This window comes from Streptomyces griseoruber, from assembly GCF_001514205.1.
GTDB lineage: Bacteria > Actinomycetota > Actinomycetes > Streptomycetales > Streptomycetaceae > Streptomyces > Streptomyces griseoruber.
Genome location: NZ_KQ948769.1, coordinates 202,405 through 259,509 on the forward strand (window position 1 = coordinate 202,405; position 57,105 = coordinate 259,509).

General features: G+C 71.7%; 50 protein-coding genes and 1 pseudogene (2 of these 51 cut by a window edge). 25 read left to right on the forward strand and 26 right to left on the reverse strand.

Features of this window, described 5'->3' with window-relative positions; translation table 11 throughout:
- Positions 1-525, forward strand: the 3' end of a protein-coding gene (locus AQJ64_RS19750; protein ID WP_055632281.1) for a purple acid phosphatase family protein. Its footprint begins 1,038 nt before the window's first position; the window shows 525 of its 1,563 coding nt (coding positions 1,039-1,563); its start codon lies beyond the left edge, outside the window; it ends in the stop codon at positions 523-525.
- A gap of 71 nt (positions 526-596) precedes the next feature.
- Here the strand turns inward: AQJ64_RS19750 and AQJ64_RS19755 are convergent, their stop codons facing one another.
- The 12 genes from AQJ64_RS19755 to AQJ64_RS19810 form a co-directional block, all read right to left on the reverse strand.
- Complete coding sequence (locus AQJ64_RS19755; protein ID WP_055632280.1) at positions 597-1,490, reverse strand: DUF4429 domain-containing protein; 894 nt, start codon at positions 1,488-1,490, stop codon at positions 597-599.
- Positions 1,491-1,513: 23 nt separating this feature from the next.
- On the reverse strand, positions 1,514-3,040 hold the full coding sequence (locus tag AQJ64_RS19760; RefSeq protein ID WP_059202818.1) for an RICIN domain-containing protein: 1,527 nt from the start codon (positions 3,038-3,040) through the stop codon (positions 1,514-1,516).
- A 123-nt stretch (positions 3,041-3,163) separates the two neighbouring features.
- Positions 3,164-4,933, reverse strand: coding sequence for an IucA/IucC family protein (locus AQJ64_RS19765; RefSeq protein ID WP_055632278.1), 1,770 nt, complete (start codon positions 4,931-4,933; stop codon positions 3,164-3,166).
- Positions 4,930-5,463, reverse strand: coding sequence for a GNAT family N-acetyltransferase (locus tag AQJ64_RS19770; protein ID WP_055632277.1), 534 nt, complete (start codon positions 5,461-5,463; stop codon positions 4,930-4,932). Before AQJ64_RS19770 ends, AQJ64_RS19765 begins: the two co-directional genes overlap by 4 nt.
- Positions 5,460-6,749, reverse strand: a complete 1,290-nt coding sequence (locus AQJ64_RS19775) for a lysine N(6)-hydroxylase/L-ornithine N(5)-oxygenase family protein (protein ID WP_055632276.1) — start codon at positions 6,747-6,749, stop codon at positions 5,460-5,462. Before AQJ64_RS19775 ends, AQJ64_RS19770 begins: the two co-directional genes overlap by 4 nt.
- The gene (desA, locus tag AQJ64_RS19780; protein ID WP_055632275.1) at positions 6,733-8,175 is read right to left on the reverse strand and encodes a lysine decarboxylase DesA; all 1,443 of its coding nucleotides are present in this window, start codon (positions 8,173-8,175) and stop codon (positions 6,733-6,735) included. The genes AQJ64_RS19775 and desA overlap by 17 nt, the downstream gene beginning before the upstream one ends.
- 136 nt (positions 8,176-8,311) lie before the next feature.
- Positions 8,312-9,148, reverse strand: coding sequence for a siderophore-interacting protein (locus tag AQJ64_RS19785; RefSeq protein ID WP_055632274.1), 837 nt, complete (start codon positions 9,146-9,148; stop codon positions 8,312-8,314).
- Positions 9,090-10,139, reverse strand: coding sequence for an ABC transporter substrate-binding protein (locus tag AQJ64_RS19790; protein WP_055632273.1), 1,050 nt, complete (start codon positions 10,137-10,139; stop codon positions 9,090-9,092). The genes AQJ64_RS19785 and AQJ64_RS19790 overlap by 59 nt, the downstream gene beginning before the upstream one ends.
- Before the next feature lie 188 nt (positions 10,140-10,327).
- Positions 10,328-11,488: an acyl-CoA dehydrogenase family protein gene (locus AQJ64_RS19795; RefSeq protein WP_055632290.1), complete on the reverse strand. Its 1,161-nt coding sequence runs from the start codon at positions 11,486-11,488 to the stop codon at positions 10,328-10,330.
- Positions 11,489-11,493: 5 nt separating this feature from the next.
- Entirely contained in the window at positions 11,494-12,435 is a 942-nt protein-coding gene (locus tag AQJ64_RS19800) for a hydroxymethylglutaryl-CoA lyase (protein ID WP_055632272.1), read from the reverse strand.
- Positions 12,432-14,351, reverse strand: coding sequence for an acetyl/propionyl/methylcrotonyl-CoA carboxylase subunit alpha (locus tag AQJ64_RS19805; RefSeq protein WP_055632271.1), 1,920 nt, complete (start codon positions 14,349-14,351; stop codon positions 12,432-12,434). The genes AQJ64_RS19800 and AQJ64_RS19805 overlap by 4 nt, the downstream gene beginning before the upstream one ends.
- A 6-nt stretch (positions 14,352-14,357) precedes the next feature.
- Positions 14,358-15,974 carry a carboxyl transferase domain-containing protein gene (locus AQJ64_RS19810; RefSeq protein WP_055632270.1) on the reverse strand — a complete coding sequence of 539 codons (1,617 nt, stop codon included), beginning with the start codon at positions 15,972-15,974 and terminating at the stop codon, positions 14,358-14,360.
- A 96-nt stretch (positions 15,975-16,070) separates the two neighbouring features.
- Here AQJ64_RS19810 and AQJ64_RS19815 point away from each other — a divergent pair, with 96 nt between their 5' ends.
- The 3 genes from AQJ64_RS19815 (at position 16,071) to AQJ64_RS19825 (ending at position 18,877) form a co-directional block, all read left to right on the forward strand.
- Entirely contained in the window at positions 16,071-16,664 is a 594-nt protein-coding gene (locus tag AQJ64_RS19815) for an SACE_7040 family transcriptional regulator (RefSeq protein ID WP_055632269.1), read from the forward strand.
- Positions 16,665-16,813: 149 nt separating this feature from the next.
- On the forward strand, positions 16,814-17,971 hold the full coding sequence (locus AQJ64_RS19820) for an acyl-CoA dehydrogenase family protein (protein WP_055632289.1): 1,158 nt from the start codon (positions 16,814-16,816) through the stop codon (positions 17,969-17,971).
- 36 nt (positions 17,972-18,007) lie between these two features.
- Positions 18,008-18,877, forward strand: coding sequence for an acyl-CoA thioesterase (locus AQJ64_RS19825; RefSeq protein ID WP_055632268.1), 870 nt, complete (start codon positions 18,008-18,010; stop codon positions 18,875-18,877).
- Here the strand turns inward: AQJ64_RS19825 and AQJ64_RS19830 are convergent.
- Both AQJ64_RS19830 and AQJ64_RS19835 read right to left on the reverse strand, forming a co-directional pair.
- Positions 18,874-19,668: a phosphatase gene (locus AQJ64_RS19830; protein WP_055632288.1), complete on the reverse strand. Its 795-nt coding sequence runs from the start codon at positions 19,666-19,668 to the stop codon at positions 18,874-18,876. The two genes, AQJ64_RS19825 and AQJ64_RS19830, sit on opposite strands and share 4 nt — an antisense overlap.
- Positions 19,669-19,730: 62 nt before the next feature.
- Positions 19,731-21,284 (reverse strand): PucR family transcriptional regulator, encoded by a 1,554-nt coding sequence (locus tag AQJ64_RS19835; RefSeq protein WP_055632267.1) that lies wholly within the window; start codon positions 21,282-21,284, stop codon positions 19,731-19,733.
- A 94-nt stretch (positions 21,285-21,378) separates the two neighbouring features.
- On the opposite strand from AQJ64_RS19835, the gene speB reads away from it, so the two are divergent.
- The 3 genes from speB to AQJ64_RS19850 are packed head-to-tail and all read left to right on the forward strand — an operon-like array spanning position 21,379 to position 24,908.
- Entirely contained in the window at positions 21,379-22,347 is a 969-nt protein-coding gene (gene speB / locus AQJ64_RS19840) for an agmatinase (RefSeq protein ID WP_055632266.1), read from the forward strand.
- Positions 22,344-24,029, forward strand: a complete 1,686-nt coding sequence (locus AQJ64_RS19845; RefSeq protein WP_055632265.1) for a thiamine pyrophosphate-binding protein — start codon at positions 22,344-22,346, stop codon at positions 24,027-24,029. Before speB ends, AQJ64_RS19845 begins: the two co-directional genes overlap by 4 nt.
- A 15-nt stretch (positions 24,030-24,044) precedes the next feature.
- Entirely contained in the window at positions 24,045-24,908 is an 864-nt protein-coding gene (locus AQJ64_RS19850) for a GNAT family N-acetyltransferase (protein WP_063808089.1), read from the forward strand.
- Between the two features lie 7 nt (positions 24,909-24,915).
- On the opposite strand, the gene AQJ64_RS19855 is transcribed toward AQJ64_RS19850, so the two are convergent.
- The 3 genes from AQJ64_RS19855 to AQJ64_RS19865 form a co-directional block, all read right to left on the reverse strand.
- Complete coding sequence (locus AQJ64_RS19855; RefSeq protein WP_425315613.1) at positions 24,916-25,608, reverse strand: DUF7691 family protein; 693 nt, start codon at positions 25,606-25,608, stop codon at positions 24,916-24,918.
- Positions 25,609-25,672: 64 nt separating this feature from the next.
- The gene (locus tag AQJ64_RS19860; RefSeq protein ID WP_059202821.1) at positions 25,673-26,479 is read right to left on the reverse strand and encodes an endonuclease I family protein; all 807 of its coding nucleotides are present in this window, start codon (positions 26,477-26,479) and stop codon (positions 25,673-25,675) included.
- 210 nt (positions 26,480-26,689) lie between these two features.
- A complete protein-coding gene (locus AQJ64_RS19865) occupies positions 26,690-28,987 on the reverse strand; it encodes a mannosyltransferase YkcB-related protein (protein WP_059202822.1) in 2,298 nt (765 codons plus the stop codon).
- Positions 28,988-29,141: 154 nt separating this feature from the next.
- On the opposite strand from AQJ64_RS19865, the gene AQJ64_RS19870 reads away from it, so the two are divergent.
- From AQJ64_RS19870 to AQJ64_RS19890, 5 genes are all read left to right on the forward strand, one after another.
- Positions 29,142-29,996 carry a serine hydrolase gene (locus tag AQJ64_RS19870; RefSeq protein ID WP_055631920.1) on the forward strand — a complete coding sequence of 285 codons (855 nt, stop codon included), beginning with the start codon at positions 29,142-29,144 and terminating at the stop codon, positions 29,994-29,996.
- Positions 29,997-30,068: 72 nt separating this feature from the next.
- Entirely contained in the window at positions 30,069-31,097 is a 1,029-nt protein-coding gene (locus AQJ64_RS19875; RefSeq protein ID WP_055631921.1) for an esterase-like activity of phytase family protein, read from the forward strand.
- A gap of 89 nt (positions 31,098-31,186) precedes the next feature.
- Positions 31,187-34,909: an ABC transporter ATP-binding protein gene (locus tag AQJ64_RS19880; protein WP_099053871.1), complete on the forward strand. Its 3,723-nt coding sequence runs from the start codon at positions 31,187-31,189 to the stop codon at positions 34,907-34,909.
- Between the two features lie 180 nt (positions 34,910-35,089).
- Positions 35,090-35,440: a hypothetical protein gene (locus AQJ64_RS19885; RefSeq protein WP_206189613.1), complete on the forward strand. Its 351-nt coding sequence runs from the start codon at positions 35,090-35,092 to the stop codon at positions 35,438-35,440.
- Between the two features lie 102 nt (positions 35,441-35,542).
- Positions 35,543-36,991: a S28 family serine protease gene (locus AQJ64_RS19890; protein ID WP_055631923.1), complete on the forward strand. Its 1,449-nt coding sequence runs from the start codon at positions 35,543-35,545 to the stop codon at positions 36,989-36,991.
- 10 nt (positions 36,992-37,001) lie between these two features.
- Here AQJ64_RS19890 and AQJ64_RS19895 read toward each other — a convergent pair whose 3' ends face one another.
- From AQJ64_RS19895 to AQJ64_RS19905, 3 genes are all read right to left on the reverse strand, one after another.
- Positions 37,002-38,801: a glycoside hydrolase family 3 protein gene (locus AQJ64_RS19895; protein WP_055631924.1), complete on the reverse strand. Its 1,800-nt coding sequence runs from the start codon at positions 38,799-38,801 to the stop codon at positions 37,002-37,004.
- A gap of 291 nt (positions 38,802-39,092) precedes the next feature.
- Positions 39,093-39,971 (reverse strand): haloalkane dehalogenase, encoded by an 879-nt coding sequence (locus AQJ64_RS19900; RefSeq protein ID WP_055631925.1) that lies wholly within the window; start codon positions 39,969-39,971, stop codon positions 39,093-39,095.
- Positions 39,972-40,029: 58 nt separating this feature from the next.
- Positions 40,030-40,938: a LysR family transcriptional regulator gene (locus AQJ64_RS19905; protein WP_055631926.1), complete on the reverse strand. Its 909-nt coding sequence runs from the start codon at positions 40,936-40,938 to the stop codon at positions 40,030-40,032.
- A gap of 87 nt (positions 40,939-41,025) precedes the next feature.
- Here AQJ64_RS19905 and AQJ64_RS19910 point away from each other — a divergent pair, with 87 nt between their 5' ends.
- Genes AQJ64_RS19910 through AQJ64_RS19920 form a run of 3 tightly spaced genes read left to right on the forward strand, consistent with a single transcriptional unit; the run spans position 41,026 to position 43,857 of the window.
- Entirely contained in the window at positions 41,026-41,982 is a 957-nt protein-coding gene (locus AQJ64_RS19910) for an EamA family transporter (RefSeq protein ID WP_059202823.1), read from the forward strand.
- 4 nt (positions 41,983-41,986) lie between these two features.
- On the forward strand, positions 41,987-43,222 hold the full coding sequence (aroA, locus tag AQJ64_RS19915; protein ID WP_059202824.1) for a 3-phosphoshikimate 1-carboxyvinyltransferase: 1,236 nt from the start codon (positions 41,987-41,989) through the stop codon (positions 43,220-43,222).
- Positions 43,219-43,857 carry a GNAT family N-acetyltransferase gene (locus tag AQJ64_RS19920; RefSeq protein WP_055637222.1) on the forward strand — a complete coding sequence of 213 codons (639 nt, stop codon included), beginning with the start codon at positions 43,219-43,221 and terminating at the stop codon, positions 43,855-43,857. Before aroA ends, AQJ64_RS19920 begins: the two co-directional genes overlap by 4 nt.
- A 12-nt stretch (positions 43,858-43,869) precedes the next feature.
- Here the strand turns inward: AQJ64_RS19920 and AQJ64_RS19925 are convergent, their stop codons facing one another.
- Positions 43,870-44,802, reverse strand: coding sequence for a LysR family transcriptional regulator (locus tag AQJ64_RS19925; protein ID WP_055637221.1), 933 nt, complete (start codon positions 44,800-44,802; stop codon positions 43,870-43,872).
- Between the two features lie 49 nt (positions 44,803-44,851).
- On the opposite strand from AQJ64_RS19925, the gene AQJ64_RS19930 reads away from it, so the two are divergent.
- On the forward strand, positions 44,852-45,457 hold the full coding sequence (locus AQJ64_RS19930; protein ID WP_059202825.1) for an RBBP9/YdeN family alpha/beta hydrolase: 606 nt from the start codon (positions 44,852-44,854) through the stop codon (positions 45,455-45,457).
- 237 nt (positions 45,458-45,694) lie between these two features.
- Here AQJ64_RS19930 and AQJ64_RS19935 read toward each other — a convergent pair whose 3' ends face one another.
- Positions 45,695-46,741, reverse strand: a complete 1,047-nt coding sequence (locus tag AQJ64_RS19935; RefSeq protein WP_059202826.1) for a LacI family DNA-binding transcriptional regulator — start codon at positions 46,739-46,741, stop codon at positions 45,695-45,697.
- 293 nt (positions 46,742-47,034) lie between these two features.
- On the opposite strand from AQJ64_RS19935, the gene AQJ64_RS19940 reads away from it, so the two are divergent.
- The 8 genes from AQJ64_RS19940 to AQJ64_RS19970 all read left to right on the forward strand — a co-directional run bounded on the left by AQJ64_RS19940 (position 47,035) and on the right by AQJ64_RS19970 (position 55,190).
- On the forward strand, positions 47,035-48,186 hold the full coding sequence (locus AQJ64_RS19940; RefSeq protein WP_055632828.1) for a Gfo/Idh/MocA family protein: 1,152 nt from the start codon (positions 47,035-47,037) through the stop codon (positions 48,184-48,186).
- Positions 48,183-49,334, forward strand: coding sequence for a dihydrodipicolinate synthase family protein (locus tag AQJ64_RS19945; protein WP_055632827.1), 1,152 nt, complete (start codon positions 48,183-48,185; stop codon positions 49,332-49,334). The genes AQJ64_RS19940 and AQJ64_RS19945 overlap by 4 nt, the downstream gene beginning before the upstream one ends.
- A gap of 32 nt (positions 49,335-49,366) precedes the next feature.
- Positions 49,367-50,164 (forward strand): sugar phosphate isomerase/epimerase family protein, encoded by a 798-nt coding sequence (locus AQJ64_RS19950; RefSeq protein ID WP_055632830.1) that lies wholly within the window; start codon positions 49,367-49,369, stop codon positions 50,162-50,164.
- A 136-nt stretch (positions 50,165-50,300) separates the two neighbouring features.
- Complete coding sequence (locus AQJ64_RS19955; RefSeq protein WP_159060303.1) at positions 50,301-50,690, forward strand: DUF6507 family protein; 390 nt, start codon at positions 50,301-50,303, stop codon at positions 50,688-50,690.
- A complete protein-coding gene (locus tag AQJ64_RS19960) occupies positions 50,687-52,732 on the forward strand; it encodes a scabin-related ADP-ribosyltransferase (protein WP_055632825.1) in 2,046 nt (681 codons plus the stop codon). Before AQJ64_RS19955 ends, AQJ64_RS19960 begins: the two co-directional genes overlap by 4 nt.
- Positions 52,733-52,734: 2 nt before the next feature.
- Complete coding sequence (locus AQJ64_RS19965; RefSeq protein WP_055632824.1) at positions 52,735-53,157, forward strand: hypothetical protein; 423 nt, start codon at positions 52,735-52,737, stop codon at positions 53,155-53,157.
- Entirely contained in the window at positions 53,144-53,716 is a 573-nt protein-coding gene (locus tag AQJ64_RS46125; RefSeq protein WP_240512541.1) for a type VII secretion system-associated protein, read from the forward strand. The genes AQJ64_RS19965 and AQJ64_RS46125 overlap by 14 nt, the downstream gene beginning before the upstream one ends.
- Before the next feature lie 73 nt (positions 53,717-53,789).
- Complete coding sequence (locus tag AQJ64_RS19970; RefSeq protein ID WP_055632823.1) at positions 53,790-55,190, forward strand: DUF6177 family protein; 1,401 nt, start codon at positions 53,790-53,792, stop codon at positions 55,188-55,190.
- Positions 55,191-55,224: 34 nt separating this feature from the next.
- Here AQJ64_RS19970 and AQJ64_RS19975 read toward each other — a convergent pair whose 3' ends face one another.
- Together AQJ64_RS19975 and AQJ64_RS19980 are read right to left on the reverse strand one after the other, a co-directional pair.
- Positions 55,225-55,485, reverse strand: a complete 261-nt coding sequence (locus AQJ64_RS19975; protein WP_059202827.1) for a hypothetical protein — start codon at positions 55,483-55,485, stop codon at positions 55,225-55,227.
- On the reverse strand, positions 55,482-55,778 hold the full coding sequence (locus AQJ64_RS19980; protein WP_059202828.1) for a hypothetical protein: 297 nt from the start codon (positions 55,776-55,778) through the stop codon (positions 55,482-55,484). Before AQJ64_RS19980 ends, AQJ64_RS19975 begins: the two co-directional genes overlap by 4 nt.
- A gap of 155 nt (positions 55,779-55,933) precedes the next feature.
- Between AQJ64_RS19980 and AQJ64_RS19985 the strand changes: the two are divergent.
- Positions 55,934-56,137: pseudogene (locus AQJ64_RS19985) on the forward strand (GntR family transcriptional regulator); the annotation flags it as partial.
- A 144-nt stretch (positions 56,138-56,281) separates the two neighbouring features.
- Here the strand turns inward: AQJ64_RS19985 and AQJ64_RS19990 are convergent.
- Positions 56,282-56,722, reverse strand: coding sequence for an RICIN domain-containing protein (locus AQJ64_RS19990; protein WP_157881208.1), 441 nt, complete (start codon positions 56,720-56,722; stop codon positions 56,282-56,284).
- Between the two features lie 313 nt (positions 56,723-57,035).
- Positions 57,036-57,105, reverse strand: the final stretch of a protein-coding gene (locus AQJ64_RS19995) for an esterase/lipase family protein (RefSeq protein WP_055638971.1). Its footprint extends 1,154 nt past the window's final position; 70 of the gene's 1,224 nt are visible here — the last part of the coding sequence; the start codon falls outside the window, past its right edge — the gene reads right to left on this strand; it ends in the stop codon at positions 57,036-57,038.

A 57,105-nucleotide genomic window follows, 5' to 3' on the forward strand; every position in this document is an offset into this window, starting at 1 on the left:
GACATCGACTTCGTCGTCGTCTTCTTCCACCACTGCGCGTACTGCACCTCCACCGCCCACGCCTCGGAGGGCGGTGTCCGCCAGGAGTGGGTGCCGCTGTTCGACAAGTACCAGGTGGACCTGGTCATCAACGGCCACAACCACCAGTACGAGCGCACCGACGTGATCAAGGGAAACACGGTCACCAAGAAGCTCCCGATCGGCGGCACGGCGTACCCCGAGACCGAGGGGGTCGTCTACGTCACGGCGGGCGCCGCGGGCCGCAGCCTGTACGCGTTCACCGCCCCCGACTCCTACGAGGGCCACCTCAACGAGGTCGACTCGGTGGCGTCCTTCGTCAACACCAAGGACGGCAAGGTCAACGAGACCGTCGCCTGGTCCCGGGTCCGCTACCTGAACTACTCCTTCCTGCGCGTGGACGTCACCCCCGCGCCGAAGGGCCACTACACCACCCTGAAGGTCCAGGGCATCGCCGAGACCGGCGACCGCATCGACCACTTCACGGTGGCCCGCAAGGCCAAGTAGCACAGCCGTACGCCCGGAAGGCGGGGCGTACCGGCCACTCCTCTCCCCCCGGCAGGCGGTCCTCCCCGGTGTCACAAGCGCCTGAGGACCGCCTGTTTGGCCAGGGTGAACTCCTCGTCCGTCAGCACCCCGTCCTGGTGCAGCGCGCCCAGCTCACGCAGCCGGCGCAGCAGCGCGTCGTGGTCGTCCCCCGCCGCCCGGGCGGGCAGCTCCGGCTCGGGGCCGGACTGCGGCGCGGCGGGCGGCAGGGCGTCCGCGGGGGCCGCGGCCGGATGCGGCAGCCGGGCCTGCACGGCCGCCGCGACCAGCGCCATCAGCGGGTCCTTCTTGAACCCCCACAGCTCCACCGCGTTCGGGTCGTACTTCGGCGGCGCCTTCGTGGGCGCGTGGCGCACCGTGAACCGCAGATGCCCGTTCTCCAGGCCGACCGCCGGCTGCCACTCCACGCCCACGACGTCCTCGACCCGGATCGTGCGGGTCCCGGCGGCCGCCTTCGCGTCCTCCGTCTTCCAGTTCCACTCCAGCCGTACGTGCTCGCCGTCGAAGCTCGCGGTGCCGTCCCCGGCGGAGAAGGACACCGGCACGGCCGGGCCGGGCAGCAGGAACGCGTCCACCGGACCGGCCGGCACCCGGTCCAGCAGCAGCGCGTGCCGCACCTCCTCCACGACGTACTCGGCGACCCCGTACCGGTCGGAGTCCACGAGCAGCTGATACGGATCGTGCGGTTCGGTCAGCCGGCCGCCGGTCGCGTGCAGCAGGGGATCGGCGCCGTCCCGCAGCCGGAGCCTCAGCCGCCCGCTCCTCTTGCCCTGCTCGAACGAGATCCCCGCCAACGCCCCCAGCGGGACCACGAGTTCACCGAGTTCCTTCCGCAGCAGCCCGACGCCCTTGTCCCGGCCCGGCGTCAGCCGCAGCGCGTCGCCGTCGAAGACCCAGGTGCCGTCCTTCTGGAGGATTTCCGCCATGGGGTGATTCTGACACCGGGCCGTCAGAGCCCCAACGCGTTCGCCGTCGTATCGTCCACACCGTCGAGGGAGAAGCGAACTGCCTTGCCCACGGCGGCAGTCGACCGCATCCGGACCTTCCCGGAGCGCACCCCGAGCGCGATGTCGGGGTTGTCCTGGCAGACGAGGGCGAACGCGTCGTCACCCGCGGCCTGCGCCAGGAACGCCTGGTCCTCCGGGAAGGGCGCGTCGGCCTGTTCGTTCGCGCACGGCCGCTGCTGCATCCCGTCGCCCGCGACCCGCTCGCCCGCGATGTCGAGGCAGAGCCGCGACGCCACGTTCACCAGGGCCACCGCACCGTCCTCCAGGGCGACGACCCGCCACTGCTGGTCCTCGCCGCCGTCGCAGGCGGCCAGGACGGGATCGGGGGCCGGCACCGGGCCCCGGGTCCGGGCCTGGGCCTGGGCCTCGTCCGAGGCGGCGCTCCCCGCGGGGCCGGTGACACAGCGCCCGTTCGCCGCGCTCCTGAGGACGACCGGGGCGGCGGACGCGGGGGAGGCCGACGAGGCGGACGGGGAAGCGGCGCCCGCCTCGGCCACGGCCTGCTCGGCGCCCTCGGCGGGGTCGGAGCCGGACAGCTCCCGCAGGACGGCGGTGGTGAGGACGGCGGTCAGGACCACGGTGACCGCCACGGTGCACGCCGTCCGTCTGCGGCGGCGGCCGGGCGGGCGGGAGACGGGCTGCTCCCGCGCTGCCGCGGGCGGCTCGGCCGGCCCTCTTCCCGCCGGCCCGGCCGCCGCGGGTGCCCGCCCCGCCGACCGGGCCCTGCGATAGGCCGCCCCGCCCCACACCAGCACCTGGTCCACCAGCAGCCGCCGCGCCTCCTGCGCCCCGCCCGAGGCGAGCGTGCGCAGCAGCCGCAGGTCATGGGCGCAGAACCGGCAGATGTCGAGGTGCTGCCGGAGATCGGCGGGAGCCTCGCGGTGGGTGCCGCGGGCGATGGCGCCCAGCATGCCGCCGTAGTGGACGCAGCGCGGGTCGGCGGTGCGGTCGGCGCGGACCCGCAGGACGGTGTCGACGAGCCGGCCGCGGGCCGACTGCGCCAGGGACCCGGCGAACTCCTCGGTGGTGTTCAGGAGCCGGGCGGCCTGCGCCGACTCGCCCTCCTCGGCCAGGCACAGCCACAGCGCGGCCCGTGACTGGTCGGAGAGTTGCTCGAAGGCGGCCAGGAGCACCGAGCCGTGCTCCACCCGGCGCAGGGTGTCCACGGGGCCGAAGGTGTCGGCGGCCCGCCGCGACCAGGCGCGGAACTCCGGGCGCAGCAGCGCCGAGCGCTCGTCGCGCAGCCAGCCGTGGGCGGTGCGGCGTACGTCGGCGAGGAGGGCGGTGCGTAAGGCGGGACCCGGTTGCCGGGGGCCGCGCGCGAGGACCTGGGCCGCCAGGTCGGTGGCGTCGCGCGGTTTCGCGCAGAAGGCCTCCGCGTAGGCGTGGACCGCCGGGGCGTGTTCCGGGAGGATCCCCGGCCCGGGCTGTGGGTGGTGCGGGGCTTGCTGTGCGAGGTGCTCGGACATGGTCGGTCTCCCCGAAGGAGCGGGCACGGCAAGGTGAGGACCGTAGTGCCGCTCCCTGTGCGGGGACTGTGCGGACGGACGGGTTCCCCCGAGGACCGTACTCGGGGGAACCCGCCGCCCTGATCAGAACCCTGTGACGGGATTCTTCAGGGTGCCGATCAGCTGGAGGGCGCCCGAGGGGTCGGCCAGGTCCACCATCTGCCGGTTGTCGCGCAGTTGGAGCCGGTTGAGGCAGGACAGGGCGAACTCGGGGGCGAACATGTCGTACTGGCGGAACCTGTGGGCGAGTTCGGGGTTCGCCTCCTGGTAGGAGCGGGTGACCTCGGCGACCGTGCGCCAGAAGTCGTCCTCCGTCAGGACTCCCTCGGCGGCGAGGTTCGCCGCGAGGAAGCGGAAGAAGCAGTCGAAGACGTCCGTGAAGATCGACAGCAGTTTCCGGTCCTCGGGCACGTCGACCCGGATGCGCCGCACCTCGGGCGGCAGCACCGCGTCCGGGTCCAGCACCGCGATCTCCTCGGCGATGTCCTTGTAGACCGCCCGCTGCACGACCCCGTCCCGCAGCACGAGGATCGTGTTCTCGCCGTGCGGCATGAAGACCAGGTCGTAGGCGTAGAAGCTGTGCAGCAGCGGGGTGTAGTACGCCTCGAGGTAGTGGCGCAGCCACTCGGCGGGGGCGAGCCCCGACTGCTCGACGAGCGCGCCGGCCACCGACTTCCCCTCGTGGTCCACATGGACCAGGGCGGCCATGGTCGCGAGCGACTCGCCGTCCCGGAGGGAGGGCACGGGGCTCTCGCGCCACAGCGCGGCGAGCATCTTGCGGTACGGCGAGTAGCGGTCCGTGGCCGCCTCGTACTCCAGGTGCCGGTAGCCGACGGCCGCCCGCTCCCGGATGATCGACAGACCGGTCGACTTCAGCACCGGGTCGTTGTCGATGAGCTGGGCCAGCCAGTCGTTGATCGCCGGCGTCGCCTCCATGTAGGCGGCGGAGAGTCCGCGCATGAAGCCCATGTTGAGGACGGACAGGGCCGTTTTCACATAGTGCTTCTCCGGGTGCGAGGAGTTGAAGAAGGTCCGGATGGACTGCTGGGCCAGGTACTCGTCCTCGCCCTCGCCCAGGCACACCAGGTTCTTCCGCGCGACCTCGGCGGCGAAGGTGACGGAGAGCTTGTTCCACCACTGCCAGGGGTGGACCGGGATGAGGAGGTAGTCGGCCGGGTCGAGCCGCTGCTCGCGCAGGATCCCGTCGAACCGCTCGACGGCCGCCGCGCCCAGCTCCTCCCGCAGGAAGGCCTCGTAGTCGATCCCGGCACCCGCCGTGAAGGCCGCCCGGGACCGGTGCGCGGCCAGCCACACCAGCCGGACCGGGCTCGCGGTCTCCGGGGCGTACGACAGGTACTCGCGGACGCCGAAGCCGAGCCGCCCGTTGTTGGCGACGAAGCAGGGGTGGCCCTCGGTCATGCCGGTCTCGATGGCCTGGAAGCCGCTGCGGACCAGTTCCGCCGAGGTGATCCGCGCTTTGGTGAGCTTGTAGCAGGTGCCGGAGAGGGTGGAGGAGATCTCCTCCAGATAGACCGGCAGGATCTCGTCGCTCAGCCCGAGGGCCTGCTTCAGCTCGATGAAGAAGTCCAGTGCGGCGAGGGGGAGTTCGGCGCCGTCACGGGTGCGGGTGATCGAGTCGGCGTCCACCTGCCAGTGGTCGAGGGCACGGCGGACGGCGGTGAAGCGGTAGGACGTCAGACCGTCGTCGCTGCGGACGACGTACCGCCCGTCCCGCTCCTCGGGCGTGATGAGCCGCTCGTGGGCGAACTCGGCGAGGGCCTTGCGGACGAGGAGGCGGTTGGCCGTCTCCCAGCGTTCGGGGGAGAGGTGCGCCACGGCGTCGGAGAGGCTCACGCGGCCACCCCCAGGGCGGCGACGAACTGTTCCCGGGTGCAGAAGCTCAGCAACGCCCTCTTCTCCGGCTTCCGGATCTCGCGTTCGGCGACGAAGCCGACGGCCTCGTTGAGGGCGTGGACCGCCGTGTTGGCGACGTCCGGCTCGACGACGACCCGGGAGGTGGCCGGGTCCTCGAAGAGGTGCGCCATGACGGCGGTGATGACCGCGCGGGTGAAACCGTGCACGGGCGTGTCGGTCGCCGGGGTGAGGAAGTGCATGCCGACATCGCCCGGCAACGGCTCGTACAGGCCGACCAGTTCCCGGTGGACGGGGTCGTACCTCTCCATCAGGAAGACCGGGGTGCCGTCCTCGTCGAGACCGAGCAGCGCGTGGTGGTGCGGGTCGGCGGCGATCTCCAGGTAGGCACGCTCGACGTCCACCAGTGAGGCGTCCTGCATCATCCAGTAGGCCGCTTTGGGATGCGTCACCCAGGAGTGCAGCAGCTCGGCGTCCCGCGGCGGGTCGAGCGGGCGGAAGGTGAAGGTCATACGGCGAACTCCTGGAACGCGATGGTCTTCTCGACCGGGTAGTACTCGCTGCCGAGCAGCTCACGGATGATGGAGCTGTTGCGGTACGGGCCCATGCCGAGGTCGGGGGACGTGATGGAGTGGGTGTGCACGCCGGCGTTCTGCAGGAACACGCCCCGGCCGGTGGTGTCGATGGCGTAGTTGCGGGCCACGTCGAAGCGGCCGTGCTCGTCGAAGCACAGGCGGTCGCGGACCGGCTCCAGGAAGGCCGGGGGCCGGTAGTGGTAGCCGGTGGCCAGCACCAGGCCCTCGGTGGCGATCTCGTAGTCCTTGCCCTGCTCGTCCTGGCGGAAGCCGAGCCGGTACACGCCGTCCTCGTACCGGGCGCTGTTCAGCGAGGAGTTGGTGAGCAGCCGGGTGGGGACGGGCCGGTCGCCGTGCTCGACGTCCTTCTGGTACAGCAGATCGAAGATCGAGTCGATGAGGTCGGAGTTGATGCCCTTGAAGAGGCCCTTCTGCTGCTTCTCCAGCCGGTAGCGGGTCTCCTCGGGCAGCGCGCGGAAGTAGTCGATGTAGTCCGGGGATGTCATCTCCAGGGTCAGCTTGGTGTACTCCAGCGGGAAGAACCGCGGGGACCGGGTGACCCAGTTGAGCTGGTAGCCGTGGACGTCGATCTCGGCGAGCAGCTCGTGGTAGATCTCGGCGGCGCTCTGTCCGCTGCCGACGATCGTGATCGACTTCTTCGACCGGAGCTCGGCCTTGCGCCGCATGTACTCGGCGTTGTGGAACAGCCCGCCGTCCAGACCGCGGCAGACCTCCGGGACGTACGGCGTGGTGCCGGTGCCGAGGACCAGCCGGCGGGCGCGGAAGACGTCCCCGGCCGTGGTGCGCACGGCGTACAGCGCCTCGCTCTCGTCGTACGTCACCTCGGCGACGGTCGTCGAGAAGCGCACGCAGCTCAGCTTGCCGGCCGCCCAGCGGCAGTAGTCGTCGTACTCGACGCGCAGCGGGTAGAAGTTCTCGCGGATGTAGAACTGGTACAGCCGCCCCTTCTCCTTCAGGTAGTTGAGGAAGGAGTACGGCGAGGTCGGGTCGGCCAGGGTGACCAGGTCCGACATGAACGGCGTCTGGAGGTGGGCGCCGTCGAGGAACATCCCGGCGTGCCACTCGAAGTCGGGCTTGGACTCCAGGAAGACCCCGTCGAGCGCGTCGATCGGCTCGGTGAGGCAGGCGAGGCCGAGGTTGAAGGGGCCGAGCCCGATCCCCACGAAGTCATGGGTGCGGCTGGCTTCAGCAAGCGCGGTCAAGGGACTCTCCCAGGTACTGCTCGGCGTGGCCGGCGATCAGGTCGAGGACGGCGGCGATGTCGGCCGCGGTCGTCTCGGGGTTGAGCAGGGTGAACTTCAGGTAGTGGCGGCCCGCGACCTTGGTGCCCGCGACCACCGCGTCACCGGAGGCGAACAGGGCCTTGCGGGCGTGGAGGTTGGCGCGGTCGATCTCGGCCGGGTCGGTGACGGCGGCGGGGATGTAGCGGAAGACCAGGGTGGACAGGGACGGCTGTACGACGACGTCGAAGCGGGGATCGGCGGCCAGCAGTCCCCAGCCCTGCACCGCCAGGTCGCACACCTCGTCGAAGAGCTGTCCGATGCCGTCGGCGCCCATGGTGCGCAGGGTCATCCACAGCTTGAGCGCGTCGAACCGGCGGGTGGTCTGCAGGGACTTGTCCACCTGGTTGGGGATACGTTCCTGCACCATCCGGCGCGGGTTCAGGTACTCGGCGTGGTAGGTGGCGTGCCGCAGCGTGGCCGCGTCCCTGACCAGCACGGCGGACGAACTCACCGGCTGGAAGAAGGACTTGTGGTAGTCGACGGTGACGGAGTCGGCGCGCTCGATGCCGTCGATGCGGTGCCGGTACTTCAGGGAGGCGAGCAGTCCGCAGCCGTAGGCCGCGTCGACGTGCATCCAGGTGCCGTACTGCTCGCACAGCTCGGCGATCTCGGGCAGCGGGTCGATGGAGCCGAAGTCGGTGGTGCCGCCGGTGGCGACGACGGCCATGGGGACGAGACCGGCCTTCGTGCAGCGCTCCAGCTCATGGGCGAGCGCGACGGTCTGCATCCGCTTGTCGCGGTCGACGGGGATCGACACGACCGCGTCCTGCCCCAGCCCCAGCAGTTTCGCGGACTTCTTCACGCTGAAGTGGCTGACCTCGGAGGCGAAGATCCGCAGTTCGGCGAGCGAGTCGCTCTTGGCCTCCTCCCGGGCGAGCAGCAGCGCCTGGAGGTTGGACTGGGTGCCGCCGGAGGTGAACACCCCGTCGGCGGCCGGGCCGAGGCCGATGCGCTCGGTGGTCCAGTCGATCAGTTTGCGCTCGATGAGGGTGCCGCCGGCCGACTGGTCCCAGGTGTCCAGGGAGGAGTTGACGGCGGAGAGCACCGCCTCGCCGAGCACGGCGGGGATGACGACCGGGCAGTTGAGGTGGGCGAGATAGCGGGGGTGGTGGAAGTAGACCGCGTCGCGGAGGTAGACCTCCTCCAGCTCGTCGAGCACCGCGGTGGTGTCGTGCAGGGGCTGGTCGAGGTCGATGCCGTCGATGCGGGGGGCGAGGGCGTCGACCGTGACGCCGGTGAACGGACGGTCGGTGGCGGCGAGTTTGGCGGCCACCCGCTCGACTCCTTCGGTCACGGAGCGGCGGTACTGCTCCGCGGTGGTGTCGTTGAGCAGGTGCGAGCGCATGGGGAGCCTTCCGGGGGTGGGGACGGGTCCGCTGCGGGACGGACTGAGGGGCGGAGCCCCGGGTTCAACTTAGGTTAGCCTAACCTAATGAACAACCGGGAGGCTCCGCCCCTCCGGTGACTGTGATCACGTCACGTCACTCACTCACTCCCTCGCGTTCGCGCAGCTGTTCCTCCGTCAGCCCCTCACGCCAGTACCCGACGAAGGTGACCCGGCGCCGGTCGATCCCGCACTCCTGCACGAAGTGCCGGCGCAACGCCTTCACCGACCCGGACTCACCGGCGATCCAGACGTACGGCCGTGCGGCGGGCGGCAGTTGGGCTGCCCGGACGACGGCGGGGGAGTGCCCGGCGCCGATCCAGGTGATCTCGGCGTCCGCCAGGGTCACCAGGTCCTGCACAGTGCCGGTGTCGCGCACCTCGATCCAGGCCCGCACCCGCTGCCCGGACGGCAGTGACTCCAGGATCGACGAGAGGGCGGGAAGCGCGGTCTCGTCCCCCCACAGCACGACCAGATCGGTGTCCCGCGGCGGCCGGAACCGGATCGCCCGGTTGTCGGCGATCGCGGGTCCCAGCAACACCACCCGGTCCCCGGGTTCGGCCCGCGCGGCCCAGGCGGAGGCGGGCCCGGCGGGGGTGTGCAGCACGAAGTCGATGTCGATCTCGTCGGGATCCCGCCGCAGCGCCCGCAGGGTGTAGGACCGCATCACGGCCCGCACGTCGTCGGGCAGTTCCCGCCACCCCTGCCACCACCCGTCCCCGCGCTCGAAGGGGACGACGGGCGCGTCCTGCCCCGGATGCGGCAGGAACAGGGACAGCGACTGGTCCCGCCCGTCGGAGAAGAGGAACCGGAGGTCCTCCCCGCCGAAACCCACCCGCACCAGGGACGAACCGAGAAGCGTGGGGGAGGGCGGCTCAGCTGACCTTCTTCGCCTTCTCCAGGGCCTCGGCGAGGTTCTCCAGCAGCGGCACACACTTGTCGTACGACAGAATCGGCTCCGGCGACCGTCCGATGACCTGCCCCGCCTTCACGGCCGGCAGCTTCTTCCACGTCGCCTCGGTGATCGCCGAAGGCTGGAGCGCCGAGGTCCGGTCGTCCATCATGATGATGTCCGCCGCGTACTTGTCGACGTTCTCCCAGGACAGCGACTCGTACCAGCCGCCACCCTCCTTCTTCGCGCTCTCCGGCGGCTCCACGAAGTTCACGCCGAGCGCCTTGAAGTACTCCAGGTCGATCGACAGGTTGGAGCCGGAGACATAGAACAGCTCGGCGCTGGCGGACCCGGCCATCACCTTGATGTCGGGCTTGGCCTTCGCCGCGGCGCGCAGCCGGGTCGCCGCCGCCTCGAACCGCTTCTTCGCGTCGGTGACCTTCGCCGCGGTCATGTCCGCACCGAGTGACTCGGCCAGCTCCCACATCCGCTCCAGCGGAGCCGTGAGCTGGCGGTCGTAGACGGAGACGCCGACGCTCGGGGCGAGCTTGGCGATCTTGTCCTTGGAGGCCTCGGGGACGTACCAGAGGGTGCCGGCGTCGTCGAACATCGTGGAGACGAGGACGTCGGGCGCGAGGGCGGCGTACTTCTCCACGTTGAACTCGTCCCAGACGTTGCCCAGGATCGTCACCTTGGAGATGTCCATGTCGCCGGCCTGGACATCGGCCTTGCCGTCGGTCGTCCTCGTCGGGCCGAACACACCCTTGACCTGGATGCCGTAGTCGTACAGCGCGGCGCCGACACCGGTGAACGCGACGATGTTCGCCGGGATCCCGTCGAGCTTCACGGTGGTGCCGCGGTCGTCCTTGAAGGTCCAGGGACCGGACTTGGCGGAGGCGCTCGCCGAGGAGTCCGAGCCACTGCTTTTCGCGTCGTCGTCCCCGCAGGCTGCGAGCACGGCACCGAGGCCGAGGGCGCCACCGGCGGCGAGGATGCCGCGGCGGGTGAGGTGGTTGGCTCTGGCGTTGGGCATGAGAGTGGCTGCTTTCGCACGTGCGGATCACCGCCGGACAAGTTCGAAGGTAGGTTAGCCTAACCTCAGATCCTGTCCAGGGCGGGGGTGATCTGATCCCGGAACCGTGGGATGTCCGCGCACGCTCTGATTCCGTCAACTTGCCGGAATTGACGGCAAGTTGACGGTGTGAAAGGGATGACTTCCGGTCAGCCGGCGAGCCCCAGCTCACGGGCGATCAGCATCCGCTGCACCTCGCTCGTCCCCTCTCCGATCTCCAGGATCTTGGAGTCGCGCCACATCCGGGCCACCGGGTACTCGTTCATGAACCCGTACCCGCCGTGCACCTGGGTGGCGTCCCGGGCGTTGTCGACGGCGATCGTCGACGAGTACAGCTTCGCCAGCGCCGCCTCCTTCTTGAACGGTTCGCCCGCCACCAGCCGCGAGGCCGCGTCCCGCCAGGCCAGCCGGGCCGTGTGCGCCTTCATCTCCATGTCGGCGATCTTGAACTGGATGGCCTGGTTGGCGCCGATCGGCCGCCCGAACGCGTGCCGCTCCTGCGCGTACTTCACCGACTCGTCCACACAGCCCTGCGCCAGCCCGGTGGCCAGCGCGGCGATCGCGATCCGGCCCTCGTCGAGGATCCGCAGGAACTGCGCGTACCCGCGCCCCTCCTCGCCCAGCAGGTTCGCCGCCGGCACCCTTACGTCGGAGAAGGACAGCTCCCGGGTGTCGGAGGCGTTCCAGCCGACCTTGGAGTAGGGCTGGGCGACCGTGAAGCCCGGGGTGCCCGACGGGACGATGATCGCGGAGATCAGCGGCCGCCCGTCGGGCTTGCGGCCGGTGACCGCCGTGACCGTCACCAACCCCGTGATGTCCGTGCCCGAGTTGGTGATGAAGCACTTGGTGCCGTTGATCACCCATTCATCCGTCTCCGGGTCCAGGCGGGCCGTCGTCCTGGTCGCCCCGGCATCGCTGCCGCCGTCGGGCTCGGTCAGCCCGAACGCGCCCAGCATCTCGCCCGAGCACAGCCGCGGCAGCCACCGGCGCTTCTGCTCCTCGGTGCCGAACAGATGGATCGGCATCGCGCCCAGCGAGACCCCGGCCTCCAGGGTGATCGCCACGGACGAGTCGACCCGCGCCAGCTCCTCCAGGGCGATGCCGAGCGCCAGATAGTCGCCGCCCATCCCGCCGTGCTCCTCCGGGAACGGCAGCCCGAACAGGCCCATCCGGCCCATCTCGCGGACGATCTCGTACGGGAACTCGTGCCGCTCGTAGAAGTCGCCGATCTTCGGCGCCACGACGTCGTGCGCGAACTGCTCGACCGTACGGCGGAGTTCCTCCAGCTCGGGGCTGAGACGGTGGTCCATGCTGATCACTGGTCCTTGTGGGAGAGGGCGCGGACGGTGCGGGACGGGCTGGGTCGGCCCAGCTGGTCGGCCATCCACGCGCTGGTGGCGACGAGGCGGCCGAGATCGACCCCGGTGTCGATGCCGAGGCCGTGCAGCATCCACACGAGGTCCTCGGTGGCGAGGTTGCCGGTGGCGGACTTCGCGTACGGGCAGCCGCCGAGGCCGCCCGCGGAGGCGTCGACGGTGGTGACGCCGTGTTCGAGGGCGGCGTAGGTGTTGGCCAGTGCCTGCCCGTAGGTGTCGTGGAAGTGCACGCCGAGGACGTTCGTCGGCACGCCCTCCTCGTTGAGCAGGGAGAGCAGTTCGAGGACATGGCCGGGGGTAGCGACCCCGATGGTGTCGCCGAGGCTCAGCTCGTCGCAGCCCATGTCCCGCAGCGCCCGGCAGACCCGGACGACCTGGTGCAGCGGGACCGCGCCCTCCCAGGGGTCGCCGAAGCACATGGAGACATAGCCGCGCACCTGCACGCCCTCGTCCTTGGCGCGCCGGACGACGGGCTCGAAGACCGCGAGGGACTCGTCGAGCGTGCGGTTGAGGTTGGCCTTGGCGAAGGACTCGGTGGCGCTGGCGAACACGGCGACCCGGCGGGCGCCGAGCGCGAGCGCGCGGTCCAGCCCGCGCTGGTTCGGCACCAGCACGGGCAGCGCCACGGGCAGGTCGGCGACCTGCGGGAACAGGTCCTCGGCGTCGGCGAGTTGCGGCACCCACGCGGGGTGCACGAAGCTCGTCGCCTCGATCGTCGTCAGACCCGCGTCGGCCAGCCGGCGGATGAACTCGGCCTTCACCTCGGTCGGCACGGCCGACTTCTCGTTCTGCAGACCGTCCCGCGCGCCGACCTCGTGGATCCGCACCCGGTCGGGCAGATCCTGGGCGGGCACGGTCATCGGGAGCCCTTCAGCGGTCATTCCGCGACCTCCTCGTACGGGGTGACGACGGCCAGCACCTGGTCCATGGCGACCGTCGTGCCCGGGGTGACGTCCAGTTCGGCGACCGTGCCGGCGTGCGGGGCGGAGATGACGTGCTCCATCTTCATCGCCTCGACCACCAGCAGGCTCTGCCCCGCGGCGACCTCGTCCCCGACGGCGACCTTCACCACCGTCACCGTGCCGGGCATGGGCGCGGTGAGGGAATCGGCACCGGAGTGCGCGGAGCCGGTGAGGGACGCGGCCACCGGGTCGTGGTCCCGGACGTGCCAGGAGTCACCGTCCCGGCCGACCCAGTCGGCGGCGCGCTGGAAGGTGTGGCGGACACCGTCGAGGGTGACCGAGACCTGGTCGTCGGTGACGGTGTGGGTGCCTCTCGGGACGTACTCCACGGGCTCGGTGACCCGTAGGGGGAAGCCCACCGGCCTCGGTGTGCCCCCCAGCCGCCAGCCGCTCGGCACCGAGAAGGGGTCCGTCCACCCGCCGCCCGCCTGCGGCTTCAGCCCCTCCAGCCGTACGGCCGCCGCCGCCTCGTACACCTCCTCCGGTACGTCCGTGGTGACGAGGTCGTCCACCACCCGCTCCACCAGCCCCGTGTCCAACTCGCCCGCCACCACCGCCGGATGACCGAGCAGCCGCCGCAGGAACCCCGCGTTGGTCTGCACGCCCAGGGTCACCGTCCCCGCGAGGGCGGCGCGGAGTCTCCTGAGCGCGGCCGGGCGGTCGGGGCCGTAGGCGATGACCTTGGACAGCATCGGGTCGTAGAGGCTGCCCACCTCGGTGCCCTCGCTGAGCCCGGAGTCGGTGCGCACGCCGTCGCCCTGCGGTTCACGCAGCCGCAGGACCGTTCCGCCGGACGGCAGGAAGCCGCGCGCGGGGTCCTCGGCGCAGATCCGCGCCTCGATCGCGTGGCCGGTGAGCCGTACGTCCTCCTGGGCGAAGTCCAGCTTCTCGCCCGCCGCGACCCGCAGCTGCCACTCCACCAGGTCCAGCCCGGTGACCAGCTCGGTGACCGGATGCTCCACCTGGAGGCGGGTGTTCATCTCCATGAAGTAGTACGAGGAGGGGTCGCCGCCGGGGACGATGAACTCCACCGTGCCCGCGCCCCGGTATCCGCAGGAGCGCGCCGCCTGCACGGCCGCCTCGCCCATCGCGGCCCTGGTCCCCTCGTCGAGGAGCACGCTCGGCGCCTCCTCGATCACCTTCTGGTGCCGCCGTTGCAGCGAGCACTCGCGCTCGCCCAGGTGGACGACGTTGCCGTGGCCGTCGGCCAGGACCTGGATCTCGATGTGCCGGGGCCGGTCCACCCAGCGCTCGACGAGGAGCGTGTCGTCGCCGAAGGAGGCGCGGGCCTCGCGGCGGGCGGCGGCGATCTCCTCCTCCAGCAGGGTCAGGTCCCGCACCAGCCGCATGCCCTTGCCGCCGCCGCCCGCCGACGGCTTGAGCAGGACGGGCGCGCCCAGCTCACGGGCCGCCCCGGCGAGGTCGGGGTCCCGTCCGCCGGGGACGACCGGCACCCCGGCCGCCTGTACGGTCTCCTTGGCGCGGATCTTGTCGCCCATGAGGGAGATGGCCTCGGCGGGTGGCCCGACGAAGACCAGCCCCGCCTCCTCGCAGGCGCGTGCGAAGGCCGCGTTCTCCGCGAGGAAGCCGTACCCCGGGTGGACGGCCCGGGCGCCGGTGCGGGCGGCGGCCTCCAGCAGCCGCTCCGCCGACAGATAGCTCTCGGCGGCCGGCGCCGGACCGAGCCGTACGGCCGTGTCGGCCTCCCGTACGTGCCGTGCGTCGGCGTCGGCGTCGGAGAAGACCGCCACCGAGCGCACGCCCAGCGAGCGCAGCGTACGGATGACCCGGACGGCGATCTCGCCCCGGTTGGCGACCAGCACTGTCTCGAACATCGGTCCTCACATCCGGAAGACGCCGAACTGGGGGTCACCCAGGGGCGCGTTGGCACAGGCGGTCAGGGCGAGGCCGAGCACCTGGCGGGTCTCCAACGGGTCGATGACGCCGTCGTCCCAGAGCCGGGCGGTGGCGTAGTAGGCGTTGCCCTGGCGCTCGTACTGGGCGCGGATTGGGGCCTTGAAGGCCTCTTCCTCCTCCAGTGGCCAGCTCTCGCCCCCGGCCTCCCACTGGTCCCGCTTGACGGTCGCGAGGACCGACGCGGCCTGCTCGCCGCCCATGACGGAGATCTTGGCGTTGGGCCACATCCACAGGAAGCGGGGGGAGTAGGCCCGGCCGCACATCGAGTAGTTCCCGGCGCCGTACGACCCGCCGACCACGACCGTCAGCTTCGGCACGCGCGTGCAGGCGACGGCCGTCACCATCTTCGCGCCGTGCTTGGCGATGCCGCCCGCCTCGTAGTCCTTGCCGACCATGAACCCGGAGACGTTCTGCAGGAACACCAGCGGGATCCCGCGCTGGTCGCACAGCTCGATGAAGTGGGCGCCCTTCTGGGCGGACTCGGAGAACAGGATGCCGTTGTTGGCGACGATCCCGACCGGGTGGCCGTGGATCCGGGCGAAGCCGGTCACCAGGGTCTGCCCGAACTCCGCCTTGAACTCGGCGAACCGCGAGCCGTCCACCACGCGCGCGATGATCTCCCGTACGTCGTAGGGGGTACGGGAGTCCACCGGGACCGCGCCGTACAGCCCGTAGGGGTCCACCTTGGGCTCGGTGACCGGCGCCACCTCCCAGGGGAGCGGCCCGCGCGCGGGGAGCGTGGCGGCGATGGTGCGCACGATCCGCAGGGCGTGCGCGTCGTCCTCGGCGAGGTGGTCGGTGACGCCGGAGATCCGGGAGTGCACCTCGCCGCCGCCCAGCTCCTCCGCGGTGACGACCTCACCGGTGGCGGCCTTCACCAGCGGAGGACCGCCCAGGAAGATCGTGCCCTGGCCGCGCACGATCACGGCCTCGTCGCTCATCGCCGGGACGTACGCCCCGCCCGCCGTGCAGGAGCCGAGGACGGCCGCGATCTGCGGGATCCGGGCCGCCGACATCCGGGCCTGGTTGTAGAAGATCCGCCCGAAGTGCTCGCGGTCGGGAAAGACCTCGTCCTGCATCGGCAGGAAGGCGCCGCCCGAGTCCACCAGGTAGAGGCAGGGCAGCCGGTTCTCCAGGGCCACCTCCTGCGCCCTCAGGTGCTTCTTCACGGTCATCGGGTAGTAGGTGCCGCCCTTGACCGTGGCGTCGTTGGCGACGATCACGCACTCGCGCCCGGCGACCCGCCCGATCCCGGCGATCACCCCGGCGGCCGGGGCCTGCCCCTCGTACATCCCGTCGGCCGCGAGCGGCGCGAGTTCGAGGAAGGGCGAGCCGGGGTCGAGCAGACCGTCGACCCGGTCCCGGGGCAGCAGCTTGCCGCGCGCGGTGTGCCGCGCCCGGGCCCGCTCACCGCCCCCGAGCCGGGCGGCGGCCAGCTTGCCGTGCAGTTCCCCGACGAGCTCGCGGTGCGCCCGCTCGTTGGCCCGCCAGGCCTCCGACGCGGGCTCTGCCGCGCTCGTCAGCTCCGGTGCCTGCTCCATCCTGCGGTTCCCCTCACCCAACGATCGTCTGTTAATGAGCGTTAACCATCTCCCTCAGGTTAACGAGCGCTAACCTCGCTGTCTAGAATTACTTCCATGGCCACCAGAACCGACGCCCCCACCCGCCGCGAGCAGATCCTCAAGGAGGCCGCGCGGCTGTTCGCCGAGCGCGGTTTCCACGGCGTCGGGGTCGACGAGATAGGAGCCGCGGTCGGTATCAGCGGCCCGGGTCTGTACCGGCACTTCCCGGGCAAGGACGCGATGCTCGCCGAGCTGCTGGTGGGGATCAGCGGCCAGCTCCTGACCGGCGCGAAGCGCCGTCTGGCGGAGGCCGACGGGGGTGCGGCGGAGACGGTCCTCGACTCGCTCATCGAGGGGCACATCGACTTCGCGATCGACGACCGCCCCCTGATCACCCTGCACGACCGGGAGCTGGACCGCCTCCGCGACAGCGACCGCAAGCTGGTCCGCCAGCTTCAGCGGCAGTACGTCGAGCTGTGGGTGGAGGTGGTCCGCGAGATCTATCCGGCCCTCACCGAGCCGGCCGCCCGCTCGGCCGTCCACTCCGTCTTCGGCCTGCTGAACTCCACCCCGCACCTGGCCCGCCCCGGCTCCGTCCCGGGCCGCACGGCGACGGCGGCGCTGCTGCACCGGATGGCGCGGGGGGCGTTCGCGGCGGCGGGTGCCTGACCGCGGTCGCGGGGGTGGCCCGTCGGCGTGACGAGCGTTACGGGCGCCGTGCCCCGAAGGCTCTGGACGCCTCTCCCTACCCACCGGTACGGTAATCATCTGAGCAAGCGCTTAGGTACGACCTTTTGAGCCAGGTGGAGGTGGCGGCGGTGCGCCGTACGGTGTTCAACGAGGATCACGAGGCGTTCCGGGAGACCCTCCGGGCCTTCATCGAGGCCGAGGTCGTCCCCGTCTACGACGAGTGGCTCGCCGCGGGCCAGGCGCCGCGCGACTTCTACTACAAGCTCGCCGAGCTGGGCGTCTTCGGCATCCGCGTCGACGAGGAGTACGGCGGCGCCGGCATCGACTCCTACAAGTTCGAGGCCATCCTCTACGAGGAGACCGCCCGCGCCGGCATCACCTTCGGCGGCTCCGGCGTGCACGTCCTGCTCGGCCTGCCGTACATCAAGCTCCTCGCCACCGACGAGCAGAAGAAGCGCTACCTGCCGAAGTTCGTCTCCGGCGAGGAGATGTGGGCCATCGCGATGACCGAGCCGGGCACCGGCTCCGACCTCGCCGGCATGCGCACCACCGCCAAGCTCTCCGAGGACGGCACGCACTACGTCCTCAACGGCGCCAAGACCTTCATCACCGGCGGCGTCCACGCCGACCGCATGATCGTCTGCGCCCGCACCTCCGCGCCCACCGCCGAGGACCGCCGCCACGGCATCTCCCTCTTCGTCGTCGACACCAAGGCCGAGGGCTACTCCGTCGGCCGCAAGCTCGACAAGCTCGGCCTGAAGACCTCCGACACCGCCGAACTGGCGTTCGTCGACGTCAAGGTCCCCGTCGAGGACCTCCTCGGCGAGGAGAACAAGGGCTTCTACTACCTCGGCCACAACCTCGCCTCCGAGCGCTGGGGCATCGCCTACGGCGCCTACGCCCAGGCCAAGGCCGCCATCCGGTTCGCCAAGGACTACGTCAAGGAGCGCACCGTCTTCGGCCAGACCGTCGCGTCCTTCCAGAACACCAAGTTCGAGCTGGCCGCCTGCCAGGCCGAGGTGGACGCCGCCGAGGCCGTCGTGGACCGCGCCACCGAGGCCCTGGACGCCGGCGAGCTGACCGCCGCCGAGGCCGCCTCCGCCAAGCTGTTCACCACCGAGGTCGCCCACCGCGTCATCGACCGCTGCCTCCAGCTGCACGGCGGCTACGGCTTCATGAACGAGTACCCGATCGCCCGTCTGTACGCCGACAACCGCGTCAACCGGATCTACGGCGGCACCAGCGAGATCATGAAGTCGATCATCGCGAAGGACATGGGTCTGTAAGGTCCCGGCAATTACTGGCCGGTACAACTAGAAGCCATGAGCCAGGCACTTCAGGATCTCCTCGATCTGCTCGACCTCGAGCAGATCGAGGAGAACATCTTCCGCGGCCAGTCCCGCTCCGCCGTCGTCCCCCGCGTCTTCGGGGGACAGGTGGCGGCACAGGCGCTGGTCGCCGCCGGGCGGACGGTCCCCGCCGACCGGCACGCCCACTCCCTGCACGCGTACTTCCTGCGCATGGGCGACCCGGGCGCGCCCATCGTCTACAACGTCGAGCGGATCCGCGACGGCCGCTCCTTCACCACCCGCCGCGCGGTCGCCGTCCAGCACGGCCGGCCGATCTTCGCGCTGTCGGCGTCCTTCCAGACGTACGAGGAGGGCCTCGACCACCAGGCCCCCATGCCGCCCGCCCCCGACCCCGAGACGGTCCCCACCGGCCAGGAACGGCTGCGCGGCTACGACCATCTCGACCCCGCGGTCGTCGAGCGGTTCCTCGAGGCCCGCGAGGCGATCGACCTGCGGTACGTCGACGACCCGCCCTACGGCAGGTTCGGCGAGCCGCGCGAACCGCACAGCCAGGTCTGGTTCCGCACCAACGGCAAGCTCGCGGACGACCCGCTCCTCCATGTCGTGCTCGCCACCTACGTCTCCGACATGACCCTCCTCGACTCCATCCTGCTCGCGCACGGGCGCGGCGGCTGGGCCGTCGGGGACGTCGTCGGAGCCTCCCTGGACCACGCGATGTGGTTCCACCGCCCGTTCCGCGCCGACGAGTGGCTGCTCTACGACCAGGAGTCGCCGTCCGCGTCCGGCGGGCGCGGCCTCGGCCAGGCCCGCATCTACACGCAGGACGGACAACTCGCGGTCTCGGTGATCCAGGAGGGCGTGGTCCGGGTCCCGAGGGCTTAGCCCTTCGTGAGGCCGGCCTCCGCCAGCAGGTACGCGATCATCAGGTCGTAGTGGCGCGGGTTGGGCACATGGTCGTCGAGGGGGACCGCCACCTGTACGGTCCCCTCCGCCTCCGCGAGGAACAGCGCCGGGTCGTTGCAGTCGGCGTACCCGACGGAGTCCACACCGTGCTGTCCGGCGTACCCCGCCCAGCCGTGGTCGGCGACCACCAGATCGGGCAGCGGACGGCCCGCCAGCTCCAGCGCGGTCAGGATCGCCTTCATCGGCGCGCCCGAATGGGTGTGCCACAGGGTCGCCCCGTGCTCCAGCACCGCCACCCCCGCGACCTGCCAGACGTACCCCTCGTCCGTCTGGAGCCCCTCCGGGATCTTCACGATCTCGCAGCCGGCCGCCCGCAGCGCGGCGGAGGTCTCGTGGTGCACGTCCAGCAGACCGCCCGGGTGACCGGTCGCGAACAGCACCCGCTGCCGCCCCTCCGCGGCCTTGCGCAGCCGCGCCGCCATCCGGTCCAGACCGTCCACGGTCAGCTCCGGGTCGATGGTGTCCTGGCCGTAGCGGTGCTCGGCGTCGTCGTTGACGCCCACCCGCTCCGCCATCACCGCGAGCACGTCCTGCTCGTCCGTCCAGCGGTCGCCGAGTTCCAGGCCGAACCAGTAGTTGCGGTTGCCGTTCGCGAGCTGGCGGTAGTGGGAGAGGTTGTTCTCGCGCGGCGTGGCGACCTCACCCGCGATACGGGTTCGGACGAGATGGTCGACGAGTTCGGCGCGGCTGGGGGTCCCGGGTATCGGCATGGTCTCCATTGTGGGGCAGCGGGGTGTGGCCGTCGTCACCGTTCCGGGCGCTGGGACGTGCGTCACTGGTCGATCAGGCGCAGGGCGAACCACAGCTCCGTCCGGACGTCCGGGTCGTCCAGATCCGTCCCCAGCAGGGTCGCGCAGCGGGCCATCCGCTGACGGACCGTGTTGCGGTGCACGGCGAGGGCGACGGCGGTCCGGTCCCAGCTGCCGTGCAGGGAGAGCCAGGTGCGGAGGGTTTCCCTCAGGGCGGGCGTTGCGGCGAGCGGGGCCAGGAGGGCTCGGGCGTGGTCCTCGGCTTCCCCCGGCGGGAGCAGCGAGGTGAAGGCCCTGGGGGGTGTGTGGCGGGTGAGGGGGGTGCGGGTCGCGCGGGCGCGGGCGAGGGCGCGGGACGCTTGCGCGTCGGCCGTGGCGAGGTGTCGTGCGGGTACGTCGTCGCTGACGCCGAGGGTCCAGCCGGGCTGGGGTTCCGGTGGGCGATCGGCCGGTACGAGGACTCGTACGACGTCGGCTGTGAGGTCCAGGAGGGGGGAGCCGAGGGCTGCGCCCAGTGTGGTGGCGGTGAGCTGGTCGGGCGGGTGCGGGTGCGTCGTGGCTGATCGCGCCCCGCGGCGGAGCCGCACATCGACAGGGCCCCGCGCCCCTGGGTGGGCGTGCTCCCGTCGCTCGGTGGGCGAGGCGTGTACGACGAACCACCGATCGCCGCCGCCCAGCAGGGGTGCCACCTCCTCCGGTGTCGCCCCCAGCAGCAGGCGTACGAGTGCCGAGGTGCGGGCCGTGCCCGAACCGGTCTCCTGGGTGCCGGTGAGGAGGGTGAGGAGGACCGCCGCCACCGAGGCGATGGTGTGGTCGCCCGGTGCGTGGGCGGGGGCGGCCACGGCCAGGACGAAGTCCTGGCTCAGGGCGTAGGCCGTGAGGTGGGTGCCCGTGGGGGTGGTGTCGCTGGCTGTGGTGGAGCCCCGGGACACGAGCCGGTGAGCCAGGTCGGACAACGAGCCGTCGGCGTCCGGTGGCCCTCCCGCCGTCGCGATCTCCGTGCCCCCCGGGCCGTACAGGACGGCCCGGCCGCCGATCCGCAGGGCCAGGCGGCGCACGACGGACGGGACCGGATCGGGGCGGGCGGCGGCCGAGGCGAGGCTCTGCTGCGCCTCGGTCACCCGGCGCAGTTCGGCGGTGCGGGCGCGTTCCATCAACTGCCAGACCGCGCGGGCCACCGTCGCGAAGGTCGTCTGCGGCGGGACCTCGACCAGCGGCAGCCCGTACGCCTCGCAGGCCGCGACCAGCGCACGCGGCACCGTGTCGTGCACCGGCGCCACGCCGAAGCCCAGCGCCGCGCCGCCGCCCGCCACGATCCGGGAGACATAGTCGTCGAAGTAGGTCCCGGCCGCCTCCGGGACGTGCACCCCGGCCGTGAGCAGCAGCTCACCGCCCAGCAGATACGGGTACGGGTCGGCCATCTCCGAGGCGTGCGCCCCGTGCAGGACCGTACCGGCGTCGGCGGGCCCGGCGATCTGCCGCAGGGCCAGGTCCTCGCGGGCCAGGAGCGCGGCGAGCGGGACCGGCGGGGTGAGGGGCACGGCGGGCTGCTCGGACATGGTGTGCGTTCCCTCCATCTCACTGGTTCCCTGTGGAGGAAACGTACGCTTCGCAGCCGCCGGTCGGCCACCTACCGTGGAGGCACCCCCCCCAGAAAGAAGGCATGTGACCATGAGCGGCAACGACACGCCTCGCGGACCCGTCGACTCCTCCCGCATCCCGCGGTACGCCGGACCCGCGACCTTCGCCCGGCTGCCCCGCCTCGACGAGGTCGGCCGGGCCGACGTGGCCGTGGTCGGTGTCCCGTTCGACTCGGGCGTCTCCTACCGGCCGGGCGCCCGCTTCGGCGGCAACGCGATCCGTGAGGCGTCCCGGCTGCTGCGCCCCTACAACCCGGCGCAGGACGCCTCCCCCTTCGCCCTGGCGCAGGTCGCGGACGGCGGCGACATCGCCGTGAACCCGTTCGACATCAACGAGGCCGTCGAGACGGTCGAGGCGGCGGCGGACGAACTGCTCGGCACCGGCGCCCGGCTGATGACCCTGGGCGGCGACCACACCATCGCGCTGCCCCTGCTGCGGTCCGTGGCGAAGAAGCACGGCCCGGTCGCGCTGCTGCACTTCGACGCCCACCTCGACACCTGGGACACCTACTTCGGGGCCGAGTACACGCACGGCACACCGTTCCGCCGGGCGGTGGAGGAGGGCATCCTCGACACCGAGGCCCTCTCGCACGTCGGCACCCGCGGCCCCCTCTACGGCAAGCAGGACCTCACCGACGACGAGAAGATGGGCTTCGGCATCGTCACCTCGGCGGACATCTACCGGCGCGGCGCCGACGAGGTCGCCGACCAGCTCCGGCAGCGCATCGGCGACCGGCCGCTGTACATCTCCATCGACATCGACTGCCTGGACCCGGCGCACGCCCCCGGCACCGGCACCCCCGAGGCCGGCGGCATGACCTCCCGCGAGCTGCTGGAGATCCTGCGCGGACTCGCCTCCTGCAACCTGGTCTCCGCCGACGTCGTCGAGGTGGCCCCCGCGTACGATCACGCGGAGATCACGTCGGTGGCCGCGTCCCACACGGCGTACGAACTGACCACCATCATGTCCCGGCAGATCGCGGAGGCTCGCGCGCAGTGACCCACGACCACGACCTGGTGCTCCGCCCGACGGCCGCGCAGACGGAGGCCGCACTCGACCCGCCGCCCGGCCGCATCGGCGGAGACCTCGTCGTGGAGACCCTGGCCGCGCTCGGCGCGACCACGGTGTTCGGGCTGCCCGGCCAGCACGCGCTGGGCGTGTTCGACGCCCTGCGCCGCTCCTCCCTGCGGTACGTCGGCCTGCGGGTGGAGAACAACGCGGGCTTCGCGGCGGACGGCTACGGCCGGATCACCGGGGAGGCCGCCCCGCTGCTGCTGTCGACCGGCCCGGGCGCGCTGACCTCGCTCGCGGCGCTGCACGAGGCGGCCTCCGCCTCCGCGCCCGTGCTGGCGATCAGCAGCCAGATCCCGACGGCGGGACTGGGCGGCGGCCGCCGCGGCTATCTGCACGAACTCCCGGACCAGTCGGCGTCCTTCCGGGGCGTGGTGAAGTCGGTCCACACGGTCCGCAGCGCGTCACAGATCCCCTCGGCCGTCGCGGCGGCCTGGACGTCGGCGCTGACGGTCCCGCACGGCCCGGTGTGGGTGGAGATCCCCCAGGACGTGCTGCTCGCGGAGACGGCGATCCCCGTCGTCACCGGTGTGGACGCCTTCCCCGAGGACCTGCCGCCCCGCCCCGAACTGACGGCGGTGGCGGCCGACCTGCTCTCCCGTGCGACCCGGCCGGCGATCATCGCGGGCGGGGGAGTGGTGCGCGCGGACGCCTCGGGCAAGCTGAGGCAGCTGGCGGAACGGATCGACGCGCCGGTCGTCACCACCTTCGGCGGCAAGGGCGCCTTCCCCTGGACGCACCCGCTGTCCCTGCGGTCCTGGCTGGAGGACCGGCACACCACGGACTTCCTGGAGGACGCCGACGTCCTGCTGGTGATCGGCTCGGGCCTGGGCGAACTCTCCTCGAACTACCACACGTTCGCCCCGCGCGGCCGGGTGATCCAGATCGAGGCCGACCTCGGCAAACTGGAGTCCAACCACCCGGGCCTCGGCATCCACGCCGACGCCCGCCTGGCCCTCCAGGCCCTGCTGGAGACGGTGACCCGACGCGAGGACCCGCAGGCCCCGGCCCGCGTACGGACCGTCCTGTCCCGCGTAGCGGAGCGCATCGCGTCCCAGGGTCTCACCCTGGAACAGGCCCTGCTGACGTCGGTCAGAAGGGCCCTGCCCGCCGACTCCCCGTCCTTCTGGGACATGACGATTTTGGCCTACTGGGCCTGGTCCGCCTTCGACCCCAAGGCCCCCAACACGATGCACTCCGCCCAGGGCGCGGGCGGCCTCGGCTACGCCTTCCCGGCGGCCCTCGGCGCGGCCGCCGCCGACCCCACCCGCCCGGTCCTGGCGGTCTCCGGCGACGGCGGCGCCCTCTACTCGATCGCCGAACTGGCGACGGCGAAGCAGTACGACCTCCCCGTCACCTGGCTCATCGTCGACGACGGCGGCTACGGCATCCTCCGCGAGTACATGACCGACGCCTTCGGCGCCACCACCGGCACCGAACTGACCCGCCCCGACTACGTGGCCCTCGCCGAGTCCTTCGGCGTCCCGGCCCTGTCGACCTCCCCGGAGACCCTGGAACAGGACCTGGCCAAGGCCCTGGCCGCCCCCGGCCCCTCGGTGGTCGTCCTGCCGGCCCTGTTGCGGATGTTCGCACCGACGCATCTGGGCTGAGGCATCCTGAGGGGCATGGACTGGGCAGACCTTTCTGACGTGGATGTGCCGACCGTCGTGGACCTCTCCGTCCGCTGTCTGGCCGTGGACGGCGGACTCCCGGCCACCGCGTCCCCCGGGTACGTCGAAGGACGTTACGCGGGCCCGGGTGTCACCGCCGTCGGAGCCTTCCACGACGGCACGCTGATCGCGGCGGGCTCGGTCCGCGAGGCGGGGGGCTCGATCGTGGTGACCGGCCAGGTCGACCCGTCCCACCGGGGCCGGGGGATCGGCACCGCCCTGCTCGACCGCCTGCTGGAGACGGCTCGGCGGCGGGCCGGCGATCTCCGTGTGGAGACGGAGTCACTGACCCCGCAGGCCGACGCCGTCTTCGGGGCACGCGGCCTGCGCCGGACGTTCGCGGAGGACGTCATGCGCCGCGACCTGTCGGCTCCCTTCCCCCGGGCTCAGCTGCCGTCCGGTGTCGTCCTGGCCGAGTGGAGCGACGACAACCACCCGGAATTCTTCGAGGCCTACCGCATCTCCTTCGCCGACCGCCCCGGATTCCCCGGCTGGTCCCGGTCCCGGTGGACCGACTGGACGGCGGGCGACGACGACTTCCGCCCGCCGTACTCCCTGCTGGCCCGCTCGGCCGACGGCTCCCCGATCGGCTTCGTCACCTGCGCCCGCGACTTCCTGATCCAGGTGGGCACGGCCCCGTCCTGGCGACGCCGTGGCCTCGGCCGCTGCCTCGCCCTCACGGCGCTCACCCGCATGCGGGCGGCCGGCGAGAACGAGGCCTTTCTCGACGTCAACGCCAACAACCCGGCATCCGCGGCACTGTTCCGGAGCCTGGGCTTCCAACCGCTCGCCCGACGGGCCCGCTACGAGCCGGCATGAGAGGGTCTCAGCCGAACCAGAAGAAGATCGTGTCGTCCCTGCGGCCCAGTCGGCGTGCCGTCTCCCACTCCTCCGCCTCGAACCGCATCAGCTCGGCGAACCGCCCCGCCGTCTCGGTGAACTCGCGGTCGAGCCGGTTCAGCACCCTCTCGTACGCCTCCGCCAGCAGCGCCGCCCGCTGGGCCGGCAGCACACCGATCTGCGGGACCGCGTCACCGGGGTGCGGCAGCCGCAGCGGCGGTCCGCTGAAGAGGAACGTCGCGGGCAGGACCTCCCTCGGGACACCGTGCCGGGCGAGCTCGCTGTCCAGCGCGAAGAACCAGGACGGCCGGGGCCACACCCCGAGGTCGCTGGTGTCGGAGAAGTGCGGGGCCACGGCCTCGCGGAAGGCGTACGTGTACGCCGGACACAGCTCCGCGCTCGGCGGCCCGCCCTCGACGAGTTCCTCCAGCGCCCGGACGACCGACACCCGCAGGTCGATGCGCTCCTCCCGCAGCCGTGCGTCGGCCTTCTCGCACCGCTCGCGCACGAGGGCGAGCATCCGCTCCTGTTCCTGCGTCCGCTCCACCGCGGTGAGCAGCCGGATCACACCCCGCATGTCACCGGTGCTCATCTCCAGGCAGTAGCCCACTGGTTCGTCCTCCCCGCTTCCACGCCCACCCTGGTGATCATCATGACCATGATCCACCAGGACGCCCATGACACAGAGCCCTCCCGGGAACACTCCGGGAGGGCCCTGTGGCGGGGCTGTGGGGTGCGGTGTCCTACCAGATCGCCTCGACCCACTCCGGGTGGTCGATGAACGGGTTGCGGTTGTGCTGGTAGGTGTCGTAGATGACCTGGTTGCGCTTCTCCTCGAAGGCGCTCGGCGGGTCCGCCTCGTTCCACGCCTTGAGGACGGAGAGCTTGCCCATGTACGGGTTGCTGCCGTTGTTGACCTTCTCGTTGGGCTCGAGGTCGGCGAAGCCGTCGCCGCCGTCGTAGCGGACCGCCATGTAGAGGATCATGCGGGCCACGTCGCCCTTGTCGGCGTCGCGCGGCTCGAAGGAGTCGGAGTCGACCTTGCTGCCGCCGCCGTTGGTGACCGCGCTGCCGCCGTTGTCGAAGTCCAGGTTGCCGCGGGTGCTGTTGATCTGTACGTCGGCGGGGCGCAGGTGGTGCAGGTCGGTGCCGGGGCCGATCGACTCGCCGAAGTCGCCGTGGGACTTGGCCCAGGTGTGCTCACGGTTCCAGTCGCCGACGTCACCGCCGTTGAGGGACTTGCTGCGCGAGACACCGCTGTACAGCAGGATGACGTTGCTGCTGTTGTTCGGGTCCTGGTCGGTGACCTTCAGCGCGTCCCAGACCGCGGAGTACGAGATCTTCGAGACGCCGGTGCTGATGATGGTGTGGAGGGACGACTTCAGGCTCGTACCCGTCTTGCCCACCGCGTTCTTGTAGTACGTCGAGTCGTACGCCGTCGTCGTCGCCGCGGCGGGGGTCGCGGTGAGCGCGGGCACGGTGAGGCCGACCAGGACGGCAGCGGTGCCAAGCGCCACCGACTTCCATCGGTGGATGCGTGTCGCCAGCATGTGGGGTGTCCGATCTACGCGGGTTGATGGGGGCGGCAATCGGGAGCGTGACATGGACATGCGGCCGTGTAAATGGACTGTGCGTGTCCATTCGGTGACCTGAAACGGCAAATCGCCTCTCATCTACGCGAGTTGACTCTGTGCGAACCTACGAAAACGGCCCCTGACGGGACGTCAGGGGCCGTTTGGTGCCGTACCGCTCAGCTCATGTCAGCTCACGTCGGACGGGTCCAGCCGGTAGACCGAGGAACTGGAGGAGCCGGAGGAGCCGGAGGAGCCGGACGTGCTCGACGAGGTGGAGCTGTACTCGCTCTCCTCCACCGCCGTCCCGTGCTTCTGCACCCACGTCGTCAGCTCCTGGTTCTGGCTGTTGTTGCCGCCCATCCCCATGCCGCCGCCGAGCTGGATGTAGTGCAGCTCGCCCTTCTTCACCAGCTCCTTGAGCCTGGCCAGGGTCATCGCGTTGTCCGAGCCGGTGAAGCCGAACATCGAGATGACGGGCTTGCCGGTGCTCAGGATCATCTGGCCCGCGCTCTGCGAGTTGGACACCGCGATCAGCCATGTGGCGCCGTCCTGGTGCTTCTCCAGGTACGAGACGAGCCCGCTGTCGGCGCCGCCCATGCCGCCGCCGCCCATGCCGCCGCCCATGCCGCCCCCACCGGGACCACCGCTGCTGCCGCCGGGCGCGCCGCCCGAAGCCGAGCCGCTCTCGCCGCCGGCCTGGCCGCCGCCGGGGAACTCCCCGTTCACGCCGCCCTGCTGGCCGCCCTGACCGTTCTGGCCGCCGCTCGGCGCGCCGCTGGGAGCGCCGCCGCCCTGGGGAAGCTCGCCGTTGCCGCCGCCGGGGAACTCGCCGCCCGCCTGGCCGCCGCCCTGCTGGGTGCCGCCCGGCATCTGCCCGCCGGGACCGCCGCTGCCGCCGCCGAAGCCGCCCCGGCCGCCACCGCCGCCGGGACCGCCCATGCCGCCCCCGGTGGACGGGCCCGCGGTCGGGTTGGTGCCGCCCATCATGCCGCTGGAGCTGCCGAACGCGGGCGAGGCCGCGTACGCCGTGGGACCGGCGAGGGCCGCCACGACCGCCGCGGCGACGGACGCGCCGAGCAGCCGCAGCCGGGTGCCGGAGCTCGCGGAGCGCAGCAGGAACAGACCCACGATCGCGAGGACCATGAGGACACCGACGACCGGCCACAGCCAGGTGTTCCAGCCGGTGGCCCGGCGCAGCAGCACGATCGCCCAGACAGCGGTGACCGCCAGCCCGGCCGGCAGCACCCACGACCAGCGGGCGTCACCGCCGCGGAAGGCGCGCCACAGCATGACACCGCCGCCGCCGGTGAGCGCCGCGATGCCCGGGGCGAGCGCGGTCGTGTAGTAGGGGTGCATGGTGCCCTCGGCGAGGGCGAAGGTGAAGTAGTGCAGCACGGTCCAGCCGCCCCACAGGACCAGCGCGGCCCGCGTCAGGTCGGTGCGCGGGGCGCGCCCGCACAGCACGAGTCCGGCGACGAGCGCGATGCCCGAGAAGGGGATCAGCCAGGAGATCTGGCCGCCGAGGATGTCGTTGAACATCCGCCCGATGCCCGCCGTTCCGGCGAAGGTGCCGCCTCCGCCGCCACCGCCGCCGCCGTTGCCCTCACCGCCGAGGACGCGCCCCAGGCCGTTGTAGCCCATGATCAGGTCCCAGGCGCTGCCGTCGGTCGAACCGCCGATGTAGGGCCGGTCGTCGGCGGGCACGAGGGACACGGCGGTCGCCCACCAGAAGCTGGAGACGGCGAGCGCCACGGCCGCGAGGGCCAGGTTGACGGCCTTCTTCTTCCAGCCCGGCTTCGAGGCGTACACGTACACGGCGAAGACGGCCGGCAGGGCGATGTAGCCCTGGAGCATCTTGGTGTTGAACGCCAGGCCGAAGCACACCGCCGAGCCGATGAGCGGCAGCAGCCGGTCGTCGCGCGTGGCGCGCAGCGCGAGCGCCCCGCCGGCCACCATCAGCAGGACGAGGATGGTGTCGGGGTTGTTGTCGCGGTTGATGGCGACGGTGATGGGGGTCAGGGCGAGCACGAGCGCCGCGATCGTGGCGGCCACATGCCCGAACACCCGCTTCACGGAGGAGTGCAGGATCCAGATCGTGCCGAGCGCCGCCCCGATCTCCGGCGCCATCATCTGCCAGGTGCCGAAACCGAGGATCCGACAGGACAGGCCCATGATCATGAGCGCGAACGGCGGCTTGTCGACGGTGATGAAGTTCCCTGCGTCGAGCGAGCCGAAGAACCACGCCTCCCAGCTCTTCGTACCGCTGTAGACGGCGGCGCTGTAGAAGCTGTTGAGGCTGTTGCCCGACAGGTTCCAGCCGTAGAGCACCGCCGCCAGGACCAGGATCGCGATGAGCGCGGGCAGCGACCAGCGCGGTGCCTTGTCCGGTGGGGGCGCCGCGGGGGCCGTCTCGGACGGCGTCGGCGGCGGCCGGTCGGGGGACACGGTCGGGGGCGTGGGGAGTGGGTCGGTGGCAGATGTCACCCTTCGCATGCTGTACGTCAGTTGTGGGCGGCCGCTGTGCCGGACCTGGCCGCAGCCTGTGAAGACTCACAGGGGCCGGTAACGGGTTGCCCACGCTTTGCCCAATCCTCGCGACTCGTACAACCATTCGCCCGAACTGGTGAGTCAACTGGGCATGACTCACCGGACTCCCAGACGCAGAAGGGTGCTGGCAGCCACCGCCCTCGGCACCGGCGTCCTCATCACCGGCGTGGCCACCGCCGCGCCCGCCACGGCCGTGACGCCCACCGTCAGCTGTACGTCCAGCAAGGCGGCGCTGGCCTCCAAGCTGAAGAGGGACATCACGGCGGCCCTCGCCAACCGCAAGGGCACCGTCGCGGTCGGGCTCTACGACCGCTCCACCAAGACGACCTGCACCCTGCGGGCCTCCACCGCCTACGACTCCGCCAGCGTCGTCAAGGTGACCGTCCTCGCGACCCTGCTGTGGGACGCGCAGAAGACGAACCGGGCGCTCACCAGCACCGAGAAGTCCCTCGCCACCAAGATGATCACCCAGTCGGACAACACCTCCACCTCCACCCTGTGGAGGCAGCTCGGCATGACGAAGATCAAGGGCTTCCTGGCCGCCGCCGGGATGACCCAGACCAAGCCGGGCGCGGACGGCTACTGGGGCCTGACCCAGATCACGGTGACCGACGAGCAGAAGCTGCTCAAACTGGTCACCGCCTCGAACACGGTCCTCACCACCGCCTCGCGCACCTACATCAGCACACTGATGGGCAAGGTCATCTCCTCGCAGCGCTGGGGCACCCCCTACGGCCGGCCCTCGAACGTCACCTGGCACGTCAAGAACGGCTGGCTCTCCCGGGCCACGCACGGCTGGCGCGTCCACAGCGTCGGCACCTTCAAGGGCGGCGGCCACGACTACATGATCACCGTCCTCACCCAGGACAACAGCACCATGAACTACGGCATCACGACCATCCAGGGCGTCGCCAAGGTCATCCACAAGGACCTCGCCGCGTCCTAGTGCCGCGGCACCGGACCAGCTCTTCAACGGCTCGCCCCCCGCGCGTCACCGACCCGTCCTACGGTGACGTCCATGCGCCTGCGAACCGTACTCGCCACCCTCACCGCCGGCCTGGCGGCGGCCGCCACCCTCACCGCCGCCGGGCCCGCGCACGCCGACACCCCGGTGAACCACGCCTGTTCGCCCACGGTCCTTCTGGACCGCTTCTCGGACGTCCTCGACAAGACGACGTACGACGGCACCTTCGTCGGGAACTTCTCCGCCCTCGCGCTCGACCGGGACGGCTCCCTCGCCGCCCTCTCCGACCGCTCCTCCCTCTTCGGCCTGGACGCCCGCACCCTCGCCCCGGAGAAGGTCGTCCCGCTCGCCGACGAGAACGGCGCCGCCCTCGACTCCGAGGGCCTGGTGATCGACGGGGACGGCACCCGGCTGATCACCTCCGAGACCGAGCCGTCCGTCCGCCGCTACAGCGCCGACGGCGAGATCCTCGACCGCCTCCCGGTCCCCGCCTCCCTCCTCGTCTCCCCGGCCGGCCGCGCCACCGCCAACCAGACCTTCGAGGGCCTGACCCTGATGAACGGCGGCCGCACCCTCCTCGCGTCGATGGAGTACGCGCTCTCCGGCGACACCGCGGGGATCGTCCGCTTCCAGACCTGGCAGCGCACGAAGGGCGACCACTTCAGGCTGTCGGCCCAGTACGCCTACCGCACCGACGCCCCGTTCCTCGGCGTCCCCGAGGTCCAGGCCCTCCCCGACGGCCGCCTCCTCGTCCTGGAGCGCGGCTTCACCTCGGGCGTCGGCAACACGGTCCGCCTCTACCTGGCCGACCCCCGCCACGCCGCGGACACGAGCGGTGTCGCCACGCTCACCGGCCAGGACGGTGTCCGCCTGGTCGAGAAGACCCTCCTCACCGACCTCGTGACCTGCCCGTCACTGGGCGCGACCGCGAGGCAGCCCCAGCCGAACCCCCTCCTGGACAACATCGAGGGCATGGTCGTCACGGGTCACGCGAAGGGCCGCCTGAAGGTCCTCCTGGTCAGCGACGACAACCAGAACGCCGTACAGACCACGCGCTTCCTCCACCTGCGGGTACGCGTCTGACCACCCGCTCGGTTTGTTGCGGCGGGATGAAATCCACGGCCGCCGACGTTGGTGCCTTGCGGTAGATCGGCGAAGCGGAAGGCACCGGCGTGAGCGGAAAACAGGGTTGGGCACGGCGGCTGGCCGGATACGCCTGGCGGTATCCGAAGGACGTCGTGCTGGCCCTCGGCTCCTCCCTCGCCGGCATGGCCGTGATGGCCCTCGTCCCCCTGGTCACCAAGGTGATCATCGACGACGTCATCGGCGCCCACACCCGCGACATGGCCCCCTGGGCGGGTCTGCTGATCGTCGCCGCGCTGCTCGTCTACGTCTCGACCTACGTCCGCCGCTACTACGGCGGCCGCCTCGCCCTGGACGTCCAGCACGACCTCCGCACGGAGATGTTCCGGACGATCACCCGCCTCGACGGCCGCCGTCAGGACGAACTGTCCACGGGCCAGGTCGTCGGCCGGGCCACCAGCGACCTCCAGCTGATCCAGGGCCTGCTGTTCATGCTCCCGATGACCATCGGGAACCTCGCCCTCTTCGTGATCTCCCTCGTGGTGATGGCCTGGCTGTCGCTGCCCCTCACCCTGGTCGCCCTCGCGGTCGCCCCGGCCCTGTGGTGGATCGCCAAGCGCAGCCGCAGCCGTCTGCACCCCGCCACCTGGTACGCCCAGGCCCAGGCGGCGGCCGTCGCGGGCGTGGTCGACGGGGCCGTCAGCGGCGTACGCGTGGTGAAGGGCTTCGGGCAGGAGGAGCAGGAGACCGGCAAGCTCCGCGAGGTCGGCCGCCGGCTGTTCGCGGGACGCCTGCGCACCATCCGGCTGAACTCCCGCTACACCCCCGCCCTCCAGGCCGTCCCCGCCCTCGGCCAGGTCGCGATGCTGGCGCTCGGCGGCTGGCTCGCCGTACGCGGTCACATCACGCTCGGTACGTTCGTCGCCTTCTCCACCTACCTCGCCCAGCTCGTCGGCCCGGTCCGCATGCTGGCGATGGTCCTCACCGTCGGCCAGCAGGCCCGCGCCGGCACCGAGCGCGTCCTGGAGCTGATCGACACCGAGCCGTCGATGACGGACGGCACCAAGGAACTGCCCGCCGACGCGCCCGCGACCGTCGAGTTCGACGACGTCTCCTTCGGCTACGAAGCCGGCCGTCCGGTCCTCGACGGCCTCAGCTTCGAGATCCGCCCGGGGGAGACCCTCGCGGTCGTCGGCTCCTCCGGCTCCGGCAAGTCGACGGTCTCCCTGCTCCTGCCGCGCTTCTACGACGTGACGCACGGCGCCGTCCTGATCGGCGGCCACGACGTCCGCGAGCTGACCCAGGACTCGCTGCGGGCCGCGATCGGCCTGGTCCCGGAGGACTCCTTCCTCTTCTCCGACACCGTCCGCGCGAACATCGCGTACGGCCGCCCCGACGCGACCGACGAGCAGATCGAGGAAGCCGCCCGGGCCGCCCAGGCCGACCGGTTCATCGCCGAGCTGCCCGAGGGGTACGCCACCACGGTCGGTGAGCACGGACTGACCCTGTCCGGCGGCCAGCGCCAGCGCGTCGCCCTCGCCCGCGCGATCCTCACCGACCCGCGGCTGCTGGTCCTCGACGACGCGACCTCGGCGGTGGACGCGGCCGTCGAGCACGAGATCCACGAGGCGCTCAAGCAGGTCATGCAGGGCCGTACGACCCTCCTGATCGCCCACCGCCGCTCCACCCTCAACCTCGCCGACCGCATCGCCGTCCTCGACGCCGGCCGGCTCGCCGACCTCGGCACCCACGAGGAGCTCCAGGAGCGCTCGGCGCTGTACCGGCGCCTGCTCACCGACCCGGACGAGCTGGGCGGCGTCTCGCCCGGCCACCTCCGGCGGGCCGACGAGAGCGCCGAGGACACGTCCGTACGGGAGGAGCTGGACGCCGAGTTCGACGCCGAGCGCGGGGTCACGCCCCGGCTGTGGACCGGTGACCGCGAGCCTAAGGACACCGCGCTGACGGGCATGCCGGCCACGCCCGAGCTGCTCGCCCAGGTGGAGGCGCTGCCGCCCGCCGCCGACACCCCGGACGTGGACGAGTCCCGCGCGGTCACCCCCGAGGAGTCGTACGGCCTGCGCCGGCTGCTGCGCGGCTTCGGCGCCCCGCTGCTGATCAGCCTCGGTCTGGTGGCGGTGGACGCCGGGATGAGCCTGCTGCTGCCGATCATGATCCGGCACGGCATCGACGACGGCGTCAGTCGGCTCGCGACCGGCGCGGTCTGGACGGCGTCGCTGCTCGCCCTGCTCGCGGTGGCCGTGCAGTGGGCGGCCCAGACCGGCGAGACCCGGATGACCGGCCGCACCGGTGAACGCGTCCTCTACAGCCTCCGGCTGAAGATCTTCGCCCAGCTCCAGCGCCTCGGGCTCGACTACTACGAGCGCGAGCTGACCGGCCGGATCATGACAAGGATGACGACGGACGTCGACGCCCTCTCCACCTTCCTCCAGACCGGCCTGGTCACGGCCTTCGTCTCGGTGGTCACCTTCTTCGGGATCATGGTCGCCCTGCTGGTGATCGACGTCGAGCTGGCCCTGATCGTCTTCGCGACGCTGCCGCCGCTGATCGTCGCCACGTACTTCTTCCGCAAGGCGAGCGTGAAGGCGTACGAGCTGGCCCGTGAGCGGGTGTCGGTGGTCAACGCCGACCTCCAGGAGTCGGTGTCCGGGCTGCGGATCGTGCAGGCCTTCCGGCGTGAGCGGGACGGCGGGGCGCGGTTCGCCGAGCGCAGCGAAAGCTACCGCCAGGCCCGGATCCGGGGACAGTGGCTGATCTCGATCTACTTCCCCTTCGTGCAACTGCTGTCGTCCGCGGCCGCCGCGGCCGTGCTGATCGCGGGCGCGGGCCGGGTGGACGCCGCGACCCTGACGACCGGCGCCCTGGTCGCCTACCTGCTCTACATCGACCTGTTCTTCGCGCCCGTGCAGCAGCTGTCCCAGGTCTTCGACGGCTACCAGCAGGCGACCGTCTCCCTGGGCCGGATCCAGGAGCTGCTGCGGGAGCCGGCCTCCACGCGGCCGGCCGAGGAGCCGCTCCAGGTCCCGTCCCTGCGGGGCGAGATCGCCTTCGAGGACGTGCGCTTCGCATACGGCGCGCAGGAGGAGGCGCTCGGCGGCATCGACCTGCGCGTCCCCGCCGGGCAGACGGTCGCCTTCGTCGGCGAGACGGGCGCCGGGAAGTCGACCCTGGTCAAGCTGGTGGCCCGGTTCTACGACCCCACCGGCGGCCGGGTCACGGTCGACGGCACCGATCTGCGCTCCCTGGACATCACCGCGTACCGCCACCGGCTCGGGGTCGTCCCCCAGGAGGCGTACCTCTTCCCCGGCACCGTCCGGGACGCGATCGCCTACGGCCGCCCGGAGGCCACGGACGCCGAGGTCGAGGCGGCCGCGCGGGCGGTCGGCGCCCACGAGATGATTGCCACCCTCGACGGCGGCTATCTGCACGAGGTCGCCGAACGCGGCCGCAACCTCTCCGCCGGTCAGCGGCAGCTCATCGCCCTGGCCCGCGCGGAGCTGGTCGACCCGGACATCCTGCTCCTCGACGAGGCCACCGCCGCCCTGGACCTGGCGACGGAGGCCCAGGTCAACCAGGCCACCGACCGCCTTGCGGGCCGCCGTACCACGCTGGTCGTCGCCCACCGCCTGACCACGGCCGCCCGCGCGGACCGGGTGGTCGTCATGGACCACGGCCGGGTCGTGGAGGACGGCACCCACGACGAGCTGCTCGCCCTCGACGGACGCTACGCCCGCCTGTGGCGGACCTTCGTCGGCGCGGCCGAGCCGGAGGAGCCCGTCGGCGCGTCCCGCTGACGGCCGTGCAACCTCCGGGGGGTCCCGGGCGTCCGTACATCAGTACGGCAAGCGCGTGTTCGGCACGTGGGTGTACGGCATCGCGTACGGCGAACGTGGGAGGGGTCGGGGACCGTGGGCAGAGACGCGCGGGGTGGGCCGGGCAAACCGGGGGCGCTGAGGCGACGGCTGGCGGTCGGGATGGCCCTGCTGACCGCCTCGGGGCTGCTCGCGCTCGCGGCGCCGGGCGAGGCCGGGGCCGCGTCCTCACGCTGCGAGGGGCGCAAGGTGAGGACCCTGACCTTCACCACCGGCTATGTGAACGTCTACAAGCACAACGGCACCATCTGCGCCATGACCTTCCAGAAGAACCCCGGCAGGGACCGGCGGATGACGGTCAGCGTGCAGGCGCGCGGTCTCGTCCCGGTACCCGCCGCGGGGGTGCGCCCCCGCAGCATCGGACCGGTGCAGACCCACGCCGGACACCGCTGCGTACGGGTGAAGGGCTCCGTCGGCGCCGGCTCGGTCAGCACGGGCTGGATCCTCTGCTGACCCCAGCGCTTGCCCCTTCGGCCCCAACGCCCCCTGGTGCGACGGGTGTTGACCCGGATAGCTTCCGGATCACATCTGTCTCACAGGGAAGGGTGCACGCGCATGCGCAAGGCGCTCAGATGGCTGCTGGCCCTCACCGTGCTCATAGGCACGCTGAGTACGGCGGGGGCGGCCACCGCCTCCCCCATTCTCGGCTTCGCTCGAACGGGGGGACCCCCACCGCCGGAGCCCACGGACATCAAGGACCGACTCCTCTCCGTCCCGGGCATGAGCCTGGTCCAGGAGAAGCCGTATCCGGGCTACCGCTACTTCGTCCTGAACTACACCCAGCCGGTCGACCACCGGCACCCGTCCGCCGGCACCTTCCAGCAGCGGATCACCGTGCTGCACAAGGACGTCAGCCGCCCCACGGTCTTCTACACCGGCGGCTACAACGTCTCCACCACCCCCAGCCGTCGTGAGCCGACCCAGATCGTCGACGGCAACCAGGTCTCCATGGAATACCGCTTCTTCACCCCGTCCCGTCCCGACCCCGCCGACTGGTCCAAGCTGGACATCTGGCAGGCGGCGAGCGACCAGCACCGCATCTTCGCGGCGCTGAAGAAGATCTACCCCGAGAACTGGATCTCCACGGGCGGCTCCAAGGGCGGTATGACCGCGACGTACTACGAGCGTTTCTACCCCCAGGACATGGACGGCGTGGTGGCCTACGTCGCCCCCAACGACGTCGTGAACGACGAGGACTCGGCCTACGACCGCTTCTTCGCCACCGTCGGCACCAAGGAGTGCCGCGACCGTCTGAACGCGGTGCAGCGCGAGGCACTGGTGCGCCGCGCGCCGCTGGAGAAGAAGTACGAGGCCTACGCGGCGGAGAACGGCTACACGTTCACCACCATCGGCAGCCTGGACCGCGCCTACGAGGCCGTCGTCCTGGACTACGTCTGGGGCTTCTGGCAGTACAGCCTGCTCGCGGACTGCGACACGATCCCCGCGGACGCGGCCACCGCCACCGACGACGAGATCTGGACGTCCATCGACACGATCTCCGGCTTCTCCTTCTACACGGACCAGGGCCTGGAGCCGTACACCCCGTACTACTACCAGGCGGGCACCCAGCTCGGCGCGCCCACCATCCACTTCCCGCACATCGAGAAGAAGTACATCCGCTACGGCTACCAGCCCCCGCGCAACTTCGTCCCGCGCTCGATCCCGATGACGTTCGAGCCCCGGGCCATGCGCGACGTCGACACCTGGGTGGAGCACCACGCCCACCACATGCTCTTCGTCTACGGCCAGAACGACCCCTGGGGCGCGGAACGCTTCCGCCTGGGCAAGGGCGCCGAGGACTCCTACGTCTTCACGGCCCCCGGCCTGAACCACGGGGCGAACGTGGCGGGCCTGACGGCCGACCAGAAGACCCTCGCCACGGCCCGCATCCTCTCCTGGGCGGGCGTCTCGGCCTCCGCCGTCACCGCGGGGAAGCCACTGGCGACGTTCGACTCGAAGCTGGACGTCCGGGACGTGGAACGGGAGCCGACCTTGCGTCCCTGACCTGACGCACTCAGTACGTCAGTCCGTGCCCCAGGGGATACAGCACCCGTGCCGGGTCGTCCGCCCGTTGGACCGGCACCGGGAGCCGTCCCTGCGGCCGGGCCGCCCCCGCGATCACCCGGGCGGCGGCGCGCAGTTCGACGTCGGTCCAGGAGTAGGCGGCCAGGAAGGCCGGGACGGACGGCAGTTGGGCGACGTCGTACGGGTTGCGCACGGCGACGGCCACCACCGGGCGGCCGGTCGCCGTCAGCCGTTCGACCAGGGTGCGCTGGGGGCTCGCGGCGGTGACGTTGTACGTCGAGACGACCACCGCGTCCGCCGCGCCCGCCGCCGTCACCGCCCGCTCGATCGTGTCGGCGGACGGGTCCGTCCCGGTGGACAGCGCCGTCGCCGTGAAACCGAGGGCCGTGAGGGCGTCGGCCAGGACGGTGGTGGGCGGGCCCGTGGTGCCGGAGGGGGAGGCCGGGTCGGCGCCCAGGACGAGGAGCCGGGGGTGCGCGCGGGGTGAGAGGGGGAGCAGCGGGCCCTCGTTGACCAGCAGGGTGGTCGTCCGTACGGCGATCCGGTCGGCCTCGGCCAGATGGCCGGGCCGGCCCACCACCCGGCCGACGGCGTCGGGGTCGGCGTACGGCTCGGCCGGCAGCCCCAGCTTCTCCTTCAGCCGCAGGATCCGCAGCACCGACGCGTCGAGCCGCTCCTCGGTGAGTTCCCCGTCCTGGACGGCCTTCAGGACCGCGCCGTGCGCGAGGGCGAGGTCGGGCGGGTCGAGGAGCTGGTCGACGCCCGCCTTGAGGGCGAGCACCGGCACCCGGTCGTCGCCGTACCGGGTGCGGACGCCCGCCATGCCGAGGGCGTCGGTGACCACGACCCCGTCGTAGCCGAGGCGTTCGCGCAGGATGCCGGTGAGGATGGGGCGCGAGAGGGTGGCCGGGTCGCCCGAGTCGTCGAGGGCGGGGACCAGCAGGTGGCCCGTCATGATCGAGTCGACTCCGGCCGCGATCGCCGCGCGGAAGGGGGCCGCGTCCAGCCGCTCCCAGACCTCGCGGGTGTGGGTGATGACCGGGAAGCCGGTGTGGCTGTCGACGGCGGTGTCCCCGTGCCCCGGGAAGTGCTTGACGGTGGCCGCGACCCCGGACTCCTGACAGCCCCGCACCTCCTCGGCGACCAGGGCGGCCACCGCCTCCGGGTCGGCGCCGAACGAGCGGACGCCGATGACCGGGTTGGCCGGGTTCACGTTCACGTCGGCCACGGGGGAGTAGTTCTGCCGGACGCCCATCGCCCGCAGTTCGAGCCCGGCGATCCGGCCGAGGGCGCGCGCGTCGGCCGGATCGCCACCCGCCCCGAGGGCCATCGCGCCGAGGGCCATCGCGCCGGGGAAGAGGGTGGCCGGTCTGCCGATCCGGCAGACGATTCCGTGCTCCTGGTCGGTGGAGATCAGCACGGGCACACCGCGCGGCTGCCCGAGCGCGGCGCGCTGGATGCCGTTGGACAGCTCGGCGATCTGGCGCGGGTCGCGGGTGTTGTGCGCCCAGGTGAAGTAGATGATCCCGCCCACGTGGTACTTCGCGACCAGCTCGGCGGCGGTGCGGACGCCGAGTTCCGTGAGGTTGGCGTCGGCGTCGGCCGGGTCGGGCTCGGTCGCCGAGTGGCCGTACACCCGGGCCACGAAGAGCTGGCCGACCTTCTCCGCCAGGGTCATCCGGGACAGCAGGGCGGCCGGGCGGCCGTCGTCCGCCCGGGCCGTACCGCCGACGGCGAGCGCGGCGGTGACGCCCGCGCCGGCGGCGAGGACGGAACGTCGGGAGGGCATGGGCGCGCTCCTTCACGGGGTGGGGGGAGGGCTGGGGCGCACGCTACCCGCGGTGGCGCCGCCATCGGCGCATTGGAAGGGGGCGCGCCGACGACGGCCCGGCCGTCGGCCGCGGTGCGGTGAAGAGGGCGGGCCGACGATCCGGCGGGCGGCGAGGGCCGACACCGCGCCGGGGATACTCCTCCGGCGGCTCGCGGCCTGGACGGGCGGTGAGCGGTACGGGTTCCCGGCACCGCGCGGATGTCCGCACGCCTGGGCGCGCGGGCGCCTCTGCGACGGCCCGGCGGGCCGTCACGTGCCGCGCAGGCCGTGCCGGTCCGCCCACGCGGACAGCGCCGCCGCGATCTCGGCCGGCCGGTCCTCCGTGGCGTGGTGTCCGGCGGGGCCGCAGGCCACCGTCTCCAGCGCGGCGATGTTCCGGGCGCACCAGTCGGCGGTCTCCGGCCCGACGAGCAGGGTGGGCGAGCCCTCGAAGGTGAGCAGCAGCTTCGGCACGTCCTCGCTCTTCGCGAGCCAGGCGTCGTACGCCTCGATCCGTGCGACGAGTTCGGCCGGTTCGCCGCCGAGCGGCATCTGCCGGGCCCAGGACAGCAGCGGGCGGCGGCTCTCCCGGGTGGGGTACGGCGCGAGGTAGGCCGCCAGATCGGCCGGGGAGGCCGGGGTGAGCACGCCGCCGGAGTAGGCCTGCCGTACGAAGAGGTTCTCGTCGAGCATCGCCTCGCCGGCCTCAGACCGGATGGTCTCCGCGCGCCGTCGGGCCTGTGGCGTCAGCTCGTCCCAGGCCAGCGGCTTGACGAAGGTCTCGAAGAAGGCGATCCCGCGCACCCGTTCCGGGTGCCGCGCGGCCCAGTCGAAGGCGAGGGCGCCGCCCCAGTCGTGGCCGACCAGCACCACCCGGTCCAGGCCGAGCGCGTCGCACCAGGCGTCGAGGTGACGGGCGTGGTCGTCGAAGCGGTACGCGAGGTCGGGCTTGCCGGAACGGCCCATGCCGATGAGGTCGGGGGCGAGGAGGCGGCCCGCGCCGATGCCGGGCAGGACATGGCGCCAGGTGTGCGAGGAGGAGGGGTTGCCGTGGAGGAACACGAAGGCGGTCTCGCCGGCCTGCGCGCCGGCCTGCGCGCCGGTCTCCTCGTGGTGGAGGAACGAGTCGAGCACGGGTGTCGTGGGCATGCTTGATACCGTACATGGATATTATGTCCATGGCTACTATCTCAGGGGTGCGGGTGGCTCAGTGGGCCGACACCTGCGGCCACCACTCCCGCAGCACCCGCACCGTCTCCGCGATCGCCGGCCGCCGGGCCGCCCCCGCGCGCCACACCGCGTACAGCCGGCGTACGGGGATCGGGTCGAGCGGGACCTCCACCACCCCCGCCGGCAGCGGGCCCCGGCCGAGCCGGGGGATCAGGGCGACGCCGAGGCCGGCGGCGACCAGGGCGACCAGGGTCGGGTTCTCCTCGGCGGTGTGGACGACGTCCGGCTCGTGGCCCGCCGCGCGCAGGGTGCGCACCAGCCAGTCGTGGCAGACCCTGCCGGGCGGCTGGCAGACCCACCGCTCGCCGCCCAGCTCCTCCCGCCGTACGCCCGTACGCCCGGCGAACGGGTGGTCCCCGGGGACCAGCAGGTCGCACAGGTCGTCCCCGATCACCGCCTGCTCCACGCCGGCCGGCGCCGGCAGCGGGGCGATGTCCCAGTCGTGCGCGACGGCCAGGTCCACCGCGCCCTTGGCGACCAGGTCCACGGACAGATGCGGGTCGACCTCGGCGAGCCGGGCGTCCAGGGCGGGATGCGCGCGGGCCAGCTCGGCGAGGACGGGGGGCAGCAGCCCGCGGGCCGCCGACGGGAACGCGACGACGTCCAGCCGTCCGCTCGGCACCCCGCGCCGCTCCTCCAGCTCGGTCTCGGCGCGCTCCACGATCGCCAGCAGCTCCCTGGCCGTGGCGGCGAGCTGGAGCGCCTCGTCGGTGAGCCGGATGCCCCGCCCCTCCCGTTCGAGGAGGACGGTCCGGGTCTCCCGCTCCAGCTTGGCGATCTGCTGGGACACGGCCGAGGGGGTGTAGCCGAGCGCGGCGGCCGCGGCGCCCACGGTGCCGTGCACCGAGACGGCGTGCAGGGCGCGGAGGCGCTGGAGGTCGAGCACGAGAGGTCCAATCGGTAGCGTTGCTTCATCCGACGATGCAGTAATCATCGCTGGTGCTTCACGGTCCGGACGGGTGATCCTCGACGCATGCGACCCGCCCACCTCTCCCTCGCCGTGCTCGTCGCCGCCGTCTGGGGCGTCAACTTCACCGTCGTCGAGATCGGCCTCGGCCACTTCCCGCCGCTGCTCTTCTCGGCCCTGCGCTTCCTGATGGCCGCCCTGCCCGCGGTGTTCCTCGTCGGCCGTCCCACGGTGGCGTGGAAGTGGATCGTGGCGGTGGGCCTGGTGCTGGGCGTGGCGAAGTTCGGCCTGCTGTTCGTCGGCATGGACGCGGGCATGCCGGCCGGCCTGTCCTCCCTGGTCCTCCAGATCCAGTCGGTGTTCACGGCGGCCGTCGCCTTCGCCGTCCTCGGCGAACGCCCCACCCGGCTGCGGCTGCTCGGCATGGCCGTGGCCCTCGCGGGCATCGGCGCGGCGGCGGTGGACGAGGGGGGCTCCGGCCCGCTCGGCGCGTTCGTGCTGGTCGTCGCGGCCGCCGCCTGCTGGGGCGTCTCCAACGTCCTCACCCGCAAGGCCTCCCCGCCCGACTCCCTGAACTTCATGGTCTGGGTGAGCACGGTCCCGGTCCTGCCCCTGCTGGCCCTCTCCCTCCTCACGGAGGGCCCCCGCCGGGACTACGACGCCCTGCGCGCCCTCGACTGGCAGGGCGCCGGCACGGTCCTCTACGTCGCCTGGGTCACCACGGTCTTCGGCTTCGGCGCCTGGGGCCGGCTCCTGCGCCACCATCCCGCCTCCACCGTCGCGCCGTTCTCCCTCCTGGTCCCCGTCTTCGGCATGTCGTCGGCGGCCCTGTTCCTCGGCGAGCCGGTGAGCGGCCTGCGCTGGTGCGCGGCGGCCCTCCTGGTGGGCGGCGTGGCCCTGACCTCACTGGCACCGGCCAGGACCTCCCCCGTACCCGCCCCGACACCCGCCCCGACACCCGCCCCGACACCCGTCCATCTCGTGGACTTGCCCCCGTCGCAGGGGGTGCGCACGGGATCATGAGGGCATGGCCCTCGTCCACATCCCCGGTTCCAAGTCCATCACCGCCCGTGCCCTGTTCCTCGCGGCCGCCGCCGACGGTGTCACCACCCTTCAGCGGCCCCTGCGTTCGGACGACACGGAGGGCTTCGCCGAAGGGCTGGCCCGGCTCGGCTACCGCGTCGGCCGCACCCCGGACAGCTGGCAGGTCGACGGCCGCCCCCAGGGCCCCGCCGTCCCCGAGGCCGACGTCTACTGCCGGGACGGCGCGACGACCGCCCGCTTCCTGCCCGCCCTCGCCGCCGCCGGCCACGGCACCTACCGCTTCGACGCCTCGCCCCAGATGCGCCGCCGCCCGCTGCTCCCGCTCACCCGCGCCCTGCGCGACCTCGGCGTGGACCTGCGGCACGAGGAGGCGGAGGGCCACCACCCGCTCACCGTCACCGCGCACGGCGTCGAGGGCGGCGAGGTGGTGCTGGACGCCGGCCAGTCCTCCCAGTACCTGACCGCCCTCCTGCTGCTCGGCCCGCTCACCCGCACCGGGCTGCGCATCACCGTCACCGACCTGGTCTCCGTGCCGTACGTGGAGATCACCCTCGCGATGATGCGGTCCTTCGGCGTGGAGGTCGGCCGCGAGGGCAGCACGTACGTCGTCCCGCCGGGCGGCTACCGCGCCACCACGTACGCGATCGAACCCGACGCCTCCACCTCCAGTTACTTCTTCGCCGCGGCCGCGCTCACCGGCGGCGAGGTCACCGTGGCCGGCCTCGGCGAGGGCGCGCTCCAGGGCGACCTGGGCTTCGTGGAGGTGCTGCGCCGGATGGGCGCGCAGGTGGAGATCGGCGCGGACCGCACGACGGTGCGCGGCACCGGCCAACTCCACGGCATCACCGTCACCATGCGGGACATCTCCGACACCATGCCGACCCTCGCCGCGATCGCCCCCTTCGCCTCGGGACCGGTGCGCATCGAGGACGTCGCCAACACCCGCGTCAAGGAGTGCGACCGCCTCGACGCCTGCGCGGAGAACCTGCGCCGGCTGGGCGTGGACGTGGCGACCGGCGAGGACTGGATCGAGATCCGGCCGGGGGTGCCGAGCGGCGCGGAGATCAAGACGTACGGCGACCACCGCATCGTCATGTCCTTCGCGGTGACCGGACTGCGCACCCCCGGAATCTCGTTCGACGACCCGGGCTGCGTCCGCAAGACTTTCCCGGGTTTCCACGAGGCGTTCGCGCGGTTGAAGGGGGAGATCGTCGGGTGAGTTACGTTCTGCGGGGGCCGGTGCTCCAGGGCACGCTGGTGCGGCTGGAGCCGCTGGAGCAGAGGCACGCGGCGGAGCTGGCGGTGGCGGCGGAGGAGAACCGGGGGTCGTACGCGTTCACCTGGGTGCCGAGGGCCCATGAGGTCGACGCGTACATCGACGCCCAGCTCGCCCGCGCCGCCACGGGCAGTCTCGCGCCCTACGCGCAGGTGTCCCTCGCCGACGGGCGGGTGGTCGGCGCCACCGCGTACTGGGAGCCGCGCTGCTGGCGCGCGGAGGACCGGATGGACGCCGTGGAGGTCGGCTTCACCTGGCTCGCGGCCTCCGCGCAGGGCACCGGGGTGAACGCGGAGGCCAAACTGCTCCTGTTCCGTCACGCCTTCGAGGAGTGGGGCGTCTCCCGCGTCGACCTCAAGACCGACGCCCGCAACGACCGCTCCCGCGCCGCCATCGAGAGCGTGGGCGCCCGTTTCGAGGGAGTCCTGCGCAACTGGTCCCGCTCCTGGGCCCCCGGGGAGGACGGTCGACTCCGCGACTCCGCGATCTTCGCGATCACGGCGGAGGAATGGCCCGAGCGGCGGGAGGCACTACAGCGACGGGTGGCGGGCTTCCGGACGGCGACCGCCGCCCGGTGACGGTGCCCCGGATCAGCTGAGGGCGGCCGCAGCAGCCCGCAGCTCCTCCCGTACGGCACCCAGCACGGGATCCCGCTCCGCCCCCGCCCGTACGGCGACGAAGACGTTCCGCGACGGGGGCTCGCCCTCGGCGGGGCGCAGGGCGAGCGCGCGCCGGACATGGACGGAGTGCACCAGCCGGGGCACGAGCGCCACCCCCGCGCCCGCCTCCACCAGGGCGGTCACGGCGGCCCAGTCGTCGACGGCGTGCCGGACGTCGGGGGTGAAACCGGCCGCCGCGCAGACGGAACGGGTGACCGCGCCGCAGCAGCTCGCCGCGTCGCCGACGATCCACGCCTCCCTGGCCAGCTCCCGCAGCGGCACCTCGGCGCGCTCCGCGAGGGGATGGCCGGGCGGGAGGGCCACGTCGAGGATGTCGGTGAGGAGGTCCTCACGGCTGTAGCGGGGGTCGGTGTGCGGAGGCACGGCGGCGAAGTCGACCGCCACGGCGACATCGAACTGCCCGGCGTCGAGCGCGGTGAACAGATCCGGCGGCTGGGCCTCGACGACATCCACCCGCAGGTGCGGCAGCCGCTCGCGCAGGCCGCGCAGTGCCGTGGGCAGCAGCCCCAGGACGGCGCTGGAGAAGCAGCCGACGGTCACCGTGCCCCGGCCGCCCTCGGAGTACGCCGCGAGATCGGCACGGGCCCGCTCGAGCTGGGCGGCGATGACGTCGGCGTGGGCGAGGAGGACCCGGGCCTGGCCGGTGAGCCGTACGCCCCTGCCGTCGCGTTCGGTGAGGGGGGCGCCCAGGTCGCGGGCGAGGGTGGCGAGTTGCTGGGAGATCGCCGAGGGGGTGAGGTGCAGGGCCTGGGCGGTCCGCGCGAGGCTGCCGCGGCGCTGGAGTTCGCGCAGGACGGTGAGGCGGCGCAGATCGAAAGTGAAGGCGTTGCTTAACGGTTCCACCACAGAAGATTAACTGGACCTGCCTGATGCGGAAGGCGATGATCCCCGCATGCCCACCACACCCTCACGCGCCTTCCTCATCCTCCACGGCTGGCAGAACCACCGCCCCGAGGCCCACTGGCAGCACTGGCTGGCCGACCGCCTCACCGCCCTCGGCCACCGCGTCACCTACCCCCAGCTCCCCGACCCGGACACCCCGTCCCTGGAGACCTGGCTGACCGAACTGGAGGGCTTCCTGACCGACTTCGCCCCCACCGCTTCGGAACGGGTCGTGATCGCCCACAGTCTCTCCGCGGTCCTGTGGCTGCACGCCGCCGCCCGCGACCTCCCCGGCGTCACCGGCCCCGACCGCGTCCTCCTGGTGGCCCCGCCCTCCGCCTCAGTGATCCGAAGCCACCCGGAGATCGCGGAATTCACGCCCCCACCCCTGCCCGGCCTCCGCCTCCCCGCCCCCACCCACCTGGTGGCCGGCGACGACGACCCGTACCTCCCCGAGGGCGCCCAGCAGGCCTACGGCACCCCCCTGGGCCTCACCGCCACCATCCTCCCCGGAGCGGCCCACCTGGACCTGGACGCGGGGTACGGCCCCTGGCCGTCGGTACTGGAGTGGTGCCTGAACCCGAGGACAGAACTGAGGACACGCCCGCAGCACTGATCATGCGCCGCGCCGCCGAGGACGCCTTCCAGCCGGCGGGGCCGGGCACCTTCCCCTGCGGGGCCGGGCGCCTTCCCCCCTGCGGGGCCGGGCGCCTTTGTGGCCCGGGTCGGCTCAATCAGCCCGTCCGGCGTTTGAGGACGAGGCCCCTCAAGGGCCCGAAGCGGGGGCCCGGGGGCGGCAGCCCCCGGAAACTCGGTCACCGAAACACCCCGCACGCATCCAACAGGGGGTGCCCTACCCCCGCGGAACCCCGGAGGACCCCCGCACCATCAACTCCCCCCGCACCGTGGCGATCCCTCCCGGCGGCGGCTCCTCCCGCCCCATCGCGATCCGCCCGGCCCGGGCCCCCGCCTCCGCCAGCGGCAGCCGCACCGTCGTCAGAGAAGGCACCGCGTCGATGCTGAACGGCAGGTCGTCGAACCCGGCCACCGACACGTCCTCCGGGATCCGCAGCCCGGAGTCCCGCAGGGCCGCGCACGCCCCGAGCGCGACGGAGTCGTTCGCCGCGACCACCGCGGTCAGGCTCGGGTCCCGCCGCAGCAGCTCCAGCGTGGCCTCGTACCCCGCCCGCCGGTCGTACCGCCCGTGCACGGTCCACCGGGGATCCTCCTCGATCCCCGCCGCCGCCAGCGCCGCCCGGTGCCCCTCCAGCCGGTGCCGGGTCGTCGTCCGCTCCTCGGGACCGGCGATGTACCCCAGCCGCCGGTGCCCGAGCCCGATCAGGTGCTCGGTCAGCTCCCGCCCGCCGCCGCGGTTGTCGAAGGTGAGCGCGATCGCCGAGGTGTCCGGCGCCGGCGGCCGCCCGCACAGCACGATCCGCGTCCCCGCCTCGCCCAGCCTGCGCAGCTTCGCCGCCACCGCCGCCGCGTGCGGCTCGTTCTCCATGGCCCCGCCGGTCAGCACCACGGCGGCGGCCCGCTGCCGCTGCAACAGGGTCAGATAGGTCAGCTCGCGCTCCGGCGAGCCCCCGGTGTTGCAGACCACCGCCAGCCGCTCGCCCCCGGCGCGCCCGCCGGGTCCCCCGATCTCCCCCTGAATGGCACTGGCCATGATCCCGAAGAAGGGGTCGGCGATGTCGTTGACCAGGATCCCCACCAGGTCGGAGGTCGCCGCCGCGAGGGCGCTCGCGGGTCCGTTCAGCACATAGTCCAGCTCGTCCACAGCCCGCAGCACCCGCTCACGGGTGGATGCGGCGACGGGATAGTTCCCGTTCAGCACGCGCGACACCGTCGCGGGCGAGACCTGCGCGCGGGCCGCCACGTCCGCCAGGGTCACCGTCATCTCGTCGTCCTCCGGTCACGCATCTCGTCGTACGTCCCCATACGTCCACGTACTCATACGTCCACGTAAGACAGGCCGGCCGCGGTCGCGGTTCCGGGCGTGTCCGAGCAGACCCTAAGGCCACAACCCCCTGCTGTTCGCCCCCTCGAACAACTCGGGATGGACACGGTCTTGTCCGGACCACTGGTCAGAGGCTAGCTTCTCCTTGGATAGAAAGCGCTTGCTGTAACGCTGATCAGGAAGAGGCGTACGCGGCGCACACCACCGCGTACTACGCCTACGAAGGGACCGACGTGACACGCAAGACGGTGCGTATCGCCATGAATGGCGTGACCGGACGTATGGGCTACCGCCAGCACCTCGTCCGCTCCATCCTCGCCCTGCGCGAACAGGGCGGCCTCGACCTCGGCGACGGCACCGTGCTGTGGCCGGAGCCGATCCTCGTCGGCCGCCGCGAGCACGCCCTGAAGGCGCTCGCCGAGCAGCACGGCCTGGAGCACTGGGCCACGGACGTGGACGAGGTCCTCGCCGACCCGACCGTGGACATCTACTTCGACGCCCAGGTGACCTCCGCCCGCGAGGAGGCGATCAGGAAGGCGATCGCCGCGGGCAAGCACATCTACACCGAGAAGCCGACGGCCACCGGCCTCGACGGCGCCCTGGAGCTGGCCCGCCTGGCGAACGCGGCCGGCGTCAAGCACGGCGTCGTCCAGGACAAGCTGTTCCTGCCCGGCCTGCTCAAGCTGAAGCGCCTGATCGACGGCGGCTTCTTCGGCCGGATCCTCTCCATCCGCGGCGAGTTCGGCTACTGGGTCTTCGAGGGCGACTGGCAGACCGCCCAGCGCCCCTCCTGGAACTACCGCGCCGAGGACGGCGGCGGCATCGTCGTCGACATGTTCCCGCACTGGGAGTACGTCCTGCACGAGCTGTTCGGCCGGGTGAAGTCCGTCCAGGCCCTCACCGCCACCCACATCCCGCAGCGCTGGGACGAGAGCGACAAGCCCTACGACGCCACGGCCGACGACGCCGCGTACGGCATCTTCGAGCTCGAGGGCGGCGCCATCGCCCAGATCAACTCCTCCTGGGCGGTCCGCGTCAACCGCGACGAACTCGTCGAGTTCCAGGTCGACGGCACCGAGGGCTCCGCCGTCGCGGGCCTGCGCAACTGCCGCGTCCAGCACCGCTCGCTCACCCCCAAGCCGGTCTGGAACCCCGACATCCCGGCCACCTACGCCTTCCGCGACCAGTGGCAGGAGGTCCCGGACAACGGCGACTTCGACAACGGCTTCAAGGCCCAGTGGGAGCTGTTCCTCAGGCACGTCTACACCGACGCCGCCTACCACTGGGACCTGCTCGCCGGCGCCCGCGGCGTCCAGCTCGCCGAGCTGGGCCTGAAGTCCTCGGCCGAGGGCCGCCGCCTCGACGTCCCGGAGATCGCGCTGTGACCATCCGGCTCCCCGCCCCCGACGGCACGCTGCGGACCTACGACCCCCGCACCGAACCGCTCCTCATCACCCCGGGCACCCCCTTCACCTCCCGCACGGTCTACTCGGCGGCGCACGTCGTCGCCGACCCCTTCGCGGACGTCTCGCCCGACTCGCCCGCCGCCGTCGACTGGGACGCCACCCTCGCCTTCCGCCGCCACCTGTGGTCGCACGGGCTCGGTGTCGCCGAGGCGATGGACACCGCGCAGCGCGGCATGGGCCTGGACTGGGCGGGCGCGGCCGAGCTGATCCGCCGCAGCGCCGCCGAGGCGAAGGCGGTCGGCGGCCGCATCGCCTGCGGCGTGGGCACCGACCAGATCGTCTCCGGTTCGCTGGCCGAGGTCCGGACGGCGTACGAGGAGCAGCTCGCCCTGGTCGAGGCCGCCGGCGCCCGGACGATCCTGATGGCCTCCCGCGCCCTGGCCGCGGCCGCCTCGGGCCCCGAGGACTACCTGGAGATCTACGGACACCTGCTCCGCCAGGCCTCCGAGCCGGTGATCCTGCACTGGCTGGGCCCGATGTTCGACCCGGCGCTGGAGGGCTACTGGGGCTCCTCCGACCTCGACGCGGCGACGGACACCTTCCTGGAGGTCATCGCCGCCCACCCCGACAAGGTCGACGGCATCAAGGTCTCCCTGCTGGACGCCCAGCGCGAGATCGACATCCGCCGCCGCCTCCCGCAGGGCGTCCGCTGCTACACCGGCGACGACTTCAACTACCCCGAGCTGATCGCGGGCGACGAGCAGGGCTTCAGCCACGCCCTGCTCGGCATCTTCGACCCGCTGGGCCCGCTGGCGGCGGAGGCGGTACGGCTCCTGGACACCGGCGACAAGGACGGTTTCCGTGCCCTGCTGGACCCCACGGTCGCCCTCTCCCGCCATCTCTTCCAGACCCCCACCCGCTTCTACAAGACGGGCGTGGTGTTCCTGGCCTGGCTGGCGGGCCACCAGACGCACTTCACGATGGTCGGCGGCCTTCAGTCGGCGCGCAGCCTCCCGCACTTCGCGCGCGCCTACGAACTCGCCGACGGCCTGGGCCTGTTCCCCGACCCGAAGCTGGCCGAGGACCGTATGAAGACCCTTCTCGCCCTGTACGGAGTGACGCAGTGACCGGCTCCCTGTCCCGCTTCTCCATCAACCAGATGACGGTGAAGCAGCTGTCGATGCCCGAACTGGTGGATGCCTGCCTGGAGCTGGGTGTCCCCGGGGTGGGCCTGTGGCGCGAGCCGGTCCGGACGTACGGCCTGGAGGCGACGGCCAAACTGATCAGGGACGCGGGCCTGACGGTCACGACCCTCTGCCGGGGCGGCTTCTTCACGGCGATCGACCCGGCGGAACGCACCAAGGCCCTGGACGACAACCGCCGGGCGGTCGAGGAGGCCGCCACCCTCGGCACCGAGGTCCTGGTCCTGGTCTCCGGCGGCCTCCCGGCGGGCTCCAAGGACCTGCACGGGGCGCGGGAGCGCATCGCCGACGCCCTTGCCGAACTGGGCCCCTACGCCGAACAGCACGGCGTGCGCCTGGCGATCGAGCCCCTGCACCCCATGTACGCCTCCGACCGCTGCGTGGTCTCCACCCTCACCCAGGCCCTGGACCTCGCGGAACGCTTCCCGGCCCACCAGGTCGGCGTCACGGTCGACACGTACCACATCTGGTGGGACGACCGGGCCCCCGCCCAGATCGCCCGGGCGGGCGCCGGCGGCCGTATCCACACCTTCCAGCTCGCCGACTGGACCACCCCCCTCCCCGAGGGCGTCCTCAACGGCCGCGGCCAGATCGGCGACGGCGCGATCGACATGCGCGAGTGGAAGGCGTACGTGGAGGCGGCGGGCTACACGGGCGCGATCGAGGTGGAGCTGTTCAACGACGGGCTGTGGGCGCGGGGCGGGCGCGAGGTCCTCGCGGAGACGGCGGAGAGGTTCGTCCAGCACGTCCTCTGACCCCGCAGTCACGCGAACCCACGGACGGCCGCCGGATGTCGAAAAACGTACGACGACATCCGGCGGCCGTCTGACATCCCGTCGCTTTGCAACTGCTCATGCGATAATACGTTCGACGCACTGGGGGAGGTGCGGGTTGCGGGGGAGCAGAGTGACGGGCTGGGACATCGACATCGCCGGAGTGCGCGGCGTTCTGCGGAACACCGGCACGGCGGCGAAGGCACTGTCGGACACGGGCCGGGCGATGCAGGGCAACCTGGAGGAGGCGGCCTCGGCGGCGGGGACGATCACCAGCCAGTACGGCCCGTACAGCAGCACGGCCGGGCTGGTGGGCGCGGCGCTGGCGGAGTTCCTCGATCAGTGGGCGCGTGACTTGGTGTACATCGCCGAACGCGCGTCCAAGTCCGTGAACGGCGCGGCCGAGGCCACGGGCCACTACGCCGAGGGCGACCTGACGATGGCGGCCACCGCACAGCGGGAGGCGGCCAAGGAGCCGAAGGTCGATCTGCCGGGGGCGGGCAAGTGAGCGACGGGGCAACCCTGATCGACCCGTCCGGGATACCGCACTTCATCGGGGACCTGTCCACCCTGGACACCGACGTGATGCTGCTGACCGCGAACGCGGCCCAGTTCCGGGCGTCCGGCGCGAACGTGCACACCACGTTCCAGGGCTTGTCCGCCGTCTACCGGACCCCTGATGCCGCCGACCTGCTCTCCTCCACCCTGCCCGTCCGGACGAAGGCGGACGGCTTCGCCGACGACCTGGAGAAGGTCGCCTCGGCGCTGTCCGACTACAGCGCGGAAGTCCAGCCCCTGATCGACAGACTGGCGACCCTGAAGACGGAGGCCACCGCCTTCGTGGACTCGCTGTCCGGGGACGACGACTGGCGCAAGGATCAGGACAAGGTCGACCGCAACAACGAGCTCTGGCGGGACGTCAACCACACGGTCGCGGCCTTCCAGGCGGCCGAGCGGACCTGCCACAACAGGATCACCGCACTGGTCGGCGGCTCGAAGACCACCGTCGACGACGGCTCGCACGGCGAGCACATGTACGGCTACCGCGCCGACGACCTCGACCACGCGCCGCAGACCCCGTGGGGCGCCCCGGCCGAGCGGGAGTACGAGGGCTGGGACTGGCTGACCCACCAGGCCGGCCAGGTCTGGGACGGCATCTGGACCGACGGCGTGATGGCCACGATCCACGGCGTGGGCACCCTGTTCGGCGCCGACGGCGCGGACGCGGCGGGCGAGGCGTGGAAGGGCCTGGCCAAGCTCGCGACGGCCTCGGCCCTGACCAGCGCCACCCTCGGCACCTGGTGGCTGGTCCCCGACGACCGGCTCCCCTCCTGGCTCCGCGACTCCCGCACCGCCTACAAACAGACCGTCAAGGGCTTCGTCGCCTGGGACACCTGGAAGACCAACCCGTCCCGGGCGGCGGGCGCGGTCGGCTTCAACGTACTGACCCTGCTGGGCACCGAGGGCACGGGCGCGGCGGCCTCCGGCGCCGCCAAGTCGTCCGCGGCGGCCCGCGCCCTGTCGGCCGTGGGCAAGGTGGGCCGAGCCATCGACCCGATGACCTACGCGGGCAAGGCGGGCACCTTCGCCTTCGGCAAGGTCGGCGAATCCTTCCGCGTCCTGAAGAACCTGCACTCCGGCACGACGCTCGACCTCCTGGAACGGGCGGACGGCCTCCGCTCCCCGGAGATCCCGGACAACGCGATCCCTTACGTCGACGACGCCACCGGCAACATCGTCTACCTCACCGACGAAGGCCACCTCCTCAACGCGGACGGCTCCCTGCACCAGCACAGTGAGCAAGCCCCGAAGGAAGCCTCCGCCGACGAGAGGGCAGAGCAGGGCGCACAGGCGGGGCACCCGTACGAACTGGCTGCAGTCGGTGCCCATGGTGGCGACAACCTGGCCGGCCTGTCTGCCCAGCCTTCGGGTGGCGCGGTATCTCACCTGCCCGGCGACAGCGCGGGTCATCACGGGCATGCCCCATCGGAGAGTCACGGTGCTCCGGGCGCCAGTGACAACATGGGTGGCGCGTCCGACGGAGCCGGTGGGGATGGCCCTGGTGGTACGTCCGGGCATGGGGCCGTGTCCGGCGATGAGCCCGATCGGCTGGCCGCCGCGACGGATCGGAGCGTGGATCTGAATGGTCTGGGCAGGCCGGTGGTATGGCGTGAGGGTCTCGAGCCTCTGTATCGCAGTGACAACCGTTCCCCTGACGCGGTCTTCGAGAGCGGTTTCGAGCCGCGAGACCCTTCCAATGTGGACTTGGCGCAGTATGTCGAGGACAGCGAACATTCAGCGTTCGTCAGCACTTCCTATCGGGACGACATAGGTGACGAGTTCGGAGGCAAGTACACATACGAGCTTGATGTGCCGGGCGGGATCGACATCAACCGCTCGCTGGGTGACCACCCCCTTTCCTACGAGGAAGAGGTGGCCTTCCCTGGGGGGATCCGCGGCGAGTACATCAAGGGTGCTTACGCGTACAATTATGCGACAGGTGAGCTTGGTGAATTCATCCCGAACCCCAACTATGTTCCCCGAGGTTGACCATGTCTGTCGACGTAGAGATTTTGTACCAAAAGGATATTGTGCTTGTCTCGGACGGTGGGCAATTCCTCGGGTATCTGACCGGAAGTTTCAGCGGGGATGATTACGTCGTTCGCATCACTTGGGGTCAGTGCGTCTCGCACCACACGGCATGGAACTTCTTCACTGCCCTCTCCGAGGTGAGGCAGGACTTGGATAAGCAGGGGTTGACGCCGGCCGTCGAGGGTGCCTGTCGGGACGTCTATCCCAGTAGAATGGCGCTTGAGATGGGTGGGGGTAGAAGGGCGTACCGCTGGCCGTCGACTGGGCGGCCGCGCACCGTCGACATCTTCGACGATGTTCCGATCGAGGAGTGGGCGCGCCTCACGAGTGTGGCTGAGCAGAAGGACGCGCAGAAGCAGCGAATGAGGCATGACGATGAATGAGGCTCAGGCGTCAGTCCCGCCCGTAACCGATGCCGTGCGTGCCCAGGCCGCCGCCCAGCCCGGTGGTTGGGTGTATGCGATCGACCCCTATTTTGATCCAGATGGGAAGGTTCCGCCCATCGGAATCGTGGGGGCCTGGAAGGTGGACGCCAATGGGCGGCTCAACGGTGAGTTCAAGCACAACCCGAAGTACCGACCCTCCCCGCGTGCAGTCGGTATGCCAGCTCCGAGTGATCGAGTGGATGAGGCAATTCAGCTCGCGGCTACGGGCTATGGATCAGACGCCGCCGTACGCGATGCTCTGATCGATTCGACTGTCTACCTCGTTCCTGGGGCGGAATTGCGGACCGATCCGCATGCGAGTGACGCTGGTGAGCCGGTAGTCGCGCTCTACACGCATCCGTCGCATGCTCCCACTTCTTCCCCTCAGCTCCAGCAAGTGCATTTTGCTGACCTGCTGCCGCGCCTGCACGTGCGCGGCGCGGTTGAGCTGAACGGAGACAGCGCGGTTTCTGTACGCATTCCGCTTGCCGATATGAGACGGGAAACCGGGCAGTGACTGGGGTGTCTCGAATGGTCATTCAAGCCTGTCCGGAGGCATCGGTCGTACCGCACGCACCCGAGGACAGCGCATGACCAAGGACGTCCTCGCGCTCACCCCGAAGATGCCCGACCAGGCCTCGCTGCTGGCCGCTCTCCACGCCGGCGGACCTGATCTGGGGCTGACGGCCACCGATGACGGTGCGGTCATCCAGCTGCGCACGGCTGCCGGGCGCCCGCTGGTTTCCGTCGAGGCTCCGCTGCTCGTCCATGTGCCAGGTGAGGCAGAACGCCTCCTGGGAGCCGGGACCACTGCCCCGGGGCTGCCGTACTGGTGGACCGAGGCACGCGCCTCCACGGCGACCCCCGAGGCGGAGCCGCTGGCGGAATCCGTGTGCGGCCGCCTGACCCTGCTTCTCGGCGGAACCACCTGGCCGCCCGCAGCAGCAGCCCACACAGCCCGGGTCACCGTCCCCGACGAGCCGCCCGCCACTCAGGACTTCCCGACCGTCGACGCGCTGACCGACTCGACCGCCGTCGTCCTCTCCGACCGCCCGCTCCTTCCGCTCACCGCCTGGCTCTCCGACACCCTGCGTGCCACCGCGCAGTCGAACCGAGCCCTCCACCTCGTCACCCCTCCGCACGTCCGCCTCACCCTGCCCCTGCGCACCGCACTCGGCGGGGCACCCAACCGCTGGGTCGTACAGGACCCGCAGGGCGGCTACTACGACGGTCTGGCCGGGGTACGACTGGCCTGGCGGAGCGGCACGTTCGCGCCGATCGACAGCACGCTCGCCGAGGCCTTCACCGTGGGAGCCGCACCGACCGAGCACCGGCAGCTCACCGTGTCGTTCCGCACGGTGCACGCACCCGACGAGCGGCTCGTGCTCGGTCGCGCGCTGGAGGCGGCCTGGCGGCACCTCACCGGTTCCCCGCCCGTCGGCTGGGGCACGGCCGAGCCGGTCAATCTGCCCTGGTCACCGCAGCAGTTGACCGACCTCGCCCGGGAACGGATCCCTGCCCCCACTCAGATCGTCGCCGTGGGTGGTCCGGCCATCGCCACACAGCGCGTCAGCCGCACGACGGCAGGCGTCGCCGAGGAGATCAGCCTCACCCTCGGCTACGAGCGCCCCCAGGACCTGCCCCTCGCCGCCTTGGAGTCCCTCGCCGCGACCCTCGTCACGGAACACGGCCTGACGACGATGCTCACCACCGTCCGCGCGGCCCGCGCCGACCTGACCCTGCTGCCGCGGGTGGAGGGCCCGCCCCTCCCGGTCTCGTTCACCCTGGGACCACGCGACGTGCGCAAGATCGGCCTCCCGCGCGCCGGGCGCCCACCCATCGCGGCGCAACCACGGCGACTCGGCTCGCCTGCCTCCCCGGCTCTCCACTACCCCCTCGGGGACGGAACCGACCCGAAGGCCTGGAGCGCGCTCCAGACCCTCGGCGCCTACCTCAAGACTGCTGGGGGAGGCCCACCTTCCCGTCCTTGAGGGAGGCTCACGGCACAAGGTCACTCGCGCGGCGTCAATGCTCTCTGTCCGCCGCCATGATGCCGACGCATTCCTCAAGCGCCGCATGCAACGCCGGCACGAAGGCCGCGAGTTCGGTGTCCGAGGACCTGCCTCCCTCCAGTACCGCACCGACGATCGTCACGAGCACGGCGGCCGCCTTCAGGGCGTGGGCGTCGGCCAGCTCCTCCAGGAAGCCACCGGGTTGCGCCACCACGAACGCCTCTTTACCGGTGGCCGGGTCGACGCCGACGCTACGGAATCTCCTCACGCTCACGCGGCGGCCTCCGACGGGACGTAGTCCTGGCCCAGCGTTGCGAGCACCGCCGCACGGCGCCGCTCCCGCTGGAGGCGCCGGCGGTCCCGCTCGTCCCGCTCGCGCTCCCATACGGCGAGGTACGGCCGGACGAGGGGCAGACCGTCGGCTGGGATGACGTCCGGGGGGTACGGCCGCGCCCGACGCGCGGGTGCGGGCGCATAGACGGTCGGGATCGGTGGCCTTTCGAGGGCGCGGTGCGCTCCACGAGGCGGCAGGAAGAGGCTCAGGATCGCGGCCAGTAGGCTGCGCATAGGTCGACTCCTGTTTAGTCGGCTCAGCCCCGGCATGGAAGCTCTCACTCTTCCCGCCGGGGCGCTTTCATGGGGAATGGTATCCCCTTGTATCGACTCATCGCGAGACGTATCTCAAAGAGTGTGTATCGCTCCACTTGCCTAGCGTCGACTCCATGAATCCTGATGCTGAGATCGATCACGGAGCGCCACTGACGCCGTACCGGCAGCTCGCCGAGATTCTGCGTGCGCAGATGAGGCGCGGCGACTGGCAGCCCGGGCGGATGCTGCCCAGTGAGGCTCAGCTCGTGCAGCGGTACGGGATCGCCCGCACGACGGTGCGGCGGGGGCTTGGCCTGCTGGCCGACGAAGGCTGGGTGTAAGCCGTTCCGCAGCGGGGGTGGTTCGTCTCCGACCCCCTCCCGCCCGCCCCCGACGCCGCCGTACCCCCTGCATAGGCCTCGCACAGGCAACGGGCCGGAGGGGATCGCCGGGAACACCGGCTCCTCTCCGGCCCAGGACCGCTAGCCCAGCTTCCAGTGCTGGAACGGGCCGCCGTTGCACCCGAGCATGTACGCGTCGCCGCTGCCGTCGGCGTCCAGGCAGTTCGCGAGCGGCATGTCCCTGAGCTCCACGTCGTTCCAGCCCGTGCCCTTCGCCTGCCACAGCTGGGAGGCGTCGCCGCCGTTGCAGGGGAGCGTGACAAGCCCCAGCTGCTGGCTCAGGCAGGTATTGGTGGCCGTGTGACGGACCATGACGACGTCATAGCTGGCGTGGTAGACGATCTCCACCTGCCACTGCTGCCATGGGTTCCCCGACTGGCAGGTGTTCGTGTAGACCTCCCCCCGGCCGCTCTCGTTCGCGGGGCCGCCGTCGAGGCAGCGTCCGGTCTTCAGACTGCTCAGGTGGGCCGGCCCGAGGGTGGGCACCGCCGACGCGGTGCTCGCGCCGAAGAACGAGAACATCAGGCTGAGGCAGACAGTGAAGGCCGCCGCCCAACCCCGGAACGCGAAACGCCCCAGACCGCGGGGCCGGGCCGACGCCCGCACCTTTTCCGAAGTGCCCGCGTCTAACGCCGCTTTGTTCAGCATGCTGTGATTTCTCCGCTTCGCCGTGCTCTGTCGTCGATGTGGTGGGCCTGTGTCACACGCCGCCACGGCCGGAGTCAACCACTGGCGGATTGCCTTGACGTTGTCCGCCGATTCCTCTTGGGGGGGGGCGCGGCCGGGGCAGGGGCGCGGGCGGCGCCCCTGCCCCGGCCGCACTGTCGGACCGCGGCTAGAACCGTTCCAGCAGCCAGGTGCACAGCTCCTCGGTCGGCAGCGTGTGCGGGGTCGTCGTGGACGAG

Excerpts from the sequence above, each read along its gene's own strand:
- AQJ64_RS19970 (WP_055632823.1), top strand. The coding sequence starts at position 53,790 with ATGACCAAGGACGTCCTCGCGCTCACCCCGAAGATGCCCGACCAGGCC.
- AQJ64_RS19885 (WP_206189613.1), top strand. The coding sequence starts at position 35,090 with ATGGCCCTGCTGACCGCCTCGGGGCTGCTCGCGCTCGCGGCGCCGGGC.
- AQJ64_RS19935 (WP_059202826.1), bottom strand. The coding sequence starts at position 46,741 with ATGACGGTGACCCTGGCGGACGTGGCGGCCCGCGCGCAGGTCTCGCCC.
- AQJ64_RS19895 (WP_055631924.1), bottom strand. The coding sequence starts at position 38,801 with ATGCCCTCCCGACGTTCCGTCCTCGCCGCCGGCGCGGGCGTCACCGCC.
- AQJ64_RS19815 (WP_055632269.1), top strand. The coding sequence starts at position 16,071 with ATGGCCACCAGAACCGACGCCCCCACCCGCCGCGAGCAGATCCTCAAG.
- speB (WP_055632266.1), top strand. The coding sequence starts at position 21,379 with ATGAGCGGCAACGACACGCCTCGCGGACCCGTCGACTCCTCCCGCATC.
- AQJ64_RS19800 (WP_055632272.1), bottom strand. The coding sequence starts at position 12,435 with ATGACCGCTGAAGGGCTCCCGATGACCGTGCCCGCCCAGGATCTGCCC.
- desA (WP_055632275.1), bottom strand. The coding sequence starts at position 8,175 with ATGCGCTCGCACCTGCTCAACGACACCACCGCGGAGCAGTACCGCCGC.
- AQJ64_RS19830 (WP_055632288.1), bottom strand. The coding sequence starts at position 19,668 with ATGCCGATACCCGGGACCCCCAGCCGCGCCGAACTCGTCGACCATCTC.
- AQJ64_RS19980 (WP_059202828.1), bottom strand. The coding sequence starts at position 55,778 with ATGCGCAGCCTACTGGCCGCGATCCTGAGCCTCTTCCTGCCGCCTCGT.
- AQJ64_RS19965 (WP_055632824.1), top strand. The coding sequence starts at position 52,735 with ATGTCTGTCGACGTAGAGATTTTGTACCAAAAGGATATTGTGCTTGTC.
- AQJ64_RS19755 (WP_055632280.1), bottom strand. The coding sequence starts at position 1,490 with ATGGCGGAAATCCTCCAGAAGGACGGCACCTGGGTCTTCGACGGCGAC.
- AQJ64_RS19890 (WP_055631923.1), top strand. The coding sequence starts at position 35,543 with ATGCGCAAGGCGCTCAGATGGCTGCTGGCCCTCACCGTGCTCATAGGC.
- AQJ64_RS19875 (WP_055631921.1), top strand. The coding sequence starts at position 30,069 with ATGCGCCTGCGAACCGTACTCGCCACCCTCACCGCCGGCCTGGCGGCG.
- AQJ64_RS19825 (WP_055632268.1), top strand. The coding sequence starts at position 18,008 with ATGAGCCAGGCACTTCAGGATCTCCTCGATCTGCTCGACCTCGAGCAG.
- AQJ64_RS19795 (WP_055632290.1), bottom strand. The coding sequence starts at position 11,488 with ATGGACCACCGTCTCAGCCCCGAGCTGGAGGAACTCCGCCGTACGGTC.
- AQJ64_RS19930 (WP_059202825.1), top strand. The coding sequence starts at position 44,852 with ATGCCCACCACACCCTCACGCGCCTTCCTCATCCTCCACGGCTGGCAG.
- AQJ64_RS19760 (WP_059202818.1), bottom strand. The coding sequence starts at position 3,040 with ATGTCCGAGCACCTCGCACAGCAAGCCCCGCACCACCCACAGCCCGGG.
- AQJ64_RS46125 (WP_240512541.1), top strand. The coding sequence starts at position 53,144 with ATGACGATGAATGAGGCTCAGGCGTCAGTCCCGCCCGTAACCGATGCC.
- AQJ64_RS19790 (WP_055632273.1), bottom strand. The coding sequence starts at position 10,139 with ATGCCCAACGCCAGAGCCAACCACCTCACCCGCCGCGGCATCCTCGCC.
- AQJ64_RS19860 (WP_059202821.1), bottom strand. The coding sequence starts at position 26,479 with ATGCTGGCGACACGCATCCACCGATGGAAGTCGGTGGCGCTTGGCACC.
- AQJ64_RS19900 (WP_055631925.1), bottom strand. The coding sequence starts at position 39,971 with ATGCCCACGACACCCGTGCTCGACTCGTTCCTCCACCACGAGGAGACC.
- AQJ64_RS19805 (WP_055632271.1), bottom strand. The coding sequence starts at position 14,351 with ATGTTCGAGACAGTGCTGGTCGCCAACCGGGGCGAGATCGCCGTCCGG.
- aroA (WP_059202824.1), top strand. The coding sequence starts at position 41,987 with ATGGCCCTCGTCCACATCCCCGGTTCCAAGTCCATCACCGCCCGTGCC.
- AQJ64_RS19770 (WP_055632277.1), bottom strand. The coding sequence starts at position 5,463 with ATGACCTTCACCTTCCGCCCGCTCGACCCGCCGCGGGACGCCGAGCTG.
- AQJ64_RS19810 (WP_055632270.1), bottom strand. The coding sequence starts at position 15,974 with ATGGAGCAGGCACCGGAGCTGACGAGCGCGGCAGAGCCCGCGTCGGAG.
- AQJ64_RS19990 (WP_157881208.1), bottom strand. The coding sequence starts at position 56,722 with ATGTTCTCGTTCTTCGGCGCGAGCACCGCGTCGGCGGTGCCCACCCTC.
- AQJ64_RS19950 (WP_055632830.1), top strand. The coding sequence starts at position 49,367 with ATGACGGTGAAGCAGCTGTCGATGCCCGAACTGGTGGATGCCTGCCTG.
- AQJ64_RS19870 (WP_055631920.1), top strand. The coding sequence starts at position 29,142 with ATGACTCACCGGACTCCCAGACGCAGAAGGGTGCTGGCAGCCACCGCC.
- AQJ64_RS19910 (WP_059202823.1), top strand. The coding sequence starts at position 41,026 with ATGCGACCCGCCCACCTCTCCCTCGCCGTGCTCGTCGCCGCCGTCTGG.
- AQJ64_RS19850 (WP_063808089.1), top strand. The coding sequence starts at position 24,045 with ATGGACTGGGCAGACCTTTCTGACGTGGATGTGCCGACCGTCGTGGAC.
- AQJ64_RS19855 (WP_425315613.1), bottom strand. The coding sequence starts at position 25,608 with ATGGGCGTCCTGGTGGATCATGGTCATGATGATCACCAGGGTGGGCGT.
- AQJ64_RS19835 (WP_055632267.1), bottom strand. The coding sequence starts at position 21,284 with ATGGAGGGAACGCACACCATGTCCGAGCAGCCCGCCGTGCCCCTCACC.